The sequence below is a fragment of the Parahaemophilus parainfluenzae genome, assembly GCF_001053575.1.
In the GTDB taxonomy this organism is placed as follows: Bacteria; Pseudomonadota; Gammaproteobacteria; order Enterobacterales; family Pasteurellaceae; genus Haemophilus_D; species Haemophilus_D parainfluenzae_S.
This window is the reverse complement of the sequence record NZ_JVSL01000029.1, coordinates 1-57,671: the sequence shown is the minus strand read 5'-3', so window position 1 is coordinate 57,671 and position 57,671 is coordinate 1. Positions and strand designations below refer to the sequence as shown.

The window sequence follows — 57,671 nt, the reverse complement described above, 5'->3', positions numbered from 1 at the left end:
AGCATCTAACATGGATTTTCAATTTACCCATTATCTAGGCAATGTACATGCTAAGTGTTCAATGGAACACATTGCCCTAGCCAATTGGTTTAATTCAGAAGTGCGGTCAAATCCTCAAGCGTTTTTGACCGCACTTTCTGCCTGTGAGCAGATTAAAAATAATGATGAAGTCACACTGATTGGTTCTGAATACACGCTTTTTATCAATACCGATGAAGTGATGATTCGCGCCAATAATCTTGCAATTGACACAGATGAAATTTTAGAAGACGACTTCCATTATTATGATGAAGAAAGTATCGCTTTCTGCGGTACAACAGACTTCATTCACTTTCTTAATGCCTATTTTGAATTTATTGCTTAACCTCATTCTCTGAAGCTAACTATTATGTCGGAAACGGAAAACACCTCATCAGAACAACAAGAAACACAAGCGCCAAATAAGCGTCGTTCTTGTAAAATCTTTTTAGCCAAAGCAGCCTTTACTTTAGGGACGCTCGCCGTATTTTATGGCGGCTATTTAGACTGGCAAATCCGTTCAAAAATGGATGGCCAAATTTGGCGTTTACCGGCAGAAGTGTATAGTCGTTTAGAAAGCGTAAAACTGTCTGATAATCTTTCTTTTGACGAAGTGATTCAAATCTTATTGGATAACGAATACCGTCAAACTACTATGATTGCAGCACCGGGCGATTTTAAACTCGAAGATGATACCATCGTGTTACTTCGTCGCGCGTTCCCTTATCCGGACAAGCCAGAGCCTCAACGAGTATTACGTTTACGTTTTACCGATAACAAACTTTCTCGTATTGAAGATTTAGTCAACGTCAAAGCGGTTGATGAATTCCGTCTTGCGCCTAAATTAATTGCCATGTTGGAATCAGACAATGAAGAGCGTTTAGCGATTCCATTACAGCACTACCCTCGCTTACTCATTGATGCCTTATTACTGACAGAGGATCGCCGTTTTTATGATCATAACGGGATTAACCCTATCGGTATTATGCGTGCAATGATTGCCAATATTAAAGCAGGTCAAACAGTTCAAGGTGGTAGTACGCTCACTCAGCAATTAGTGAAAAACTTGTTCTTATCCAGTGAACGTTCTATTACGCGTAAAGTTAATGAAGCGTTGATGTCATTAGTATTAGATTGGCGATATGATAAAAACCGTATTTTAGAAACCTATCTAAACGAGATTTACCTTGGTCAAAATGGTGATATCCAAATTCACGGTTTTGCATTGGCTAGCCAATTCTATTTTGGTCGATCTATCCGTGAAATTAGCCTAGATCAAATTGCCCTTTTAGTTGGCATGGTGAAAGGCCCCTCCCTTTATAATCCATGGCGAAATCCACAATATGCACTCGATCGTCGAAATGTGGTGTTAAAACTGATGCTTGATCACCAAATGATTGGGGATGAGTTATATGAGATGTTGAGTAAACGTCCATTAGGAGTACAAGCTAAAGGACAAATTTCACGTAAATACCCTGCTTTCATTCAAACATTACAAGCGGATCTTCGTCGTCAATTAGGGGAAAATAAAACCTCTGCACTACTTGGTGCACGTATTTTCTCCACCATGGATTTAAAACAACAGGAACAAGCTGAAAATGCTGTGGTGAATACAGTTAATCAATTGCAAATACAAACTAAAAATCCACATTTAGAAGGCGCAATGATTGTCGCGGATTATCACTTGGGTGAAATACGTGCTGTTGTCGGTGGATTACAAACAGAATATGCCGGATTTAACCGAGCCTTAATGTCAAAACGTCAAATTGGTTCTTTGGTAAAACCATCCATTTATTTGACCGCACTGATGAATCCGGAACAATTTCGTTTAAATACGCCAATTCAAAACCAGCCAATCACGATTTATGTTAAAGGTAGCCAACCTTGGCAACCTCGTAACTACGATCGCAAATATAGCGGTTCGGTGATGTTGATGGATGCCCTTGCTCGCTCGCTGAATATTCCAACGGTAAATATTGGGATGAAAGTCGGTTTAAGCAAAGTGATCGATACGCAAAAAGCCATGGGCTGGGATAATGTAACGATTCCAAAAGTGCCTGCAACCTTGCTCGGTTCTTATAGTATTTCACCTTATGATGTGACCAAACTCTATCAAACTATTGCAAATCAAGGTGGCAAAATTGAGTTAAGTACCATTCAAAGCATTGCCGATCGTCAGGGGAATATTATTTACGAACACAATACAGTACCGGATCAAGTGGTGCCGAGAGAAGCCGCCTATCAAACCTTGTATGCGATGCAGCAAACCGTAGAACGTGGTACCGCGCGTAGCTTACAAAATGATTACGCAGATCTTCGTCTTGCAGGTAAAACAGGCACGACCAATGATGCCCGTGATACTTGGTTTGTCGGTATTGATGGTAAAAATGTCAGCACCATTTGGCTAGGTCGTGATGATAACGGTGAAACCAAATTGACAGGTGCTTCAGGTGCATTACAAATCTATAAAGATTATTTAAACCGTGTTGTCATTGAAAAACTAAAACTCGGCCAACCTTCTACGATTAAATGGGTTGGCATCAATGCTTACGGTAGTTGGAGCTGTGGTAGTAATCGAACAATTCCAGTTTGGGCAAATAAGGATCAAAACTTCTGTGCGTCTGCGCAAACAACGAGTACGGCGACTGCTACCGCTGCACAAACTACGCAATCGCCACAGCCTGATCAACCAGAATCACCAAAACAAGAAAGTGTATGGGATGTGTTAGATAATAAAGCGCCTGTTGAAGAAGCGGCACCCGCTCAATAAACTCGCTTATTTTGACCGCACTTTAATATCTCGATAAAGCGCCTAACAAGGGCGCTTTATTCTTTTGAGCATAAAATAACCATCTAGGATTTCCACCTCTTATGAATTTTTTGATCTCAATCACAAAAATTAGAATTATTTATTGTCATTTCACTGATATCAAAGGATAATCATGAATAGGAATTAATTTCATTTGAGGTAATGAGGTAAATAGACGATGCTATCCCGTTCTATTCGATTTTTCTTTTTAATTTTTTCACTCGCCTTTTCTTCTTCACTCCTTGCACAAGATAACTATCAACAATGGGTTGATGATATTACGGCTCGCTTAGATAAAACGTCTCAACTTATCCAACAAGGAAATACAGATGACGCCCGAACTGAAGTGCAAATGGCTTATTTTGAAGTCTTTGAAAATCTAGAAGGTCCAATTCGCATCAATTTCTCCGCACAAAAAAGCTACCAAATGGAAGCCACGTTTGGCGAGATCCGTAAAATGATCGGTGAAGGAAGCTCACAAAAAGAGATTCAAGCTAAAATCGATCAACTTAAAAAAGAATTAAAAGAAGTGTTGCCATCTCTGGTTGAAGGTCATCAACTCAATGCCGATGGACAACATGGTGTTTATGATAATCAAGCGATTGCCCCTTATTGGCAACAAAGTTTTAAAACTATTGATGACTTAATCGCTCAAGGGCTTGAAGCGTATCAAAATGGTGATCTCGCTAACGCGAAAAAATTGTTCCAACAAGCACAATATGATGGCTATAAAAACTCAGAAATGGAAATGTCCATTCGTCAAAATCGCTCTGCAGAAATTTCAGCGACAATTAATCAACAGTTTTACAATATCATCCGTTTAAGTGAACAAGCCGATCAAATCACAGAAATTGGCTATCAAAGTACGCAATTATTACAAGATATTGAAGAAAACTTGCCTAACCTGCCAACGACACGTGAAGAACAAAATGTTCAATCCAATGCAGCGCAGCAAGCAACAGATAATCAACAAGAGCAAGATTGGAATAAGATTAAACAAGAGATCAATCAACGTATTCAACAAGCTATCGCGCTCTATCAACAAGGTGAAAGCAAAAAAGCCATTCTTTCCGTACAAGACACCTATTTTGACGTGTTTGAAAGTACAGGGATGGAAAACAAAATTGGCTCTCGTGATAGCAATTTTAAAGCGGAACTTGAAGGCTACTTTACTCGTTTAGTGAGTTTAATGAAAGCTGAACAAGGTGATAAGTTACAAGCACAAGCTGATGGTTTAGACCAGAATCTAACTAAAGCGGTTGAAATGTTACAGGGTGGAGAACAAAGTGATTGGTCGATGTTCTTATATAGCCTTTTAATCATCCTTCGTGAAGGTTTGGAAGCCTTGTTAATTGTTGCGGCTATCGTGACTTACTTAATTAAAAATAACCACCAAGATAAATTGCCAGTTATCCGTCAGTCTGTTTATGTGGCATTAATTGCCAGTGTGATTACCGCATTTATCTTCCAACTTATCTTTGAAAATTCAGGTCAAAACCGCGAATTGCTAGAAGGCTTTACGATGATTTTTGCCGTCGTCATGCTCTTTATGATGAGTTACTGGTTATTGTCTAAAGTCGAAGCACAAAACTGGAAACGTTATTTAGAAGGTAAACTCTCTACTGCCCTCACTACTGGATCACTCATCGGCTTATGGCTTACCAGTTTCTTAGCCGTATATCGTGAAGGAGCGGAAACGGTATTGTTCTACTATGCCCTCGTGGGTGATGCGAAAAGTGCGGTCAGTTTTATCTACCTTTTCGCAGGTATCATTGTCGGTGTAATTATTCTCACCATTTGCTACTTCGTGATGCGTTATACCGTAGTGAAATTACCGCTTAAACCATTCTTTATGTTCACGGGTTCTTTCATGTATTTAATGGCCTTTGTATTCGCCGGTAAATCTGTTTTAGAACTCATTGAAGGCAAACTTTTCGAGCCAACGCTGATTAGCGGTGCGCCTGAAATTTCGTGGTTAGGTATTTATCCTTATATGGAAACCCTAATCCCACAAGCAATCTTACTCATCGCTGCCGTATTTGCTCTGTTTATTATGAAATATCAAAGCAAAAAAGCCGCGTAATACCCAACAATCCTTTAGGAGAAAAACAATGAAAAAAGCACTTTTAGCAACAGCATTATTTGCGGGTATTTTCACCGCGTCTACTGCTAACGCATTCCAAGAATATCCAATCGGTGAAGCGGTAACCATGAATGAAATGGAAATTGCGGCGGTTTATCTCAAACCAATCGATATGGAACCACGTGGCATGGGTTTACCTGCTGCGAAATCAGATATCCACTTAGAAGCGGATATCCATGCAGTAAAAGGTAACAAAAATGGCTTTGGTGATGGTGAATGGATGCCTTACTTAACTATCAACTATACTTTAGTGAATACCGATACTGGTGAAAAACAAGAAGGTACTTTCATGCCAATGGTAGCAGGTGACGGTCCTCACTATGGTGCAAACGTGAAAATGATGGGCGTGGGTAACTATAAATTAACTTACCACATCGACCCACCATCAAAAGCAGGTATGCACCGTCATACTGACTCTGAAACGGGTGTAGGCCGTTGGTGGAAACCATTTGATGTAAGCTATGAATTCAAATTCACTGGCATCAAATAATCTAAGGTAAATATTAATTTTACCGACTTGCCTTCCCTTGTATTTCAGGGGAAGGCAATAGCATTTCATTTAACCTTAAAATATCGTCTGTTTTATCCTATTAAATGGTCAAACTATGAATTATTTTTTTACTTTCCTGCTTCAAGCACTTTTACCTTTTTCATTATTGCTCGGTGTTTATCACAGTAAACAATCCTCTGTAAGTGCAAAAAAAATAATTTGGCTTAGCCTATTCGGTTTTATTGCCGGTATCGTATTGCGCCTTAGTTTACCTGCGGGACAAATCACCAATTTAATCGTCAATGGCGTAATATTGGTGCTCTTGATTATCTTTACCTTATGTTTAATTTTCGGCAAAGGTCGCTTACCAGTCTTTTGGCAAACCATATTAATGCTTATCGCGGGAAGCTTCTGGGCAAAAGATCCTAATATTACTGCCCTCGTTTCTACTGATGTTATCAATACTGATTCGATCTTACATATAAGTGCGGTCATTTTTGCCTTTGTTTTTTGTTTATGCTTACAAGGCTGGATCTATTTACTTCTAAAACAAGCGGTAAAAACACAACAAAAATCAACCGCGCTTTTAAAGGGTGCAATTAGCCTTCTCTTAATTTGCTTACTTGTTCCACTTTTTGGCGAACTCTTATTAATTTTAATGAAACTTCAAGTGCTTGAACTCACCAAACTACGTTTAAGCTTTGTTGCGAAATCAGGCGAAATCACTCGCTGGTTAAATTACATCTGTGCCGCCTTACTCTTCGTTGTACTTGCCATCTTCTACGGCAAAATTCATTTATCACGCAAGCAACAAGTTAATGCCACACAAGAACCCATTGAAAAACGCCAGAAATTAGCTGCATTGCGTAACTCCTCTCGCTTACTTGGATGGGGCTATTTGGCCTTGGCAATTATTTTTGCTACACAACTTTATTGGGAGCAAATTGCTTCTCGTCCACCACAACTTTCAGAAGCAATTCCTCTGACCTTAGATGAAAAGCAACAAGTCCATATTCCAATTGAACAAGTAAAAGACGGTAAGTTACACCGTTTTGTCTGGATTGCTGATGATGGTAAAGCCGTGCGTTTTTTTGTTATTAATCGTCAACCGGATAAATTAAGTCTAGCTGCAGTATTTGATGCCTGCTTGCTTTGTGGTGACCAAGGCTATGTTATGGAAGGTAACCAAGTCGTTTGTGTGGGCTGCGGCGTACATATGTTTATTCCATCTATTGGTAAACCGGGTGGCTGTAATCCTGTGCCGATTGAAGATTGGCAACAAACTGAGACTGAAATTCTCATTAATCGAACCAGCTTAGAAGAAGGGTTAAATTTATTTAGCACGATTATTGAAATCGATGTAAAAGATCCGATTAGTGGTACCCAAATGAAAAATACTAAAACTGAGCACAAATATAATTACGAAGGTAAAACTTACTTCTTTGAAAGTGAGAAAAATCTTGATTTATTCCGTGATAACCCTGAAAAGTATTTAGGTAAGGGGGAATAATGCTAGCAAGAATGTTATTTCAATCTTGGCGTTTCAGCATTAAACGTAAACTGTTGGCTGTTATTACTATTTTCTTAGCGGCTGGCTTAGTCTCTGCGCTATTAGCTGTTTCTATTGATATTGGCGACAAAATGGCAAAAGAGCTCAAGTCTTACGGAGCCAATATTTTAGTTGAACCCGCAAGTAATGCAGCCCTACCTGATGAACTTAGTCATAACGCAGATTTAAGCAGCCAAGATTTTCTCGATGAAAAAGAACTGCCTAATATTAAAGATATTTTCTGGCGAAATAATATCGTAGGTTTTGCCCCCTTATTAAGTGCAGATGTAAAAGCTGAAATGCTTTCCGAAAAAACTCACGATAAATCAACCGCACTTGGACAAATTAATGTGCTAGGTACGTTTTTCGATCACAACATCCCTGTACCGGATGAAGATGATTACCACACAGGACAAAAAATTATTAGCCCTTATTGGCATGTTCAAGGGGAATGGGTAAACGATCTTGAAACACCAGAAGGTGAATTTATTCCTGCGCTCATTGGTGAACAATTAGCACAACGAACTGGCCTAAAACAAGGCGATAAAATCAAACTTTACTATCAAAATGATGAACTTAATAATCAAAGTGCGGTTGAAATTACCGGGATTTTATCCACAGGTGGTGCTGAAGATAATCAATTAGTCATGCCACTCAATGCTGTGCAAAAATTACTGGGGTTAGAAGGGAAAATTCAATCAGTCAAAGTCTCTGCGCTTACCGTACCTGAAAATGACCTTTCTCGCAAAGCGCGTGCCAATACCGATGCATTAGATGCCGAAGAGTACGATCGTTGGTATTGTACGGCTTATGTTTCGTCTATTTCACATCAGTTAGAAGAAGCCATTTCTGGTGCCATTGTTCGCCCTATTTGGCAAGTTGCCGCGTCAGAAGGTGTGGTCATTGGTAAAATTCAGTTATTGCTTGCTGTCGTTACTCTCGCTGCTTTAATCGCGGCAGCCATGGGAATTGCCTCATTAATGAGTACAGGGATCATTGAGCGCTCAAAAGAAATTGGGCTAATGAAAGCCTTAGGCGCATACCAATGGCAAATCGCCTTATTATTTTATTGTGAAGCCATTATCAGTGCCTTAATTGGTGGATCGCTTGGTTGTATTGCTGGATGGAGCTTAGCAGGATTTATTGGTTCAGCGCTATTTGGCGTACCATTGAGTTTCGCTTGGATTGTCATCCCTTGTGTATTGATGCTGTCTATTTTAATTGCTGTGGTGGGCACTTGGTTCCCAGCCCATCGTATTGCCAAACTTTACCCTGTGGAGGTGCTGTATGGCCGCCAATAAAAGTATGTTTTGGCGTTTAATCTTCCAAGCATTACGCCTACGTTTACAACGAGTATTTATTATCTTCTCTGCGCTGACTGTCGGTGCGTCTATTGTAACCGCAATGGCAGCAGTATATTTCGATATTAATACCAAAATGAGTCAAGAGCTCCGTACTTTCGGGGCAAACTTTTATATTGGTGCAGCCAATGGTGGATTGATGAAAGAACGCCAATTAAAGCAAATCCTACACAACGCCCCAGATAATTTCATCACAGCCGCCAGCCCTTATTTATATGGTGTTGCACGAAGTGATTTAGAAAAAATCGTCATTATGGGCGTGTGGTTTGAAGATATGCATGTTCTGGCACCTTATTGGCAAATTACCGGCTCAGCCATTAATGTGAATTTTGATGATCGCAATGCCATGATTGGGAAAACCTTAGCTGAACGACTCAATTTAAACGTTGGAAGTAAATTAACTCTGTCTAAAAATGCGGTTGAAAAACATGAATTCACGATAAAAGGTATTGTTGAGGCAGGCGATGCCACAGACAACATGTTAATCGTTAGCTTAGAATTTGCGCAAAGTTGGTTAGATAAAGAAGGCTTGGCAAACAACGCCTTGCTCAATGTCAAAAATGAACAAGGTAACGTCGCACAGTTTGCACAAGACATTATGCAACATCAACCTGATCTGACTGCCCGCCCGATTCGAAAAGTCTCTGCTTCTGAAGGGCAGATTTTAGATAAAATCAAAGGCTTAATGGGGTTAATCTCATTGGTTATTTTGATTCTCGCCACCCTTTGTGTAAACACCACATTGATTGCGATTGTTGGTGAGCGAGCAAAAGAATTTGCACTACAAAAAGCCTTAGGCGCCAAACAAAGTGACATCATTAAACAGATTAGTACTGAGATCCTCATCATTGCACTTTGTGCAATTGTTGCGGGACTGATTTTCGGCTACATCTTGGCACAATTACTTGGATTAACCGTATTCAAATCTTATATTGATATGCGTCTGCCGGTTATTCCAATTACTATCGTCTTATCGTTATTGGTTGCCTTTATTGCGGTGATTGTACCAACCAAACGAGCTTTAAATATTCAAACCGCAAATGTATTAAAAGGGGAATAAAATGAGTGAATTTGTAATTGAAACGCAACATTTATATAAACGATTCGGGCAAGTCACGGCTTTAGAGGATATTAATATTCAAATTCGCCAAGGTGAGTTTATTGCAATCATGGGGGCATCGGGTTCAGGTAAAACGACACTCATGAATATTCTGACCGGTTTAGATACCGCCAGTGAAGGTAAAGTCATTTTAGATGGTGTCGATGCGGCACAACTGGATGAAGTGGGTCGTCAGCGTTTTCGTGCAGAAAAAATTGGTTTAGTCTTCCAACAATTCCATTTAATCCCTTATTTGACCGCACTTGAAAATGTGATGCTCGCACAGCACTATCATAGTGTGATTGATGAGGTGGCGGCTAAAGCGGTACTCGAACAAGTGGGATTAGGTCATCGTATTGATCATCGTCCAAGCCAACTTTCTGGAGGCGAACAACAACGGGTATGTATTGCTCGTGCATTAGTGAACCAACCACCCGTTATTTTTGCCGATGAACCTACGGGTAACCTCGACGAAAAAAATGAAGCGCTCGTACTGGATTTACTACAAGAGTTAAATCGCCAAGGTAGAACCATTGTGATGGTGACACACAACCCAGAATTGGGTGAGTTGACTGATCGTGTTATTTATCTCCACCACGGAAAATTTGTAAAAGAGGAAATTCATGAAAAATAAATTCGTCAAACTACTTGCCATAAGTGCGGTCATTTTTGGCAGCGTTTCTTGTAAAGATGAAGTCGCTGCAATTGGTCAAAAAGCACCAGACATCGCTGCCTATGATTTACAAGGTAAAGAAGTGAAACTTGATGATTGGAAAGGCACTCGCTTACTGACATTCTGGTCTGAAACCTGTGGACGATGTGTCGCAGAATTAAAAGAATTCGAAAAATTGGCCGAAGCTAATCCAGATAAAGTTCAGCTTATCGCCATTAATGTAGATGGCGATAAAGTGGATACCAAAGCCGTGGTCGCCAAACGTCAGCTTACGTTACCGGTTATCAAAGACCAATTAAAAATTACTGCTGAACGCTATCAGCTTATCGGTACGCCAACAAGTTTTGTAATTACACCTGAAGGTAATATTCAGGCTAAATATGAAGGCGCGATTCCCTCAGAAGATTTAGATAAATTATTTAAAGGCTAGCCAAAATGAAAAAACGAATTTACTTACTCTCTACACTTTTACCTGTTTTAGGCTTTTTATTTGCCCCTCCTGCCCTTTCTGCCGAAGCTGACTTAGTGAAAGCAGAAAAGGTATATAAACGCTCTTGTGCAACTTGTCATGGGAAACAAGGCGAAAAACCAGCGATGGGTGAATCCAAAATTATTAATCAATTAAAACCAGAAGAAATTTCAACCGCACTTTTAGAACGAAAAGCAGGAAATATTCCTAGTGCAGGAAGCCCGGCAAAACAACGTTTAAGTGAGCAAGATATTCATAATTTAAGTGAATATATTCAAACACTAAAATAGTTTTTGAATTTTTTTTAAACTAATTCTAAAATATACGGTCTTAGAAGGGGCTTAGTTTTACAAGCTAAGAAATTTTTATTATATCAATAAAGGATTTTTTATGAACAAATTCACTAAAATCAGCGCAACTGCATTATTTGCATTATTCTTAACTGCTTGTGATAAACCAGCAGATAAACCGGCTCCAGCAAAACCTGAAACCACTCAGCCTGCGCCGGAAGCTAAACAAGAAGCAGCTCAACCTGCTGAAGCAGCAAAACTAGCTGAAGCAACACCAGCGCAAGAACAAGCTGACTACAACAAACTACTTGAATGGAACGCAAGCCAAGCGCAAGCTCAAATGGCTGCTCAACAAAAACTTCAATCTGATTTAACTGCTGCTGTTCAAGCAAAAGATGATAAAAAAATTGAAGAAGCAATCAAAACGTTCAACAAAACTGTTGAAGATACAATTGCAAGCTTAGATAAATTAGATATTACAGCACCTTCAGTGAAAAGCATTAAAGATCAAAATAAAGAAGTGCTTGCATTATCAAGCGAATTATTAGTTGATCAATTAAACTTAGCAACTAAAGCGCCAACTGAAGAACAAACTAAAGCTTACCAAGCTAAAGTTGAAAAACTACAAGCTGCAGTAGCTAAATTACAAAAAGACGGTGCTGATTTAGCACAAAAATTTGCGCCTGCAGCACCAGCTGCTCCAGCCGCTCCAGCTGCAAAATAATTAATCGTTAAAATGAAAAAAACCTTACTGTAAAAAGTAAGGTTTTTTTATGCGCTTATTTTAGTATTCTGCTTTTCAACACATCCACAAATCGCTCTGTCAACCCATCCCAACGATCTAAATATAACGCAGGCTCAATCAACTCTAATTCATTCAATAAAAATGTATTGTTAATAATCGTTCCATCTACTCGTGCATAGACAGGCATCTCTGGCAATTTATGTAAAACATGGCGCGCTGTTTCAATAATATGACGATCAACCTCAACAGGGATAATTTCAACTTTATATTGTGAATTCGCTCGCCATTCATTTTGAGGTGGCTGTCGGCGAATAGCATGACTAAATACACCATTGAAAAAAATCAAACTGGTTTCACCATTTGTGGCCACTTCAGGAATAAACGGCTGTAACACAACTTGCTCACCATACGCAGAAAGATCGGGTAATGCTTCACCTTGTTTTAGTTTTGTCACCAAATTACCGCTCTGCCCTACAGCAGGTTTGATGACAAATTCTGACCAATCTTGGCGTTCAAGTGCGGTCAAAATTTCAGATGTTTTTGCAGAACAAATAAGGGTTGGAATAACATTGATGCCCCAATTCTGCAAATCACATAGATAGCCTTTATGGCTATTCCATAACATTAATTCCGCAGGATTGATGAACGCATTCTTATGCTGTTTCATCCATTGAATAAATTCATTGTAGAAATTCGCATAATCCCATGCTGCTAAAGGCAGAATAAAATGACTCTGTAATGTTTCTTGCCAAGGCAAAAATTGAGTAGGAATACCTTGATTAGAAAGTTGTGTTTGAACAGGAATAAGATTTTGAGGGACCGAAGGATACGTTTTACAAGTGGTAATCGTAAGCATAGTAAATAATAACGGATTTAAACATAAAGAAGATGCGCCAATTATTTAACTGGCGCATCGATTTCAAAGATTATTTTACTTGAGCAAAATATTTTTCAAGACGACCTTTATTCGTCATTGATTTCTTCTCAAGATCTTTCACTACTTTCTCTGCTTGTTCTTTGTTTGGTAGATTATCACCCACTTGAATCACACCATTCATATTCATTGAACGATGTACTGGGCAGGTATAAACATAAACACCTTCTTTATCTAAAGTGATTGTGAGTTCCTGATCTTCTTCAGATTGGAATTTTTGTGCGCCTTCAGGAATCGCTTTACTGTGTACAAAGTGGCTTTTATTTTCTGCACGAAATGTCACCGTATCACCTGGTTGTACTTTTAAATAACCCGGTTCAAAAACCATTGAGCCTTCACTGTTTGAATTCAACATTTTGATGTCATAATGTGCGGCTTGAGCAGCAAAACTTAATCCTAATAATGCTGCAAGTGCGATTTTTTTCATTTTCATTTCCTTCTTAAGAATGCGCTGATTTACGTTGTGGACGAACCACCGGCAAACCTGCACTACATTGTAATAATTCAACGTTTACACAATATAAACGATTAATGGTTTCTACTTGTAAAACATGATGAGCGTCGCCCACGCCTTGCACTTTACCTTCACCAAGTAAAATCAACTCATCTGAAAATTGAGCAGCAAGACTTAAATCATGTAATACCATTATAGTAATCAGATTTTTCTGTTTCGTATAGGTGTAAACTTCTTCTAATAGATTAAGCTGATGATGCATATCTAACGCACTCACCGGCTCGTCCAACATTAAAATCTGTGGCTCTCGTAATAAAACCTGGGCAAACATCACCATTTGACGCTGTCCCCCACTGAGATTCAGAATATCACGATGGGCTAAATGACCAATACCTAATTGAGCCATAATGCTTGCTGCTTCAGTAAGAAGTTCATCGCTTACTCGCATCGTTAGACTATCCATTCGTCCCAAAAGGACAACTTCAAGTGCGGTCAAACTTGCATCTACTCGGCTATCTTGAGGCATATAGCCAATGGGTTTACGCCAATCGGCTAACTTCGTCCGTTCTAGCTGTTTGCCTTGATAGGTAATCATTCCTTCATGTGGTAATTCACCAAAAATGGTTTTCAGCATGGAGGATTTTCCTGTGCCGTTTGGCCCAAGTACCGTATACACTTTGCCTTCCTCAAAACGGACATTAATGTGATCCGCAACGGTGAGATCACCTCGTTTTACCGTAAGATTCTTTAATTCTAACATTATTGTCCCCGCTTGTTATTTAAAATAATCCAAAAGAAGAAAGGCACACCAATAAACGAGGTAACGATCCCCACGGGGAATAATGCGCCAGGGATAATGACTTTGGATAATACCGAAGAAAGGGATAAGAATGCAGCACCGACTAACATTGCCCCCGGTAAGAAGAAACGTTGATCTTCACCAAGCAACATTCGAGCAACATGTGGTGCAACTAAGCCGATAAAGCCAATCACGCCCACGAAACTGATTGCTGTCGCCGTCATCATAGCGACAAGAACTAAAACCTTAATACGTAATACTTGCAAATTGATGCCAAGACTCGCCGCTCGATCTTCCCCTAAACGAAGTGCGGTCAATTTCCAAAGCTCTTTTGAAAGTAATGCGACACAAATTGTAGTTACGACAATAATGATGATTAAGCTTTGCCACGTCGCTTTATTTAAACTACCAAATAGCCAGAATAGGATTTGTTGTGAGACTTCCGGCGCCGAAATAAATTGCACCAATGAAAGTAAGGATTGGAAAATAAAGAGCAATGCAATCCCCACCAACACGAGCATTTCAGAGCTAAAACGACGTTTAGAGGCAAATAAGAAAAGAATCCCCGAGGCAAGCATGGTCATGACAAACGCACCAATTGGTACGGCAACTTGTACGGGTAAACCAAAACTTCCGAAAGCAATCACAACAGAAGCCCCAAAACCTGCCGCAGCCGCAAGACCTAATGTATAAGGACTTGCCATCGGGTTATTTAATAAGGTTTGGATCTCCGCCCCGCCAACAGCCAATGTTGCCCCGACTACAAGCGCCATCAATGCCATGGGTAAACGTAAATTATGCACAATATTGTTCGTCATTTTATCGACTTCACCAATGCCGAATAAGGCGTTCACAACTTCCGACACCGATAGCATCGCAGGGCCTGTCATCACATCAAGGATTAGACTGACCACGCCAATAGCAAGAAAAGATAAAATAACAAACCAGCGTTTGCGTTCAAGCTTACGCTGGTTAGCCACAATATCTGCTACAACAGAATTATTTTTCATGAATTAACGCTTCCCTTATTTGCTTTCAGGGAAAAGATAAATCGTACCTTCCGGGGTAACCGGTAAGTAGTTTTTATAGAAGTTTAAGTAAGTTTGTTGAGGATCTAAATCTTTAAACAGATCAGGATAAGCGGCTTTAGCCACAAACTGAACAGAAGCACTGTCTGATAAAGTACGAGAGTTCGCATGATAGGCTGCATAAACACGGTTGTTTTTCACTGCCGGTAATTCAGCCCAACCTGCACGATGTTTGAATGCGTTTAAACGACGTTCCGCTTCGGCTTTTTCAATACCAAAGCCCATTACCATACCGTCTTGATTTTTCTTCAATTCAGTTTCACGGCCTGTAATAATAATTGCATCCGGTTTCGCGGCTAACACTTTCTCTGCAGCCAACGTACCCCATTTGCCAATTTCTGCCGGCGCCACGTTTTCTGCACCAACAAGGCTAATCATAGAGCCCCACATGCTAGAGAAAAACGTCATCCCTTGTTCAGCTGGGCCACCACGACCAAACTCCACGTACACTTTCGGTTGTTTTGCTAATTTTGCATTTTTAACCGTCGTCTGGATATGTTCAACAATGTCTTTATATTCTTTCGCAATTTTTGCTGCGCGATCTTTCTGACCTGTTAATTCGCCAATAATTTCAGTAGATTTAATGTGCTTATCTAAGGTTTGAGCATTGTAATCTAATACCACAATTGGAATACCCGCTTCATTGATAGCATCTAAATCAGATCCTAGCATTTCGTACTGCCAATCAGCTAAGACTAAAAGATCTGGTTTTAATGAAAGCACTTTTTCTACAGAGAACGTGCCTTCCTCTACTTCACCCACATCATCTAATTGATTCAATTTTGGTACCGCTTTGCTGAATAACTCCCAGCTTGCTGGTGCCCAAGAAGACCATACTTTCTTAGAAAAACCGACAACGTTATCTAACGCTTTGTCACCACCAACTGCCATATAATCTTGGTAATAGAAACCAAGTACCACACGTTTTGCCGGTAAATCAACGGTGACTTCACGATCAAGTATATCTTTTACTTTCACGGGATCAGCATTGGCAAAACCTGCACTTAAACCAAGAATAGTGGCAATCGCTACAGTTGAAAAACGTCTTTTCATAAGAAAAATCTCCTGAGTAAAATTAAACAATTTAAATGATAATAATTATCGATGCGTATAATAGCGAAAACGATTGCTAAATTCAACTCAGGCGTTTAATTATTCTTCGTAAGCTTCGTCAGTTAACGTTTTTAAGAATGCTTCTAATGCATTAATCTCTTCATCTGTAAGCGGTTTGGCTTTTAAAACATCAGGATTAATGGTTTGAGCATATTCGGCTTTATCCCACGCTTTTCCTGTTTCAGGATTAATTTTACGATTAGGATTATTAAAACTGTCTTTAAATAGCAAAACGGTTTTTAGATCACGGAAAACGCCGTTATGCATATAAGGTGCTGTGACGCTAATATTACGCAATGTTGGCACTTTAAATTTGCCTTTTTGCTTTTCATCACCTTTCACCATAGGATTATCCAATAATCCATTATCCACAAAATCTGCCGCAAGTTTATTCAACTTAATTAACGCTTGGTTACTTGGTACGCCGATATTGAAATAGCGGTAATTCGTAAAGGTTTCTTTTGCTGAATTCGCTTCACTTGATTGGTGGCAGTTACTACAATTTGTGCGTGTTTTATCGAAAAATAATGCCTTACCTTCAGATTCAAGTGCGGTCAATTCTGCTTCACCTTTTAAAGCACGATCATATTTTGAAGAGAATGGCGCAAATAATTCCTGTTTTTCGAACTCGCCAATGGCTTTTTCCATAATGGCATAAATCTTGTCGGTATCAGCCCAAATGCTTTCGCCATAAAGATCTGTAATAGGTTTGTAATAGGTCGGATCTGCTTTTAAACGTTCAACAATAGCTTTCTTAGCTGGCATACCCATTTCTACTGGGTTTACTGGTGGTCCACCTGCTTGCTCGGCTAAATCTTTCGCACGACCATCCCAGAACTGTCCGCCTACATAATCTTGAATTTTTTTATCGAAATGAAAATCCGGTGAGAACATTGCATAAAGCGCAGTATTGGCATTGCGATTACCATGAAGATGGGGATTATCCCCTTCTGAGACTATTTGGTTTGCAGAGTTTTTACGTTGATCCACAAAAGCGGTATCTGGACTATGACAGGTTGAACAGCTTTGTGTTTTATTAAAAGAAATCGATTTATCAAAAAACAACACTTCACCGAGTGCTTTATAATCCAATTCTTTTTTCGCTGCTTGATCAGCCAATACATAATTACTTTGCATCAGGGGGGCAAACAATAAAATAGAAAGCCATTTTTTTTGCATCGTTTTCTCCAAATATTCAAATTATAGATAAAAAATAATCCAACAAAGCTTTGTTGGATTATAAAAGGAAAATAATTTTCTACAAGCCGGTGGCCATCTTAATGCGATCAGCAAACATACCGATGCTCACGCCGAAGTAATTTGATTTGTTCCAATCTAAAATCGTGCGGTAGTTATTGGAAACCAAGAATGCGCGACCAACTTCTTTATCAGGGCGAACTAGCCAAAGATCAGCTTGAGAAAGCGCGGCAAGTTTATCTTGTTCTTGTTGGCTAAAGCTCGCTAAAGTGACGCCTTTAGACTGCCAGTCGCTGAGTGAACGTGCTTTATTCTTCTCAATACCAGAAAGCGATAAATCTAATGGTTGATTTAATGTTACTTCAACGCCCCAAGGCAATTTGTTATCCCAACCTACAGTGTGAAGATAATTTGCAATTGAAGCAAACGCATCAAATTGGTTCGTCCAAATGTCCTTCACACCATCATTATTGCCATCTGCTGCATAATTTAAGAATGCACTTGGCATGAATTGGGTTTGCCCCATTGCGCCAGCCCAAGAGCCTAACATTTTATTGCGTTGAATATGATCACGTTCTAACATTTTCATCGCATTCACAAATTCTTTGCTAAATAAGGCTTCACGTCTACCATCAAAGGCTAATGTGGCTAAAGCTGATAGTACATCATAGCTACCTTGATAATAGCCAAAACTACTTTCCATACCCCATAAAGCAAGAATATATTCTTGTTGAACGCCATAGCGTTGGCTTGCTTGTTGTAATGGCGCTTGGACTTCCCAATAACGCTCTTCGGCAATGTCTACTTTGTTTTGGGTCAGTACTTTATTCAAATAATTCGTTGTACCGTTTGGGTTCGGTAACTGTGGTTGATCCGCATTACGTTGGCTTCTCCCCGCTTGTGCACGATCCAAATCTACAGCCTTTTGCATATATTGAATATTATTTTGTGCATTCAATACTGACAACGATACGCCTTCAGCAGCCGCTTTGCCTTTTAAGAACTGAACATAATCATTAAAGTTATCTAAAGTTCTTGGTTTGCTATAAACAGCATTACTGCTTACTGACGGAATACTTTTCGTGGATGACGTTGTCGTTGTTGTCGTATTACTTGAACAACCCGCCAATAAAAGTGCGGTCGATAATGCCGTCATTTTTAACGTTGAGATTAAATTCATTTCTTTTCCTTTTTTAATGATCAAAATATCGCATTATTTGCGTAAAAATTTGTTATAAACAGCTTTCAATAATGAGGTTGGTAATAAGCGAGAACCTGAGCGCAAGGCAAAGGTGAATAAGCCTGAAAATAAGCCTTGAATACCTAAGCGATGTTTCAATTTAAATAAACGCCATTCTGCTTTCGCTTGGTTTAAACCACGACGACGCCCTACCATGCCATTACCCACGCGGGCATAAACTAAAATGTCCGGCAAGTTTGCCACTTTTTGACCTTGCGCCACGAGCTTAATCCACAGGTAATAATCTTCCTGTAAATCCTCATATCCACCACAATTAATAACCGCACTTTTTTGATATGCCACCGTCATGTGATTGAACGGACAACGTTTTTGGGTAAATTTAACGATATCTTGTGCTTCAGTCGGCACGTTACGATATGCCACGATGTCTTGAATATTTTCGCCAAACTCAGCAATCTGTCCTCCGAAAATAATTGTATCCGGATGTTGCTCAATAAACGCCACTTGTTTCGCAAAACGCTCAGGCACACAAATATCATCGGTATCCATACGGAAGACCCAATCGTGCGAACAATGTTTTAATCCTTCATTGAGCGCTTTACCTAAGCCTAAGTTCTTTGGCAAGTTCACTAAGTTTAAGGGTAATTTGGTTTCGAATTCAGAAACCACGGCTTCCAATTCTGGCGTTACCGCACCATCAAACACCAACACAATCTCATCTGCTGGATGGGTTTGAGCCACTAAACTTTCAAAACATTCTCTTAAATATTGTGGGTTTTCCTTAATATATAAGGACATTAAAACTGAAAATTTCATACTTCTCTCTCGTAGAGATTCTCTCTACAGCTATTACAAATTAATTAACATTAAGGCAATGATCATCTGAATAATTGTACTTTAACCATACGCCTTCATTACTATCATAGATTTTTATTAAATTTCTATCTTTACAAAAATAGCCATTACTAATAGCCACATACCCATTCTTCTTCACAAGTTCAGTATAGTGTTCTTTATCGCCAGAAAGTAATATACCTATCTTATAATATTTAAAACTCTCCATTTTTATTATCTTTGATGATAGCTTTTCTTTATAGATTGCTGAAAGTAATCGAATCCCTGCCTTTTCTCTAACATCTTGTTTTTGAGCATTAGGGCTACAAGAATGAATTAACGTTACTACAAAAAAAAGCATCAATATAGAGATGACTAATATATTCTTTCTCATTCGAACTACATAAACCGTTTCAAATTAATTGCCAATTTAGGTGAAATTAGAACCACAAAGGCAATAATTAGCTGCTTAATACTTTTCGTTAATTTAAAAATTTCAAAATAGTAAAAAGCCGCTTTACGGGATAAATTCATAATATGTGGGTAAGCCAACATATATTGTGCGTTGATAGCAAAATTCTTTTCTTGCTCTTCCGTTTTCACATAATGTTCACGGATATAATCAATCGCTTTTTGCGTATTAGTCGTATCCGTTGATACGCTAGAACGCTTGGTATGGAACGTACAATAAGTCAACGGTTCTGCCACTTTGCACGCTTTAAATGTTGGATCTTGTACAAGTTTCAGCAAAAAGTCGTAATCTTCCAATGAACGAAGTGCGGTGGATAATCCGCCAATTTTTAAAAACAGATCTTTTTTCACCCCAATCATCGGCATACCACCGATTTTATTCGCCAGTAAAATTCGCTCTACGCTAATCTCTTGTGGCTCAATGGGGTTAGTCACATAGCTAAAACCTTCATTCACCATTTCACATTTTGCTGGATGATAAACAAAGTTAACATCAGCATGCTCGACAATCACATCGGCTAATTTCTGACATTTATCATTTGCAAAACGATCATCGTCATCAAGGAATAACAGCCATTCATTATCGGCATTTCTTGCCCCGATATTACGGCTTTCTGCCGCCCCTTGATTGGTTTCGTTACGAATCACTTTAACTGAAAATGGATACGATTGTGTCACTTCAACGGGTTCTTTTGAGCAATCATCCACAATCACCACATCAAAATTATAGGTGGTTTGCTTGGTTAAACTTTCCAATAAGGCAGGAATTTCTTCTTTCCGATTATAAGAAGGCACGATGATACTAAACATCTTTCGGCTCCTTTTGTTTAAATAAAATAAGTTGTTTACCGTGAGTGCCAAAAAGCGATAAGAACATCAGCATGACAAACATAATACCTGGGAAAGCAAAGGTGTCCGCTTTGATATTACAGAACGCTAAAATCACGAAGGCAGAAAGGATAAATTTCCAGCTACCATCAAACCAGTTTAAGGCGACTTTGCGTACAAAATAGAATGTCACGGCAAAACACACTAAAGCATAAGACACACCACCATAAAGAATTTGGCGTAAGAAACCAGAGTCTGTATGTCCATAATAACGACCAACTTCTAACTCACCTGTCATATACATACCATCGCCATAAATGAACTGCTTAAGTGTTGGCATAAAGAGATGGTTTTTCATCAATGTATCCGTTGACGAACTGACAAATCCTGCACCATGTAATAAATTAATCACGGGCTCTAAAGCATGTGCTACATAAGGATTTTCAGGTAAGAAATAGGCCAGTAATAATACCAAAACAGCAAATGCAATGAGTGATGGCACATAACGCCATTTGAAATACACTAAAATGCTCACAACCGATAACAGAAGGAATGTACGTCCTGAAATCAAGCCAATACATAGCATAAAAAACACTAAAATACTTGGAAGCGTATTATGTTTAGCGTTGTAAGCCAGTAAGAAATGCAACAGCATCAAATAGAATAAACTCAGTTGAAAAAAGGCGGTTGCGGTGATGTTATATAAGCGATACTCCTGCTCTGAACCATAAAAACGTGCGGGCAACACCGCATTGGTTGAAAGCAAGAAATCAATCATAAATGATGCACCGAGTAAGCCAATCACGCCCACAACAAACTGCACCACCACACCAAATTGTAAATCACGCACCACCTTCAGTTGACCATTTACATTGGCATAGAAGGCATTATAAAGTCCCACGCCGAAGATAAATAAAATCAGCTCTTTCACATACATGGTGATGACAGAAAAATCTCGCGTACCGTTAACTAAAAGCGGAATCACACTAAATGCAATCAGCCCAATGATAACGGCTAAACTATCCACTGGCACGGTAATACCTTGTGGTTTCTGCTTTTTAAGATACTGATAAGCCAATACAGCCAATGCCGCTAAACCAGCGACGAATGACATTCGTACGACATGAAACAGCCAAGGATCGTAAAGATAAAAAAGATTAAAAAGTGCGGTCATTTTTACGTTATTTTCCTAAATTCTTTTTCACTGCTAAGATTTTTTTGAGTGGATATTTAATTAATTTCTTCACTAAATTATTAGATTTTGAACCACGAATCGCTTCCAAATTACTCACTAATTGTGGATTTTCAATGGCTACAAGCGGACGAACCACATTGTTATTAATCTGGAATTGGGTTTCAAATAATAAGAAATCATCAGCAAGCCAAAACGGTTTTTCTTGTTCGAGTTGCTTTAAAAATGCACGTGCCGCTGATTTTTTGATTAAGTATGCCACCGTACCTGCAAAATAGCTTTTATATGGATAAGCCACGGTGACATTACCAATAGTTTGGCGCAAGAATGAAAAAGTGGTTGGATAATTAATTTCTAATTCCACATCATTAAATTCAGCAATTTTTGACTGCCCGATTAATACAATATCCGCATCACACTTTTCGGTTAAGAGTACGATCGTTTTTGGCGATAAATTTGAATTGAATAACGCATCATCTTCACAGACTAACGCATAGTCATTTCCCGTCACATTTTGATCTTCTACGATCTGACGATAAACCGCTAAATGACTTAATGTACAACCAATTTCGCCTTTTGTGACGTTGCGCCCATAATGCTGTTCAAACTTCGTTGGATTGAATACTTCTGCCAATTCATCCCACTCTTTTTGCATGGTATTAATCGCTGAAAATACAACGAAATCTGCTGTATCCGGTTGAGCAAAAAACAGCTCACGACGCTGAACATCTTTATCTAGTGAAATCAAATATTTATTCATAATTATCTCAAATTTGGTTTTTGCAGTATTTTGATTACAACAAACGGAAATAGTTGCAAATTATACTAAAGAAATAGTCCAATGGCATGGCTTTTAGCACAACTTTAAAAAGCCTTAAAAAAATAACCGCACTTTAAATGCTTAAAGTGCGGTCTATTTTAAATGGATTAATATGTTATTTCTTTCAATTAGAAAATTGCAGTCGCTAAACCGACTACAACACTTAAAGAAAGCACTACAGCTAACATTGCGTAACCAAAATCACTCATTTTAATTTCCCACTTGTTTAGTTAAAGATAACCCATTCTAACAATAAAGCACGTTTTTTCAAAAATTTTTTATAATTTACTTAACCTATTTGGTGACAGTCTTTATAATAGGAAAAATTCTCTAGAGGCAAAATTATGGCAACAATTAAAGATGTCGCAAAAATGGCTGGTGTTTCCACCACCACTGTTTCACACGTAATTAATAAAACCCGTTTTGTAGCAAAAGAAACTGAAGAGGCGGTGATGCAAGCCATTAAAAGCTTAAAATACTCACCAAGTGCTGTTGCTCGGAGTTTGAAAGTCAACACGACAAAATCCATAGGGATGATTGTTACCACCAGTGAATCCCCTTATTTTGCTGAAATCATTCATGCCGTTGAAGATCATTGTTATCGTCAAGGCTATTCACTTTTTTTGTGTAATACACAAAATGATCCTGAAAAAATTAAAAACCACGTCGAAATGCTTGCCAAAAAACGCGTAGATGGTTTATTGGTCATGTGTTCTGAATACACACAACATTCACTTGATGTGCTTTCTAGTTTCTCGTCTGTGCCGATGGTGGTAATGGATTGGGGGCCAAATACAGATACCGATATCATTGAAGATAACAGCTTTACGGGCGGTTATCTTGCTACTAAACATTTAATTGATTGTGGTCATAAAGAGATCGGTCTTATTGCGGGTGAATTAGATAAAACGACTGCAAGAACCCGTTACGAGGGCTTTGTAAAAGCCATGAATGAAGCCAATCTACCAATCCATGAAAATTGGATTATGGAAGGTTTCTTCGAACCAGAGGACGGTTACGAGTGTATGAATAAAATTCTTGCACAAGACAGCCTACCTACTGCCGTATTTTGTTGTAATGATGTGATGGCATTAGGTGCAATTTCTGCGATTACGGAAAAAGGCTTGCGTGTGCCTGATGATATCTCGATTATTGGCTATGATAATATTCACTCATCGCGTTTCTATGCACCACCACTCACAACGATTCACCAATCGAAGTCTCGTTTAGGTGCACAAGCGGTTAATCTTTTATTTGAGCGTATCGCCAATAAAGATAACAATAATCACGAAAAACACCGCATTGCGATCCATCCTGAACTCGTCATTCGAAAATCAGTTCGCAACCTTAAATAAACATTAAACTTTTTGACCACACTTTGAATTTTATCTAAAAAAGTGCGGTCATTTTTTTACTTATTTTAGCCTTTTTTGATTTAATGCAAGTTTTTGATGTATAGCATTTGATCCCGATACATATTTTTGGTTATATCTCCCCTAGTTTTATTTTTTTCTTTATCGGAGTTCATATGACTGATGAGTATCGCACTCTCCGCCATAACATTAATATGCTAGGGCGTTTTCTTGGAGAAACCATTAATGATGCACAAGGCGAAGACATTCTCACCTTAATTGAAAATATTCGCCAATTGTCCAAACAATCTCGAGCGGGCGATAGCCAAGCACGTAAAACATTGTTGGATACCCTTTCCACCATTTCAAATGAAAATATTATTCCTGTTGCACGAGCATTCAGCCATTTTCTTAATTTAACGAATATCGCTGAACAATACCAAACGGTCTCTCGCCAACATAAAGATTTGCAATCTTCTAACCGTTCATTAAGTGCTTTATTTCAACGCTTAAAAGCATTAAATGTTTCAAAAGAGGAAGCCTACAAAACCGTTGAAAACTTGCTTATTGAGCTTGTATTAACCGCACACCCAACTGAAACCACTCGTCGTTCGTTAATCCACAAACACGTTGAGATCAATAAATGCTTAAGCAAATTAGAGCACGATGATTTGACGCCTAAAGAACGCGGCATTATTGAACGCTTGCTACTTCGTTTAATTGCTGAAGCATGGCATACCAATGAAATCCGTACCGTTCGCCCTACTCCATTCGATGAAGCTAAATGGGGCTATGCCATGATTGAAAACAGCCTATGGCAAGGGGTGCCGGAATTCTTACGTCAATTAAATGAACATGCTCGTGAATTTTTGGGGTACGATTTACCAGTGGGCTTACGTCCTGTCCGAATTTCTTCTTGGATGGGGGGTGACCGTGATGGCAACCCATTTGTTACTTCAAAAATTACTCAACAAGTACTCTATTTTGCTCGTTGGAAAGCAGCGGATTTATTCTTAAATGACATTAAATCGCTTGCTGATGAATTATCCATGGTGAAATGCACACCAGAATTTACCGAAAAATATGGTGAGCATTTAGAGCCTTATCGTTTTGTAGTCAAAGCACTTCGTGCAAAACTTATCGCCACTCTTGATTACTTTGATGATTGCCTGGCAAATCGTCCGCCACGCGTAAGCCAAGCCGATATCATCATGGAAGATAATCAACTTTGGGAACCACTCTATGACTGCTATCAATCGTTGATGGCATGCGGTATGCGGATTATCGCTAATGGTTCCTTACTGGACATTTTGCACCGCATTCGCTGTTTTGGGGTTACCCTTTCACAAATGGATATCCGTCAAGAAAGTACCCGTCATACCGATGCTATCGCAGAAATTACACGTTATCTTGGCATTGGCGATTATGCACAATGGAGTGAAGCTGAGAAACAATCTTTCTTGGTGCGTGAATTGAATTCTCGTCGCCCATTAATTCCAACCCATTGGGAGCCATCTGCAGAAACCCAAGAAATTTTAGATACTTGCAAAGTCATTGCCCAACAAAAACAAGGCGTAATTGCTTGCTATATTATTTCCATGGCAAGAAGTGCCTCTGATGTGCTTGCCGTGCATTTATTATTAAAAGAAGCAGGCGTGCCTTATCACATTCCTGTCGTACCACTTTTTGAAACCTTAGATGACTTAGATGCTTCTGAAGGAGTCATGCGTCAATTGTTTAATATTGGTTGGTATCGTGGTGTGATTAATAATCATCAAATGGTGATGATTGGTTATTCTGACTCAGCTAAAGATGCGGGAATGATGGCAGCTTCATGGGCACAATATCGTGCTCAAGAAGCATTAGTCAACTTAACCGAAGAACTAGGTATTGAACTCACTTTATTCCATGGCCGTGGTGGTACAATCGGTCGTGGTGGTGCGCCTGCACATGCGGCATTACTTTCTCAACCTCCACGCTCACTCAAAAATGGTTTACGTGTGACTGAACAAGGGGAAATGATCCGCTTTAAACTTGGTTTACCCGAAGTTGCGGTTGAAACCTTTGATCTTTACGCAAGCGCGATTTTAGAAGCAAACTTACTCCCACCGCCAGAACCTAAAGCAGAATGGCGTACCGTCATGGATGAGCTTTCCACTACTTCATGTGACATTTACCGTAGTGTTGTTCGTGGTGATAAAGACTTCGTGCCTTATTTCCGCAGTGCTACACCGGAACAAGAACTGTCTAAACTGCCACTAGGCTCTCGCCCTGCAAAACGTAATCCAAATGGTGGCGTGGAAAGCTTGCGTGCCATTCCATGGATTTTTGCTTGGATGCAAAATCGCTTAATGTTACCAGCATGGCTTGGTGCGGGTGCGGCAATTCAAAAAATTATGGATGAAGGCAAAGGTCATATTATTGAAGAAATGTGTAAAGCTTGGCCATTCTTCTCTACTCGTGTGGGGATGTTAGAAATGGTGTTCAGTAAAACTGATACTTGGCTTTTTGAGCAATATGATCACAACTTAGTGAAAAAAGAGCTTTGGTACCTAGGTGAAAATCTGCGTAACCAACTCAATGCGGATATTAAAACTGTGCTTTCGCTTTCTCACAAAGATGAATTAATGGCGGACTTACCGTGGATCGCCGATTCTATTGCATTACGTAATGTGTATACGGATCCACTCAATCTCCTTCAAGTGGAATTGCTCCGTCGTTTCCGTGAATCGCCTGAAAACCCAATCCCTGATGTCGAACAAGCCTTGATGATTACCATCACAGGTATTGCCGCAGGTATGCGAAATACTGGCTAGTCACAGCAAATATAAATAAGTGCGGTCAAAAACAACGATGAATTTGACCGCACTTTTTGTTTTCTGTTTCTTGCGGTATCATACGCGCAATTGACTTGATGAAGGAAAACCCAATGACAACTGATATTCAAAAACTCGATCCTGATACAGCGATTGATCTTGCTTATGATATTTTCTTAGAAATGGCGGGGGAAAATCTCGATCCCGCTGATATTATGCTATTCAATCTACAATTTGAAGATCGTGGTGCGGTCGAGTTTGTCGAAACTGCCGATGATTGGGAACAAGAAATTGGGGTATTAATCGATCCTGACGCTTTTGCTGAAGTTTGGGTGGGTTTAGTGAATGAGAAAGATGAAATGGATGATGTGTTTGCAAAATTCTTAATTTCACACCGAGAAGAAGATCGTGAATTCCACGTTATTTGGAAAAAATAACTACCCTTCTCACACTATATCAATTTACAAACTAAAACCGGTTTAATTTTAAATTAAACCGGTTTTTGCTTAACAAATACGTGGTAAAGGTTCGTTGCGTGGTAAGTCTAATAAACGACTTTGACCGAAAAGACCAACTGCACGAACTTTGCCATCAGTAGTCACCTCACCAATGACAGCTGCGTTTTCACCTAATGGATGGCGACGAAGTGCGGTCAGAATCTCAGCTGTTTTTTCTTTGTCCGCCACAATAACCAATTTGCCTTCATTGGCAAAATTTAACGCATCCAAACCGAGTAATTCACAAATACCGCGCACTTCCTGACGAATTGGTAACACTGTTTCATCAATTTGAACTCCCACTTTCTGTGCCTGTGCAAATTCATGAAGTACTGCATTCACACCACCACGGGTCGCATCGCGTACAGCTTTCACCCCTTCAATTGGACGAATGCAATCAATAAGCGGTGCAAGCACAGCACAATCACTGCGTAAATCTGTTTGAATACCAAGATTTTCACGTAAATTCAAAATGGTTGCACCATGATCACCTAAAGTACCACTGACAATAATCTGATCACCTGGTTGAATGCGATGCACACCCCAGTCGAGTCCGTTTGGAATCACACCAATACCGGCTGTATTAATAAACACTTTATCTATCGCGCCTTTTTGTACTACTTTGGTATCACCTGTTACCACTTGAATACCGGCTGACTGACAGGCTTTTGCCATAGACTGGATTAATTTTTTTAAAGTTTCTAGTGGTAAGCCTTCTTCCAAAATAAACCCACAGGATAAATATTTTGGTACGGCACCGCATACCGCGACATCGTTAGCAGTACCACAAACAGCGAGTTTACCAATATCTCCACCAGGGAAAAAAATCGGATCAATCACAAAGCTATCGGTAGAAAATGACAATGTTCCACCTAAAGCATTTAACTCTTGTAAAGCAATACGAGCCTGATCTTCGCCTTGTGAAAGGATTGGGTTATCAAATGCCTCGACAAAATAATCGCGGATCAACTCTTGCATTGTGGCACCACCATTTCCGTGTGCCATTGTAATAAAATCAGTCATTGTTTTATTCCCGTCTGTATTGATAATAGGCCGCGCATGCCCCTTCAGAAGACACCATCAATGCACCATAGGCATTGTCAGGATTACATTTTTTAGCAAATAATGGGCAATCAGCAGGCTTACATTTGCCGATTAATACATCTCCGCAGCGCGAATCCGGATCATCAGCAACTTGATGTGGCTGGCAAGCAAAATGCGCTTCTGCATCAAAGCATTGATAATCATCGGTCAGTTCTACGCCAGATTCTGCAATTTCGCCTAATCCACGCCACTCACTGCTGGCTTTCAAGCGGAACACTTCACTGATTGCCTGTTGTGCTAACTCATTGCCATGTTGGTGTACGATACGTTTATACTGATTTTCCACTTCACAGCGTTTTTCAACAATCTGTGTCACCAACATTAAAATTGCTTGTAGGATATCTAAAGGCTCAAAACCAGTGATTACAAAAGGCTTATGGTAGGTATCACACAATTCCTGATAAGGTTCAGAACCAATCACCATGCTGACATGACCTGGTGCAAGAAAGCCGTCAATTTTGACTTGTCCTTGTGACAATAAGCTGTGTAATGTTGGGATGATAGTGATATTTTGACATACCACAAAAAAGTTTTTTACCTGCTGTTTTTTCGCTTGTTGCAAGGTAATTGCAGCACTCGGCATCGTCGTTTCAAAACCGAGTGAAAAGAACACCACTTTTTTATCTGGATTATTTGATGCGATATTCAATGCATCAAGTGGCGAATAAACGATACGAACATCCGCGCCCTGGGCTTTGGCTTCTAATAATGAACCTAAACGTCCGCGTACTCGCATAGCATCACCGAAAGTACAGAAAATCACTTCTGGACGACGAGCAATCTCAATACATACATCAATTCGCCCCATCGGTAAGACACATACCGGACAGCCTGGACCGTGAATAAATTCAATACTTTTGGGTAATAAACGATCCAGCCCAAATTTAAAAATGGTATGAGTATGTCCGCCACAGACCTCCATCAAATATAACGGATTTTCTGGTGTAAAGTGCTGTTGGTTTTCCATTATTTTTTGTAGTCGCTGTAACAGACTTTTAGCCAGTTCAGGATCACGAAATTCATCAACAAACTGCATTTGATGCTCCTATCGTTCTTGCGCTTTTAACCAGTCTAGCCATTGCTGTAACCCTTCTCCACTTTGAGAAGACAACTGGATAACCTCAATTGTTGGATTCACTTGTTTCGCATAAGCAATACATTTTTCCACATCGAAATTTAAGTACGGCAGTAAATCGACTTTGTTTAAAATCATTAACTTCGAAGCCGCAAACATATGTGGATATTTGAGTGGTTTATCTTCTCCTTCTGTTACAGATAAAATCACTACTTTGGCGTGCTCGCCTAAATCAAACTCTGATGGGCAGACTAGGTTTCCGACATTTTCAATAAACATCAGACTATTTTTCTGTGGCTGCAATTTCACCAATGCATTACCAATCATTTGTGCATCTAAGTGACAACCTTTGCCTGTATTAACTTGAATCGCTGGCACACCGGTTTGACGAATACGATCCGCATCGTTTTCTGTTTGTTGATCGCCCTCGATCACATAACAAGGATAGTCATTTTTTAATGCATTTAATGTAGTCGTCAACAAAGTTGTTTTGCCTGAACCTGGACTTGAAACAAGATTAAGTGCCAAAATGTGTTGATTGGCAAAAAAGCGACGATTCATATCGGCTAATTGATTGTTGGCGCCAAGAATATCTTGTTCTACTTTCAGTAATCGTTGCTGGGTTTCTTCTTGTTGTGGAGAGTCAGGCATGCGGAAGGAGGAATGAGAAAAATTAGGTAGTTTTGTTGCATGTTGCGCATTGGAATCATTATGAACATGCGGTAATTCTCCGATTCTGACTTGATCTGGATGGCCACAGCCACAGGTTGTACACATAAGTCACCTCAATAATTTTTCGTTTATTCTGTAAATACTTAGAATCTATGGTAATTCACATGCGTTAGAATACCATATTCTCTATCTTAAATATATTCTTTGAAGAGAGATAAATACATACTATCAAGTAGTTAGCGTATTTTATATTCAAAAGATCAGGTTAAATTTGCCAATTTAGACATCTTGCTATTTTACGGCAATTTCTTTCACTCTAAATTCGGTGCCACTTCGACGTTGTAAACATGCGCTGTGACAATGTGGACAGCAATCTTGATAGGCTTCAATCTCAACTTCCTTTTGACATTGCCAGCACCATGCAATCGCAGGTAAATGAATAAAATGTAACTGACAGTTTTCAGCAACGGTATCTTTGCGCATAATTTCAAAGCAAAATTCTACCGCACTTTGCTCGACACAAGACAGTGCTCCAATTTCTAGCCAAATATCTGTCACTTCATGGATTTCATGCTTTTTCTTTTGTTGATCAATAATTTCCATAATATTCTGACAGAGAGACATCTCATGCATGATTTTCTCCTTAAAATAAAAAAGCAGTCTGTTCCAATTCTACTCTTTTTTGATGTTTATTTTCAGCATTTCTGTGTTTCGTTGCTTGATATTTAAACGTTGTTTGAAAAATTTTTACTGGTACTCGTACAAGAAATCATTTTAGTGGCACAAAATTAATGCCGCTATGTTGCAATAAGGTATTCATTAAATCATTATTTTGTTCAAACTGGCTACATTTGCCTTTGAGCTGAATTAAGCGAATTCTCAAGTGAGCCAATTCATGGATCCGTTTTGATACTTCTCGAATATGTCGATCTAGCAGCTCATTAATTTCCCTTTCCTGCTCTTGAGTAGCACATTGAGGATTGAGCAACATTTTGATTTCTTTCAGTGAAATATCCAAACTGCGGCAATAGCAAATAAAAGAAAGTTGTTTCAAATGCTCTTCCGTATAAACGCGAAAATTACCACTTGTTCGCTTAGCGGGTTCGATCAATCCTTGTTTTTCATAGAAACGTACGGCTTCCACCGTACAGCCAACAATGTTGGCTAGCTGACCAATTTTCATTTTTTTAAAATTACACTTGACTCTGAAGTTACTTCATATTTTATACTTTATCACAGTGTTCACATGTTAGAAAAGGAGAACTTCCATGAAAAAAACAGCATTACTTATCACTGCACTATTCGGTGCTTCACTCGCTAATGCACATAATGTTTGGTTGGAGCCCGTTAAGGATGTAAAAGGGCAATATGTGGTTAAATTTGGTCATGAGGAAACCGAAACCTATCCTCAAAGCAAATTAAAAGCGGTACGCCTACTTGATGCTAAAGGCCAATTGCAAAATGCCACAGTAAACTTTAAAGAAGGCGAAGCACACTTTGCTGCACCTGATGCTGCCATCGCATTTATTCGCTTTGATAATGGCGTTTGGTCAAAATTGCCAAGCGGTAAATATGTCGAAAAAACCAAACAGCAGGCCCCAGATGCTGTGCTTAGTGTTAATCCAGTCAAATTCGGCAAAGCGATTTTACACTGGGATGCGCAAGCAAATAAATCACACAACATGGATTATGAATTGATCCCACAAAGTGAACCGAAAGCGGGACAACCACTCGATATTCTCGTGTTAGTCAAAGGTAAACCTGTGCAAGGCATCAAAGTGGGTTTAGGCGAAGATCATCCATTCAACTTAACCAATGAAAAAGGTATTGCACAATTCACCCCTAAAGCGGGCTATAACAAAGTCTGGGCTGAATTTGACGAACCGGTTAAAGACAATCCTGACTATAGCAAACGTAGTGTTGAATATATGCTCACTTTTGATGCGAAATAATGAAAAGAGTTGTATTTTTAACCGCACTTTTCACCTGGTTGTGCGCACCATCAGCATTTGCTCATAGTTTGCATGTTTTTGCACAATATGATGGACGCACAGTTTCTGGCAAAGCCTATTATTCCGATATGACCCCAGCAGCAGAAACCTATATGGAGATTTTGCAAGCTGGCCAGGACTCCCCTCTATTGGAAGGCAAAACGGATCGCAATGGGCAATTTGCCTATCCGATCAATACCACTACCGAAGGTGCCATTAAAGTAGTGATAGAAGGTGAAGAAGGACATCGAGCCTCAATTGTTGCCAACAGAGTATCTGCGCAAACCACTAATAATAGTGACAATGCATTGATGTTGGTCCGCGAAGATATTTCTAAATTAAAAGACAAAATTTACCTGCACGATATTATTGGCGGTATCGGCTATATTGTTGGTATTTTTGGCTTATGGGCATTGATTAGAGCCTCAAAGATGACGCGTACGTCGCAATCTAAGGAAAGATAATATGCATTTATCGGAAGGTGTGTTGCATACACCCGTATTGCTTGGTGGTGCAGCTGTCGCATTAGTCTGCGTAATGATTGGTCTTAAACGACTCAATTCGCAGCAATTGCCGCTAACAGCATTGTTTGCTGCTGCTTTTTTTGTTGCTGGAACCATTCATGTACCGGTAGGCATTGGTAGCGTGCATCTCATCTTAAACGGCATGGCCGGCCTGTTTCTTGGCTGGGCCGTTTTCCCTGCTTTTTTAATCGCATTAGTCCTACAAGCCCTGCTCTTTTCCTTTGGTGGATTTGCCGTATTAGGTGTCAATTTATGCGTAATGGCATTACCCGCCCTTCTTGTATATTGGCTATTTGCAAAAAGACTTGAGCATGACAATTCCCGTCACACTCAAATTACTGCAGGAATTGGTGCTGGCGTGATCGGCGTTGGTGGTTCAGCCTTGCTCGCTTCTTTAGTCTTAGCGCTAGATGGCGGTAAAGCCTATAGCGATCTGATCATGCTTCTGGTGATATCACATATCCCCGTATTTATTATCGACAGTATCGTCAGTGTCGGCGTGGTCTTATTGTTAAACAAAATGTATCCAACAGCGCTCAGTGTGGTGAAATGAATTTCCTTGCTATTTTTCAACCGCACTTACGACTAATTTATGTGTTTTTGTGTGGACTTATCGTCAGCACAATGACACATATTTCAACGCTTATTATCCTTAATCTAGTCGTATTAAGCGGATTACTTATTGCGCTAATACGCTATCGAAAATCCCTTGCCGGTTATTTCAAATATTGGCTGAAACTGAATTTTTTCACTTTGCTTGTTTGGTTGACCTTAAGCTGGAAAATCACCGAACAAGGTTTAGCATTAAATCCAATAGGGGTTCAGCTTGCACAGCTCATCACACTACGTTTCAATTTAATTTTAAGTTTAACTCGACTCTTGTTAATTGATATGAACGAGAGCCTTTTATTGCAAGCATTGTGCCGTTTGCCATTACCTGAAAAACTACTTCATCTATTTGTTCTCACTGTTCGCTATATTTCAGTGTTCAGTGAAGTACATAAAAAGATGGATATGGCAATGCGAGCACGTGGCTACCAGCCAAAACTTAATGGCAGAACCTTATTTATTGCGGCGCAGCGTGTCGCCCTATTATTAATTCATGCACTCGTTAAAGCAGAAAAAACAGAAATGGCACTAAAAGCTCGTGGCTTTCAGCTGCATGATGTGAAAAAAACACAGGATAAATCTTGATGAACGTCCTCGAAGTCAAACAATTACAAATCATGCGCGAGCAGCGTGTGATTATTGATAACCTTTCTTTTGAACTCCCTGAAGACCATCGCCTTTTTTTACAAGGTGATATTGGTTGTGGAAAATCAACCTTATTACACTGTCTATTAGGTTTTATACCTTACCAACAAGGAGAAATTCGCTGGTTCGGTAATGTATGTCGACAAGAAAAAGATTTTGTACCACTACGTGGAAAGGTAGGCATCTGTTTCCAACATGCCGGCGATCAACTTTTTGGCCCAACCGTACTTGATGATGTCGCCTTTGGTCCACTCAATCAAGGGTTGAACAGAGATGAAGCCTATCAAATTGCATTACAACAGTTGGAACGTCTGAATATTGTTGGGTTAAAAGATCGCTCTGTAAATACCTTATCTGGTGGTGAACAGAATTTTACTGCACTGGCTGGTGTATTGGCGATGCAGCCAAAAGTATTATTACTTGATGAGCCAACCAATGGACTGGACGTAAAAAACATCGCCAAACTAACCGCACTTTTACGAGAGTTACAGTTACCAATGCTTATTGCCTCGCATGATTTACGCTTTAGTGAAACACTTGCGGATTCCTGTTTGTCTTTAGCCACAGATAGTGGTGACTAAATGCATTCATAACGCGTAAGGAAATAATTCAATAAAAAACGGGCGAACCATTTAAGTTCGCCCGTCATTCATTTATGACACTAATCAAGCTACAAGTGCGGTTTCTTTTAAGCGATTTTTTAATTTCGCGTATTCAGTTACCACATAGCGTTCAGCCCAGGCTTGGTCTTCGATTTTATCAATACGAACCGCGCTGTATTTGTATTCCGGCGTTCTTGAACCCGGGTTCAAATGTTCAGCGGTTAATTCGTTACATTTACCGATCCACCATTGATAGGTCATATAACAAGCGCCTTTGTTTGTACGAGTGCTCACATCTGCACGAGAAATAACTTTACCGCGTGATGAGGCAATCCAAACCAAGTCGTTGTTTTTAATGCCCAATTCCTTGGCATCCTGATCGTTCATTTGTACGAATCCCGGCTCATCAGCAAGTGCAGCAAGCGCTCGGCAGTTACCTGTCATTGAACGGCAAGAATAGTGACCCACTTCACGCACTGTGGAAAGTATCAATGGGAATTCTTCAGAAAGATCTTCCATTGGCGGCTCCCAGTCGCAAGCAAAGAACTCAGCTTTGCCGTTCGGACGGTCGAAGATTTGGCCTTTATACAAGTATGTTGTGCCTTGATCTTCAGGGCCTTCATCAGTACATGGCCATTGGATATAACCCAAGCCTTCCATTTTTTCGTAAGTTGCCCCTTTGTAAATTGGACAAAGCGAACGAAGTTCATCCCAAATTTCTTTGGTATTGTTATAGTGCATTGGGTAGCCCATTGCTGTAGCAAGTTCGCTAATGATCACCCAGTCATCCTTGACGTCGCCGGTTGGTTCAATGGCTTTATAGAAACGTTGGAAACCACGGTCAGCAGCACTATATACACCTTCATGTTCAGCACAAGAAGTGGCAGGTAATAAAATATCTGCTTCTGCGGCTGTTTGAGTCATGAAGATATCTTGAACGATAAGAAGCTCAACTTTCTCGAAGGCTTTTTTAACCGCATTAATATCAGGCTCAGTTTGTAATGTATCTTCACCCATGATATAGAATGCTTTAATTTTATCTTCCATGATCGCTTCAGGGACTTCACTCAACGGCACACCAGGTTTGGTTGGAATAGATGGCACGCCCCAAGCTTTCGCAAATTTTGCATTAATCTCTGGATTAGCAAAACTTTGATAGCCAGGTAATGTGTTGAATAACGCACCCATATCGCACGCGCCCTGTACGTTGTTTTGACCACGTACCGGGTTCACCCCAACATTTGGTTTACCTAAGTTACCAGTAAGCATTGCCAAGCTTGCTAATGCACGTACGGTTTCTACACCTTGACGGAATTGGCAAACGCCCATACCCCATAAAATGGTAGCAGTTTCCGCTTTCGCATAAGTGCGGGCAATTTCACGCAACATTTCAGGCTCAATGCCTGTGATGTGTTGAGTGGATTCCGGTGTATAAGCTTTCACGGTTTCATAGAACGCATCGAAGTTTTCGGTGTGTTCATCAATAAATTTTTGATCTTGTAACCCTTCTTCCAAAATCACATTCATCATCGCATTCAAGAATGCTACGTTAGACCCGTTAGCAAGCGGTGCATAAATATCCGCAATACGGGCTGTTTCGATTTTACGAGGGTCACAAACAATAACTTTCGCCCCTTTTGCTTTGGCGTGATTAATTCGACGCGCCACAATAGGGTGTGAAGTGGAGGCATTATAGCCAAAAATGAATACGCATTTAGTATCTTCAATCTCAACAATTGAGTTGGACATTGCGCCGTTACCGACCGATTTGAGCAGACCTGTTACAGAAGGGCCGTGTCACACGCGCGCACAACAGTCAATGTTGTTATTTCCTAATACCGCACGGGCGAATTTTTGCATAACGAAGTTCACTTCGTTACCTGGTCCACGGGAAGAGCCCGTTACCATAATCGATTCGTTACCGTACTTTTCTTTGATTTCACTGAGACGTCTTGCTGTGTAAGAAATCGCTTCTTCCCAGCTCACTGGTGTGAATGGTTCGCCACGTTTGTAGCGGATCATCGGTTGAGTTAGGCGAGGAGTCAGGATTTTTGTATCATGCACAAAATCCCAGCCATAATATCCTTTTAGGCATAACTCCCCTTCGTTTGTTTTTCCGTTTGCACCTTCAGCACCCACAATTTTGTTGTTTTCCACCAAAAGATGGATTTTACAACCTGAGGCACAATACGGACATACGGTAATTACTTTTTTAATAGCCATAGTAACGTCCTTATTTTAATACAACACGAGGTTAGAGATAGAATTAGAATAATTAATTCTGGGTATATATTACACCCAAAATCAGTTCATAGTCTTACAAAAAACATGGATTTATTGATATAAAACAGGTTTTCGTAATATTTTTAAAATATGTTTAGAAAATCCCCCCACTTTTTCTACAAAACAGGAATCTCTTCAAGCGATCTTCCCTCTTTTAAAAAATCATACATAAATTGCACAGACTCTTTTACACTTTCTGTCATTGGAAAACCAAAGGAAACCAGATCGGGTTGGAGCCCAACAAAAACAATTTGTTTAATATCTTGTTCCAGTTGTTCAATGAGGTAATTGAGCGGCATATTATGTGTACTCATGAAAAACATTTCCGCAATACTCTCTTTTTCAATGATTCGGATTTTACCCGGTGCTAATTCCATATCAGCCGCATCAAAAATCAAAAGCAGATCGGGTTTCATATCTCGCACAATATGTGCAACATTTTCGGGGGCCGAGCCACCGTCAAGTGCGGTCCAATTTGGCAATGGATTTTCACTTAATAACTGATAGAGATAAGGACCCGCACCGTCATCCCCCATCATGCTGTTGCCAACCGTTAAGATCACATTATTCATCACGACGTTTCACCATTATATACATCACTGGTTCACGTTGAATCGATGCTAACGTATCCATTAAGATCTCAACCCACTCTTGATGCTCTGGTGTGAAATTAGCTTTGTTCTCATCCATTGCTTTCGCCAATAAATTGACATGGCTGGAGTCAATCACAATTTCACCAAATCGCATTAAGCCGGCAAATTTACGTTTAGCATCCCCTTCTGGAAAGCTCTCTACAAAACGTTGATAATCGTCGTAGTCGCAAATTAGTAACTTTTTAAAACAATCTATCACGCCAACATGGTGACCAATCGCCAAAGAGTAATACATTACCTGTTTTGCTTGCTCTGGCACTTGTTCATCGTTTTCGACGAAACGTTCGTTTAATAAATAGAAAAAGACTTTCGTTGTCATAACATTCCCATTTTTATAGGGGCAATCACTTGCCCCATATTAATTATCCCGAAAACGGCAGACTAATCGCATGCAAACGATTGACGATTTCGCTTAAACGCGGATCGGCTTCGCGTTCTAGGTATTCACCTAAACGTACACCAAATGGCACCTTGTCATTTTCTGTCATCATTGCCATAAATTGGTTAGCAATGTTGCCACCTTGACGATAACCGGCTAGACGACGCGCTTCTCGTTCAAGACTAATACGCAAATCCAACGGAATGGTTGGGAAACGTAATTTAGCTTCTGCGTTAGGATCGGCTTTTTCTTGTTTGCCTTTAAGTTTTTGATCAAGTAAACCAAGCGCGACAGCAAAACCATAAATAGTGGCGGCAGGTGTCGGTGGGCAGCCAGGGATATACACATCAACCGGTACGATTTGGTCAGAACCACCCCATACACAATAGAGATCGTGGAAAATACCGCCGCCGCAACCGCAAGCCCCGTAAGCGATACAAATTTTTGGATCCGGTGCAGCTTGGTAAGCACGCATGGCTGGCGTACGCATCGCACGGGTAACCGCACCTGTGAACAAGAGAATGTCCGCATGGCGAGGTGATGCTACCACTTTAATACCAAAACGTTCTGCATCAAATGTTGGCGTAATAGTACTGAAAATCTCGATTTCACACCCATTACAACCGCCACAGTCCACACGGTAAACGTAAGCTGAACGTTGAATATCTTTCAGCAATGTTTGTTTCATTTTGGCTATATTTTCATCAATACTAAACGGTGTTGATATACCATTAACCGGCATTGGAATTTGAGTGTTCATCGTCTTTCGCCTCCTGCTAAAACTTTAGGTAAATCAACCGCACTTTCCTCACGTTGTTCGATTGCTTTTTTAAAATTCAAGCGAACTGGCTCCTTAAAGTCGATCAATTTCATCCGCATATTGGATTCCATATTTGCGGTTTTTTCTAAACTATGTTGACGTTTGCAAACCGGACAGGTATGTAATTCCGCCAATTTTCGTTTCACTAACTCTGGATTATCCAAAGTTTGTTTGAATAAATCGATGGTGTAATTTAGTTCTTTATAAGAAATAAACGGTTTACCACATTCTTGACAGGCGACTGTCGCAAAGGTCGTTTCTTGGAAAAGATCCTGTTTATTGGTCACTGATAGTTCAAAATCTTGTGATAAGCGAATGGCTTTAGTTGGGCAAACCTCTTCACAACGACCACAGAAAATACAACGACCAAGGAATAATGACCATGTACGGTCGCCTGTCACTGGATCTGTTCTCATGGTCAACGCATTGGCTGGACAGGCAATAGTACAAGCCGCACAGACAATACATTGATCAGAATTAAGTTCCGGTTTTCCTCTAAAATCATCATCGACTTCATAAGGTTTGAACGGATATTTGGTGGTGACATCACCTGCTTTAAATACCGTTTTTAGTAATTTAAACATATTCCGCCTCCCCTACTATTTCAATGGTGAATTTTTACGTTCGATACCGTAGCGTTCAATCTCTTTATAATCTACGGTTTTCGCTTTGCGTTTACGCACATCCACCACGGTGACACGGTCGGTACAAGAATAGCAAGGGTCAAGACTACCAATAATAAGTGGCGCATCAGACACTGTATTGCCACGCAACATATAGCGCAAGGTTGGCCAATTAGCATAAGTGGCAGCACGACAACGCCAACGGAAAAGTTTTTGGTTGTCTCCTAGCATTGACCAGTGAATATCTTCGCCACGTGGTGCTTCCGTAATCCCCAAAGCAAAACGTCCAGGCGTATAATTGAAACCTTCTTTTAAGATTTCGCCACTTGGCAAATTGTCCACCATGTAATCGATGATATTCATGGATTCAAACACTTCATTAATTCGCACTTTCACACGAGATAACACGTCACCATTGGCTTCAGTGAAGAGATTGAAAGGAATATCACCATAACCGGAGAATGGGTGTACTTTACGCACATCACGAGCAAAGCCAGAACCACGAATCATTGGCCCAACCGGGCTAAAGTCACGAGCGATATCTTTTGTCAAGACACCGACACCCACCGTACGTTGTTCCATATTCGGTGTATTCAATAAAATATCGGTTAAGGTTTTGAGTTCTTCACGCATTTCGCCGATAAGTTTAATACATTGCTCACGTTGATGTTTCAACATATCACGACGCACACCACCGATAAGGTTAATACCATAGGTTTTACGTGCACCGGTTAGCACTTCTGCCAAGGTCATAGATTTCTCACGAACGCGGAAGAATTGCATAAAGCCAGTATCAAAGCCGGTAAAGTGACTAGATAGACCTAAGTTTAATAAGTGACTGTGTAAACGTTCTACTTCTAACAAAATCGCACGAATCCATTCTGCACGTTTTGGAATTTGAATCCCTAAAGCACTTTCTACAGAATTGGCGTAAGCCACACTATGCGTGAAACCACAAATCCCACACACACGGTCAGCCAGGAAGTTAACTTGGTCGTAATCCATACGGGTTTCCGCCAATTTTTCCATACCACGGTGCACATAGAACAAACGATAGTCCGCATCAATGATATCTTCTCCATCTACGAACAAGCGGAAGTGTCCAGGTTCATCCGAAGTGATATGTAATGGACCGAGTGGAACGATGCGCGCTTCGCCCTTTTCGTTAATAAATTCGTATGTTTCTGTCGCAGTTGTTGGATCGGGACGTAAACGATAATCCATGGAATCTTTACGTAATGGATAAAGATCATCCGGCCAATCATCTGGCAACACTAAGCGACGTTGGTCTGGTAAACCGACGGCTTTCAAACCATACATATCAAATAATTCACGTTCGCCCCAAACCGCCGCTTTGACTTTTGGTGTCACAGACGGAAATTCTAAACTCACAGGATCAACTAAGGCTTTAATGGTGATAAAAGTTTTCACTTCCCCTTCCATGGAAAGCACGTAGTACACTGCATAGTTGCCATGAATTGAACGTTCATCATTCCCGAATACCAAAGGTAACCAACCTTCATGTTGATAATAAAGGTATTCAACAACATCAGGTAACATATTGGTTTTAATGGTAAGCGTAACCTGATTTGGTGTTGACCACTCCTCATCCAAAATGGTATTTGGAAATTTTTCATTGACTGCTTCAATGTAATTTTTGCCAATCATTTTGGCTGGATCGACTGATGTATTTTTAGTTAATTCCATATATTTATCCCTCCTGTCGATCATTGCGCTAAACTTTGCCAAGGTAAAACTAACATTTCACCAAAAGACACTTGTTCAGATCCGAGTACAATTCCGACCGCACTTTTTAATAACTGCAAAATTGGTTCGGCAATATGAATACCCATAATAAACATGAATAACAATAAAATTGCCATCGCCACGAGTGAAACTTTGTTCACATCCCCCACTTCAACATTATCCGGTTGTTTGCCTAATACGGTTTTTAATACCATTAAAGACAATCCAGCTAACACGATAGTAAGTAAAATTAAACAGAACACCATTAACCAAGTTTTACCTGCGTAAATACCGGCAACAGCAATACTGAATTCACTGACGAACACGTTAAATGGTGGGATACCACCTAGTGCTAACGCACCACCGGCAAATAACACCGCCGTCATTGGTGCTACACGCCATAAACCACGTACTTGGTTCATATCACGGGTTTTATATTTTAATAATATGTTACCTGAAGCACAGAATAACAAGGTTTTCGCTAAACTATGGTTGATGGTATGTAATAAACCCGCAAATACACCGATTGGGCCACCTAAACCAAAGGCAAAGCTAATTAACCCCATGTTTTCAATACTGGAATATGCCAATAAACGTTTGATGTCGAATTGGACGATAATAAACAACGCTGCCACTAATACAGAGAGTAAACCAAATACCAACAATAAGGTTTGCGGGTATGTAGAACCGACTGCTTTAGAAACTAAGATGTAATAACGCAATACCACCAACATGGCACAATTCAATAATACAGCAGATAGAATCGCACTCACTGGACTTGGTGCCTCACTGTGTGCATCAGACAACCAAGTATGCATTGGAAATAGACCGCATTTAGTACCAAACCCAACCAAAATAAAGGCAAAAGCAAGATACATGAGCATTGGATTTAAACCCGCTGCCTGTTGATTGATTTCTGTCCAGAAAATAGCTTGGCTTGGATCAGCTAAAAGATTTGTTCCATTAGAGAACGTTAAAATTGTGCCATACAATCCAAACGCCACCCCAACTGAACAAATAATGATGTATTTCCATGCTGCCTCAAGAGAGGTTTTTTGTTTGTATGTGCCGACCAAGAATGCAGAACTTAATGTAGTTGCTTCAATGGCTGCCCACATCAAAATCACATTATTGGTGATCACAGAAATAATCATGGTGAAGAAAAACAAATGCAAAAAACCGTAATAATTGCAGTATGTTTTCAAATCAAGATGCCCTTCGCGATATTCAGTACCAATATAACCGATAGAATAAATACCGGCTAATGTTCCTACAATAGCGATGAGACCTAAGAAAATAGCAGATAGACTGTCGATGTAAACCCAGTTATTTAATGCACTGATTTCCCCCTGAGTTAGCACACCATTAATAATTTGTAAGGCAAATGCTAACATCAAAATCAAACCTGTAACATGAAGTGCGGTACAAATTGTCCGTGCTTTTGTCACGCCACAAGCGAAACTGGCAAGTGATATTGCTAAAGGTGCGATTAATAACGCGATTATCCATTGTTCATACATAGCGTTACCCCTTCAAACTCATAAGTTGTTTTGCATCTAATGAATGGAATGTACGGTAAATTTTGTTTACCAACACCACCATTATGATGACGGCAAAAATAGCATCTGTGGCAATTCCGATTTCCACTAACTCAGGTGCTTTATTTGCCAATAAGGCTAATGTGAGATGAGAACCGTTTTCCATCAAACAATAACCGAATACTTGTTTTACGATATTGCGTTGGCTAACAATGCATACTAAACCTAATAAGAAGTGACTTAATGACACTGATAATGCCGGTTTAAGATGGGCAACCAACGGTAAATCGATTGGGACAACGACAAAGTAGCACAATGTCACTATCACTGCTGTGATCGGGATCAACCAAGCGACATTTATTCCAGCCGGAGTTTGACTTTCATCAACTTTTTTCATCGCATAGATTAAAATCGCTGGCACCAAAACCACTTTGGTAATAAATGCGCTGATTGACCACATATAAAGTTCATGGGCTTGCATTTCATTGGCAAGATAGACAAACAACAATACTAATACCAACGATTGCAAACTGTAAAATAACGCAGCTTTTTTGGCGGTTCGAACCATAATTACGCAAAGAGAGGTAATAATGAGTAAACACGCAAGTCCATTTATCATTAACATAGAGTCCTCCTTAACCTAACCCGCCAAACCTAGCCAATATGCAGCAATGAAGCTAGAGCATACAGACATCACCATGAGAACCACTAATACAATACTCATAGAAAGCGTAATTGGTTGTGCTTCAGCAACAGCTTCTGACGGTTTACCGATGACACATTGTCCGAATTTATATAATAACCATACAAATGTCGCGGTAGATTCAATTAAAGCAAGCACCATCAACCAAGTAATCCAGCCGTATTCTTGGCCTAACTCAAATCCGGCCGCAAATAATGGATATTTACTGAAGAATCCGTTAAATGGTGGTACCCCGGCAATCGCTAACGCGGCCACACCAAATCCTGCACCGACCACTGGCATTGTACGCATAATACCTCGTAACAATGGCATTGAACGGGTTCCTGTCGCATAACTTAATGAACCCGCAACCAAGAAGAATAAGCTTTTCGCGAAAGCATGGTTGAAGATGTAGCTAATCGCTGCAACAAAGGCCAATTTAGAGCCTAATGCAGCAAGAGAAATCCCAATGAAAATATAAGACAGTTGGGTAATGGTTGAATATGCCAATAAACGTTTTAAGTCAGTTTGTGGCAAGTACATCAAGAAGCCATAAATTAAGGTAATCATCGCCATAATGATACCGACTTCACCCACAATATGTGGAATCTCACCAGCAGACATCACAGAACGAGCGAAGATATAGACCCCAACTTTAACCATTGATGCGGCGTGCAAATACGCACTCACCGGTGTTGGTGCTTCCATCGCATTCGGCAACCAAATTTGCATTGGTAATTGTGCTGATTTCCCCCACGCAGCAAACATCACACCGAATAACACGATGGTTTTCGCACTCGGATCTAAATGTTCTAACGCGGTGATAGAGAAAGTACCTGATTGGCTGAATAAATAAGCTGCGGCAATATATAACCCGATTGCCCCCACGTGGGTGATAATCAAGGCTTTCATTGCGGCTGCTTGAGCTTTAGGTGTTTGGTAATAACTGATTAATGCCCAAGAACATCCCCCAGTAATTTCGAAGAACAATAATTGTCCTGCTAAAGTTGAGGAATACACCAAGCCTGCCATAGCACCGATAAAGATGAGCAAGAATGCATAAAAACGTGGTAACCCGTTATGTGGGTGTTCACGGTTTTTATCGGTTAAGTATCCGCAAGAATATAAGCAGATTAAGAAACCTAAGGCCACAACGGCAAAGGCAATTAATGTACTGACTGCATCAAGCGTTACACCAAAGATCGCGGTTTTATCAAAAGCGACGATGTCATAAGTGACGCTTTGATGACCATCGGCAAACCATTGTCCTGCGACTAACAAGGTTCCCAGCGTAGCAAGCGCAGCAAATACTGTGGCAATTTGAGCAAAATGTTTTTTGTTCAAACCGACAATAAATGCCCCTACGAAAGGTAAAATGATTGTAATCAGAGCTAAACGTTCCATATTTGTCCTCCTTACAACCCAGTGAAGTAAAATACAAACGCCAACACAGAAATGCCGAAGCCGACCACGGTTAAACGTCCTGTTAACATAAAGCGGGTACGAGAAAGTGTGTTTTCAAAAACACAAGCCAACACGAATACCACTAATAATTTCACGAAGAATAAAACAGCGCCTAAAATGACCGCACTTAAGCTCATCTCTGTCGGGATACCGAAAGGAAGCAACACGCTCACAAAAATAGATGCCACAACCATAGATTTTAAACTTAAGCCGATTTTTAATAAGGCGAGTGCTGGACCAGAATATTCAGTCAATGGACCTTCTTGTAATTCTTGTTCCGCTTCTGCCAAATCAAATGGAATTTTACCCATTTCAATAAATACAGCGAAGAATGCTGCAGCGATAGCAATCACTGTCGCAATTGGATATTGCCAAGTGTTTTCGGAAAGTGCATTACCGATAACCGCAAAATTGGTTGAACCAGCAATTAACGCAATGACAAGGAATGCCAGCATGAGAATTGGCTCTACCAAGACTCCTAATGTGACTTCACGACTTGCCCCTAAACTTGAGAATGTGCTGTTTGAATCCAAACCCGCAATTGAAAAGAAGAAACGGAACAAGGCGAATAAATAAATCACAGTGATTAAATCACTGCCTGCGCCAAACGGTGCGACACGGGTAAACAAAGGCAAGCTCATGGCGACTACCATCACAGTGCTAATTAGCACATAAGGCATCACTTTAGAAACCCAACCCGCATTGTCAGACCAAATGTTTTGACGTTTCATTAATTTCGCAATATCGCGATAATCTTGTAACACGCCCGGACCGCGACGAGATTGAATTCGTGCTCGGATCATACGTGAAATACCGGAAAATAACGGTGCAAGGGCAAGCAAAATCAAGGCTTGCACGATGGCAAAAACAAACATTCCGGCAGATGTTGCAATTTCTGAAGGTAACGTAATCATCTTCAACCTCCTACATCAACGCAATGGAAAGTAGTATTGCCACCAAGGCAATCACGAAGTACACGCAGTACACACGGAAGTCACCTTGTTGCAACCATTGGATTTTTGTTCCTAACCACGGAATAAAACGAGCGATAGGCATCGTCATTTTTTCTTCCCAGAAAGGTTCAGCTTTTGTTGCGCCTTTAATTACCGCTTGGATGCCTTTATCACCTAAAGGTGCAGGATCCAACACTTCACGCAAGGTATAAAGCGATTTGAAAATCGTACGTAACGGACGAGTGAAACTACCTGCAGAGGCAGCCATATCTTGTTCATAAGCATAACCACAAGCCCATGGATTGCCTTTTGCACGATCGGATAAACGTTGATTTTTGGTGAACGCATAGAAACTAAATGGCAAGAAGAAAAATGCCAATAACATGATAGTCACCATTGGTGTTGAAAGTGCAGTATGCGGTTCAGCTTGTGCAACCACTACTCCATTTTGAGCCAACATTAACGGTTCGCTATGAGCAAGTGCGGTCGAAATTTTCGCAATTATTGGGGTCACAACAGATGCCCCCACACCTAACAACACACAACATAACGCTAATACCGCCATGGCAATCACCATTGGTTTTGGTACTTCGCGTGCATTAGCTGCTTTTTCACTACGTGGTGCACCACCAAAGCTGATACCGTACACTTTCACGAAACAAAGTGCCGCTAACGCACCAGTCAATGCCAACATAATGATGGCAATCGGACCCGCAAGTTTTAAGACGAAATCATCACTTTGGCTTAAGGTGAATAAAGATTGATAAGTAAACCATTCACTGACAAAACCGTTAAACGGTGGCAATGCCGAAATCGCCATGGTACCAATTAAGAAACAGAATGCAGTGTAAGGCATAAGTTTGCCTAAGCCGCCCATTAAGTCCATGTCTTTAGTATGCAAGCGATACATTACTGAACCTGCACCTAAGAATAACAAGCCTTTGAATACAGCATGGTTAAGTAAGTGGTATAAACCACCAAGTAAGCCCACGGTTGCCAACACTGGATGATGTGTCGCGATACCAATCATACCAACGCCCACACCCATCATAATGATACCGATATTTTCTACCGTGTGATAAGCCAAGAGTTTTTTGATGTCATGTTCTGCCAAGGCATAAAGTACGCCGAGTACAGAAGATACCGCACCGAAACCGAGTACGATAACGCCATACCAAACATTGGTAGAACCGAGAAGATCAACACCGACTTTGATGATCCCGAAGATACCGATTTTAACCATCACACCAGACATCATCGCTGATGCATGAGAAGGCGCAGCCGGGTGAGCTTTCGGTAACCAGCTGTGTAATGGAATCATCCCGGCTTTGGCGCCAAAACCTAAAAATGCCAAAATAAAGGCGGTAAAGGCAAGCGGTGCCGGTAAAGTGGTTTGACGGAATGCGCTAAATTCAAAACTACCGGCATAGCAGTAGAAAATGAAGAAGGCGATCATAATTAATACCGAACCGGCATGCGCAATAAAGAAATAAAGCAAGCCTGCATTTACGGCATTGTCATCTTGTTCGGTAAGGACTAAGAAATAAGATGCCAATGACATCATTTCAAAGAATACAAGGAAGTAGAACGCATTATCGCTGGTCACTAACGCAACCATGGAAGCGATAAATAAATTCATAAAGAAACCCATGGAACCTGCGCCTTTACCTTTGTATTCTTTTACATAAGAGAAAGAATAAAGTGCGGTCACAATCACTAATAAAGAAATGACGCACACCATAAACGCCGCCAATCCGTCAATGCGGATGGAGAACGAGGCAAATTCAAATGGGGTTTTGAAAACATCAACGACTGTGTCGCTGCTGATCAGAACGGGGATGCAGGCAACTATACCTAACACTCCAGCAAGTACACCGGTCACGCCGGATATATTGATTGAAAGTTGTTCGTTTCGTCTCACTGCGAGCGAAATAAACGCACCTACGACATAAATCAACAGGGTCGTGATGAGTAAATTGATAGGTAAACTCATAATATCACTCCATTGATTACAAGTTAAACACACTAATTATCTTGGGATAGCAGGCGAAGAAACCATTGCCATTTCACGTTTTCTTTCGTTAGCCTGCTTGATACTCTCATCACTAATAATAAATAAGGTTTTGGTCGGACAGGTTTGTACACAAGCCGGACCATCTTCACGGAAATAGCAAAGATCGCATTTCACCGCAATGGCTTTCACGCCTGGTTGCCATGCCAGCATATTGTGTAAATCCGTATTATCTGGTGCAGTACGAATATCTCGTTTTACCGCATCAGTGAAGGAGAACCCTTCGTAATAAGTAGGTGCGTCAATCGGTGCTGAACCATGTTGGGTAATTGCACCGAATGGGCAAGCAATACCACAAAGTTTACAACCGATACAGAGACTTTCGTTAAGTTGAATGGTGTCATTAATATGTGTGATTGCGTGCACCGGACACACGGTAGCACATGGTGAATCATCACAATGACGACAGAGAATTGGCACGGTTACATCATCATTACGCATGACTTGTAAGCGTGGAAAAGATTGTAATCCGAAAGCTTTATGCACTTCGCTACAAGCGGCCATACAGGTGTTGCATCCAATGCAATCCTTCGGATCACCGATTACAAAACGATTCATACATTCCCCTCCTTGTATGTAAATAACGTTTTAACAATAACCACTCTAGTTATAAGGATACTCCTGTCGAAAAGTAAAGCTCAAGAAGTAATTCAAAGATTTGTGATTAAGATCAAAAGATTTTGATTGTTTTTCTACTGCTGTGATGCGCCTGTTAAATAACCGTGAAACATAATAATTTTATGTTAAAAATGTGAACAAATTTTCAACAAATAGACATCACCCTATTTGAAATATCGATATACAAATTTAAGTGGTTACGTGATAGAATTTATCCTTCGCTGTATGTTTATTAGTACACAATAAACAATTTATCTCATAAACATTCAAACTAAGGACAGATTATGTGTTTAGGTATTCCGGGACAGATCATTCAAGTAGCTGACAGCGCATTACAGCTTGCTGTAGTCGATGTCTGCGGAGTAAAAAGAGAAGTTAATATTTCATTAATTTGTCAGGATGACCCAAAACCTCTGGTTGGCAAATGGGTGCTCGTACACGTTGGTTTTGCCATGACAATTATTGATGAAGAAGAAGCCAAACAGACGCAAGAAGCCTTAATTGCGATGAGCCAGCTAGAACACGAAGTCGGCGATTTTCTTGGTCTCAATCAAAAATAAACAGGATTGCGTTATGCAAGGGATCGAATTACGCATAAAAGGAAAAGTTCAGGGCGTGGGGTTTCGCCCTTTTGTCTGGCTGCTAGCAAATCAATATAAGTTAAACGGAGATGTCAATAATGATGGACAAGGCGTATTAATTCGTTTTGTCTCCCCACCAGCAGATGCACTCAAGCAATTTTTGTCCGACCTGCAAAACAAACTCCCACCGCTAGCGCAAATTACTGATATTACTCAGCGTCCAATAGATTGGCCAGAAGCAACTGCCGTAACGGGCTTTACCATTCGGGAAAGTGAAAACAATCAAATGGACACGCAAATTATTCCTGATGCAGCAACCTGTCCACATTGTTTAGCTGACTTATTCGATCCCAACAATCGACGTTATCACTACCCCTTTACCAATTGTACCCATTGCGGTCCTCGTTTTACCATCATCAAGGCAATTCCTTACGACCGAAAAAACACGGCGATGTCTGTTTTTCCGCTTTGCCCACAATGTGAAAAAGAATACAAAGATCCCGCTGATCGTCGTTTTCATGCTCAACCTAATGCTTGTTCAGTCTGTGGACCCCATATCTGGTTGCAGGATCGAGAAAAAACACTTTTTACTCATGAAACAGCACTAAAACAGACCGCACTTTTATTGCAACAAGGTCACATCATCGCGGTTAAAGGCTTAGGCGGTTTTCATCTGGCCTGTGATGCGAATAATCAAAAGGCGGTTGATTTATTACGTCAACGGAAGCATCGTCCCACAAAACCATTAGCCATTATGGTGCCTGATCTGCAGTTTTTACAGGATTTGAGTTCTCAAGAAACAGAATTGCTAACCAGCAGCGCTGCACCGATTGTACTACTAGCAAAACATAAAGTACCCAATATTACTGATAACATCGCGCCTAACTTGCAAGAAATCGGCGTCATGCTTCCAAGTAATCCACTACAACATTTGTTATTACGCGCGATTAATCGTCCGCTAGTCATGACCTCAGCTAACACAAGCGGACAACCTCCCGTACTGAAGAATGAATATGCGGTAGAACAATTAGCTGATTTAGCTGATTTTTATCTTTGTCACAATCGCGATATTTTACAACGTGCCGATGATAGCCTCGTTCGTGTTGCCTTCGATGGATTAGAAACATTGCGTCGTGCTCGTGGCTATGTGCCAGATGAAATACCACTTGAAACACAAAGCACAAAAAATGTATTAGCATTGGGTTCTGATCTGAAAAATACATTCTGCTTACTACGTCACAATAAAGCCGTACTGAGCCAACATATTGGTGATACGGCAAATGAGCAAGTGCAGTCGCAATTAAGTGAAAACCTTGCATTATTTCAGCAGATTTACCAATTTAAACCAGACATTATCGCAGTGGATGCTCACCCTGGCTATTTTTCATCTTCTATCGGAAAACAACTTGCTGAGCAGCAACAAATCCCCCCCATCGAAGTACTCCATCATCATGCTCATATTGTCAGCGTGATGGCCGAACATCATTGCAATGAACCTGTAATCGGTCTTGCACTAGACGGTATTGGCATGGGGGAAAATGGACAGCTTTGGGGGGGCGAATGTCTACTCGTTGACTATCAACATAGTCAATATTTAGGTGGTCTGCCTGCTGTGGCTCTGCCAGGAGGCGATCTTGCAGCTAAACAACCTTGGCGCAACTGGCTGGCTCACCTGCATCAATTTGTGCCACAGTGGCAAGAAATTCTCACTAAAACCTGTACAGAACCGAATTGGCAAATACTAGTCAATGCTATTGAACGCAGACTAAATTGCCCATCTATATCATCTGCGGGTCGCTTATTTGATGCCGTAGCTTATACTCTCGGTATTGCACCAACCATTGTTTCTTGGGAGGGCGAAGCGGCCTGCCATTTAGAAGCACTGGCAAATACCTCATCTTTGGCGACACAAGCACAAAGTGCGGTCAATATTCCAGTAAAAATACCGCTTATCGGCAATAAACTGGATTTGGCTTATTTCTGGCAAAGTTGGTTGAATTACCATGCGTCTGTCGCAGATAAAGCCTTCGCCTTTCACTATGCTCTCGCCCAAGGTTTTGCTGAACTTGCTACAAACCAAGCACGCAAATACCGATGCCGTACTATCGTATTATCTGGCGGTGTGATGCATAACCAACTATTACGCCGCTTATTAAAAGAAAATCTGAGCGAACTCCATGTACTAAGTGCGCATAAACTACCAATGGGTGATGGCGGACTCAGTTTAGGTCAGGCGGTTATTGCCATGCATAGAAACTGATAATCCCTAATATTAAATATAAGAAAAAGAGTTAATCGAAAATAACGATTAACTCTTTTGTTTTTGTATTTATTTTTTATCTTTTATAACGGAATACTGGAAAAGAAAACCAATAGTAACGGTGGCAGAATATTCGTCACAAAGCCAAATGAAATCGCAATTGGCGTGACTTCAATACCTCCCGCTTTTTGAATAATTGGCAAAGTGCAATCTATTGCTGTCGCCCCCGTAATCCCAATTGCAGTCGAACGGAAATGACGCATAAATAATGGGATGACGAATAAACTGACAATTTCACGGGATAAATCATTAAAAAAGGCAATACTACCCTGTACTGGTCCCCATGCATTGGTCAATACTACACTGGATAACGAATACCAACCCATTCCAGAGGCAAACGCCAGTCCTTGCGTAATTGGCATCGCTAAAACGAAAGCAGCAATGATACCGCCTAGTAATGAAGTAAAAGTAAACACCATCCCCGTTTGGAAACCTCGTTTATTGAAAAGGGCCTCTTTTAAGGAAATACCGTTATTTCTTAGCTGAATCCCCACAAAGAAAATCAGTACGATCAATACATACAGATTAATTCCAGTAGGCAACATGAGATAGGATTTGAATAAGAAACCACAAAGGGTACCAATCACCACTGTGCCGGAAAGTTTGAGCGAGTCAATTAAGGAGTGCCAGCGAGAATCAATTTTACCTTGTGATTTAAGTGGCTCAGCGGGGTTAAAGCGGTCATAAAGCATCAAGCCAATCATATTGGATCCCAAAATGATCGCCGATAGCGTCACCGCAGTTGTGCCAATAATCGGCAGTTTATGCTCTAAATCATCTAACTGACCAAGTAAATAGCCCATTAAGAAAAGAATAATGTAAAGCAAAAACATCACGATATGATTTATTTTTGCAATATAGGATTTATTGTTGACCTTTAATAAATAGCCTAACACCATTGGTATTAAGACAATTAATAAGCCATTTATCATATCCTGCATCATACATCTCCTTTCTTATTCCATTGAAGCTAGCATACCCCTTTTCACCCCTTTTTTCAAAGCGCATAAAAAAAGTGCGGTCAAATCAACCGCACTTTTAATCATCTAAAAATTAAACTGATTAGCCATTTACTTGGCGACGTGCTAATACAGCATCAGATAACTGTTTTAACACGATTTCTGTATCTTCCCAACCGATGCAAGCATCAGTGATACTTTGTCCGTAAGTCTGCGCTTTACCATCGACTAAATCTTGACGACCTTCAACAATATGGCTTTCTACCATAACACCAAAGATCTGTTTTGAACCACCTGCAATTTGTAGGCAAACATCTTCACAAACTTCCATTTGTTTTTTGAATTGTTTGCTACTATTGGCATGGCTGAAATCAACCATGACATGTGGAATACGACCTGATTTTTCGATCTCTGCACAAACTTTTGCAACGTCTTCTGCTTTATAGTTAGGACCTTTATCCCCACCACGTAAAATGATGTGGCAGTCTTCATTTCCTTTTGTTGAAACAATCGCCGAATGACCAAATTTTGTCACAGACAAGAAGTAATGTGAAGCTTCTGCCGCCCCCATTGCATCTAAGGCTACTTTTACGCCACCATTTGTGCCATTTTTAAAGCCTACCGCACAAGATAAGCCTGAAGCTAACTCACGGTGAACTTGAGATTCCGTTGTTCTCGCACCAATTGCGCCCCAGCTCATGAAATCAGCTACATATTGTGGTGTGATCATATCTAAGAACTCACCGGCTGATGGTACGCCTAAGTTATTGATGTCAGATAATAATTTACGTGCAATACGCAAACCATCATTTAAACGATATGTATCATTTAAATAAGGATCGTTGATTAAACCTTTCCAACCCACTGTTGTACGCGGTTTTTCAAAGTAAACGCGCATTACCACTTCAAGTGTATCTTTATATTTATCACGTAATACTTTTAAACGTTTTGCGTAATCTAATGCGGCTTTAGGATCATGAATAGAACAAGGACCAATTACCACAAGTAAACGGTCATCTTTCCCATGAATAATATTGTGCGCATACAAACGGGTTTCATGAACTAAATCAGCCGCTTCTTGACTTGCTGGAAATTTTTCTAATAAGGCAATTGGAGGTAATACCTGATCGACTTTTTCAATTCGGGTATCATCATTTGCAACTTTTACTTCGATTTCTTCTTTCTTCGTCGCCATATGTCACTCTCTAAATCTTAAATGTTGTGCTTAAATCTAATGGCGTTACTCTACACCTATTTTTTGTACTAGTAAACTAGTTCATTTGAATTCTTACACAATTATTATGTGATTGCGTAAGATTTATACTACCTAAGCAGTAAAACAGGGCGTTATTAAACTATATTTCCGCCTTAGCTGGCAAGGCTTTTGACATAAAAATAGGTTGAACCAGCCCTATTTAAACAAAATGATTCTTTTATCTTTCAAATTAACAAAGAGGTTTAGATAAATGCGGGCAAAAAGAACAATTTCAACATCTATCGCACTTTTTAAAAAAATTTTTTCAATGCCCTTGTTTTTACTGAACATCCCCCTCATTTTTTTGTCTGATTGAACACTGATTCAATCATTTATTTTTACTTGGAGAACTCTATGAAGAAAAGAAATTTTGTATTAACCGGTATAGCATTAGGTTTAAGCGTGTTTGCAACCTCTTTATCCGCTCAAGCGGCTATTCCAAATGAGATTGTCGAACAAGGTAGCCTTGCGCCTATGTTAGAAAAAGCACAAGCAGCAGTAGTCACCCTTTCTGTTGAAGGCAAAGCAAAAGCAAACAGCCGTTCAGCATTACCTGATGATATTCCAGAAGAATTTAAATTTTTCTTTGGTGATCAATTTGGCGAACAATTTGGTGGAGATCGTGGTGCATCACGCAACTTCCGTGGTTTAGGTTCTGGTGTCATCATCAATGCCGATAAAGGTTATGTTTTAACTAATAATCACGTGGTAGATGGTGCAGATAAAATCACCGTAAAATTACAAGACGGACGTGAATTCAAAGCAAAACTTGTTGGAAAAGACGAACAATCTGATATCGCTTTAGTGCAAATCGAAAAACCAGCAAATCTCACCGCGATCAAAATGGCTGACTCCGATAAATTACGTGTCGGTGATTTTACCGTTGCTATTGGTAACCCATTCGGCTTAGGCCAAACCGTCACCTCTGGTATTGTTTCGGCACTAGGTCGTTCTACTGGTTCAGATAGCGGTGCGTATGAAAACTATATCCAAACGGATGCGGCGGTAAACCGCGGTAACTCTGGCGGTGCATTATTGAACTTGCAAGGTGAATTAATTGGTATTAATACCGCGATTATTTCTCCAAGTGGTGGTAACGCAGGGATTGCCTTTGCGATTCCAAGCAACCAAGCCAACAATCTCGTTCAACAAATCTTAGAATTTGGTGAAGTACGCCGTGGTTTACTCGGTATTAAAGGTGGCGAATTAAATGCCGATTTAGCAAAAGCCTTTAATGTCAGTGCGCAACAAGGTGCATTTGTAAGTGAAGTCATTCCAAATTCTGCTGCCGAGAAAGCAGGCTTAAAAGCAGGTGATGTAATTACCGCAATGAATGGTCAAAAAATTTCAAGTTTTGCCGAAATGCGTGCGAAAATCGCGACTTCTGGTGCGGGTAAAGAAATTGAACTCACTTACTTACGTGATGGCAAAACTGACAACGTAAAAGTAACTTTACAAGCAGACGATGGCTCTCAAACGGCAAGTAAAACAGAACTTCCTGCATTAGATGGTGCAACCTTAAACAACTACGATGCAAAAGGTGTTAAAGGTGTAGAAATTAGTAAAGTACAGCCAAATTCAATGGCGGCACAACGCGGTTTAAAATCGGGTGATATCATCATCGGCATCAACCGTCAGCCAATTGAGAGTACGCAAGACTTACGCAAAGCGCTAGATGAAAAACCATCTGCCGTTGCACTCAATATCTTACGTGGTAAAAACAACTTTTACTTATTAGTACAATAAAATGAAAGTGCGGTCAAAATTGACCGCTCTTTTTCTTTATTCCGATATCATAAACTGCTCTCTCAATTGATGAAGCTGATCGCGTACTGCGGCGGCTTTTTCAAATTCGAGATCTTGAGCAAATTTATACATTTGTTGTTCCAATTTCTTAATTTGTTGTTGGAATTCTTTCGCGGACTTAGGTGCATTGTAAAGTGCGGTCGGTTCAGCTGCTGTTTTACCACGCTGTTTCGATTTGGCTTTTTGATTTGCACCTTGGCCAATATCTAATAATTCACCCACTTTCTTATTCAATGCCTGTGGAACAATGCCGTGCTCTTCATTATATTTCATTTGTTTTTCACGACGGCGATTCGTCTCGGTAATGGCTTTTTCCATAGATTTAGTAATACTATCAGCATACAAAATCGCTTTACCATTTAAGTTTCGGGCTGCACGACCGATGGTTTGGATTAAGGAACGTTCGGAACGCAAGAAACCTTCTTTATCCGCATCTAAAATTGCCACAAGAGAGACTTCTGGAATATCCAAGCCCTCACGTAACAAGTTGATACCAACCAATACATCAAATTCGCCTAAACGTAAATCACGAATAATCTCTACACGCTCAACGGTATCAATATCTGAATGCAAATAACGCACACGAATACCGTGCTCGTCTAGATAATCCGTTAAATCTTCCGCCATTTTCTTCGTCAGTGTTGTCACTAAAACTCGCTCATTTTTGTCCGCTCTTTGACGCGCTTCAGACAGCAAATCATCCACTTGAATGGACACTGGGCGAATTTCAATTTGCGGATCGAGTAAGCCTGTTGGACGTACCACCTGATCGACAATTTCACTGCCTGATTTTTCCAACTCATAAGGACCTGGTGTTGCGGAAACGTAAATCGTCTGTGGCGCTAAACGCTCAAACTCTTCAAAGCGTAATGGACGGTTATCCAATGCAGAAGGCAAACGGAAACCATATTCCACCAAGGTTTCTTTACGAGAACGGTCTCCACGATACATCCCACCAATTTGTGGCACAGTTACGTGCGATTCATCAATAATCAAAATCGCATCAGACGGCATATAATCAAATAATGTCGGAGGCGGTTCGCCTTCATTTCGGCCAGAAAGATAGCGTGAATAGTTTTCGATGCCTGAGCAATAACCAAGCTCATTCATCATCTCAATATCAAACTGCGTGCGTTGGGTAATGCGTTGCTCTTCCAACAATTTATGCTCTTTGATGAAATATTCACGGCGTTGAGCAAGCTCCACTTTGATTTTTTCAATAGCATCTAAAATACGTTCTCTCGGTGTCACATAGTGGGTTTTCGGATATACCGTAAAACGCGGAACTGCGCCAAAACTAGTCCCCGTTAAAGGATCAAATAAACTTAAACGTTCAATTTCATCATCAAATAATTCAATTCGTACCGCTCGATCGTCTGATTCTGCAGGGAAAATATCAATCACTTCACCGCGCACACGGAATGTACCACGCTGAAAAGCTTGATCATTTCTTGTATATTGTAATTCCGCTAACTTCGCTAAAATCTGACGTTGATCGATAATTGCCCCTTGTTGTAAATGCAACATCATTTGCAAATAGCTATCTGGGTCTCCCAAACCATAAATCGCCGAAACAGATGCGACTACGATAGTATCTCGACGCTCTAAGAACGACTTCGTAGCTGAAAGACGCATCTGTTCAATTTGATCATTAATTGAAGCATCTTTTTCGATAAAGGTATCACTACTCGGTACATAAGCTTCCGGCTGATAGTAATCATAGTATGAGACGAAATATTCCACCGCATTTTCAGGAAAGAACGCTTTCATTTCCGCATAAAGCTGAGCAGCAAGCGTTTTATTGGGGGCAAGTAACATTGCGGGACGATTTAATGTCGCTATGACATTTGCAATAGTAAATGTTTTGCCTGATCCCGTTACCCCGAGAAGGGTTTGATGCGCCAAACCATCCTCTAAATTTTCGACTAATTTTTCGATTGCTTGGGGTTGATCACCGGAAGGTTTAAAATCGGAATGAAGAATAAAAGGCTTAGTATTAATTTTCTCTGCCATAAGTGCGGTCAATTTTTTTACTGTTTTAGAAGTGTGGTTATTTTAACACATTTATTACTCCAAATTGAGCGATAAAAATCCAAGTTTTACACACACTTAGGCGTGTCAAGTCTTAAACACTTCAAAATTGAAAAATATTTTATTTTTTTTGCTGGACTTTATTTAACGTATTGATATTTAAACAAATATTACCGAATGGCTAATAGATGAGCAATTTGAGACAAAGCCAGTCTGCACCAGTGGTTGACCATTTTAAACAAAAACAATCCACAAAGTTATCCACAGGCTTTGTGGATAGCAAAAACGGTAAATTTTTTTATGATTTTTTTCATTTTGAGTATTGACAAGCGACAGGTCGCTCATTAAAATGCGCGCCTATTCTTTGTGATACCAAATTTATTCCTCCTTAGTTCAGTCGGTAGAACGGTGGACTGTTAATCCAT

The 57,671-nt window shown here is 40.1% G+C and carries 55 protein-coding genes (1 of these 55 running past the window's edge); 23 read left to right on the top strand and 32 right to left on the bottom strand.

From position 1 onward, the window contains the following. From erpA to AC979_RS05765, 12 genes are all read left to right on the top strand, one after another. A protein-coding gene (gene erpA / locus AC979_RS05820) for an iron-sulfur cluster insertion protein ErpA (protein ID WP_005696219.1) crosses the window boundary here: on the top strand, positions 1–9 show its final stretch. Its footprint begins 339 nt before the window's first position; only the last 9 of its 348 coding nucleotides appear in the window; the start codon falls outside the window, past its left edge; it ends in the stop codon at positions 7–9. 1 nt (position 10) lies between these two features. Beyond that, complete coding sequence (locus AC979_RS05815; protein ID WP_049373330.1) at positions 11–364, top strand: YacL family protein; 354 nt, start codon at positions 11–13, stop codon at positions 362–364. A 24-nt stretch (positions 365–388) separates the two neighbouring features. After that, positions 389–2,788: a penicillin-binding protein 1B gene (gene mrcB, locus AC979_RS05810; RefSeq protein ID WP_049373328.1), complete on the top strand. Its 2,400-nt coding sequence runs from the start codon at positions 389–391 to the stop codon at positions 2,786–2,788. 217 nt (positions 2,789–3,005) lie between these two features. After that, on the top strand, positions 3,006–4,910 hold the full coding sequence (locus AC979_RS05805) for an FTR1 family iron permease (protein ID WP_049373327.1): 1,905 nt from the start codon (positions 3,006–3,008) through the stop codon (positions 4,908–4,910). A gap of 28 nt (positions 4,911–4,938) precedes the next feature. Further along, entirely contained in the window at positions 4,939–5,460 is a 522-nt protein-coding gene (locus tag AC979_RS05800) for an iron transporter (RefSeq protein ID WP_005696223.1), read from the top strand. Positions 5,461–5,575: 115 nt separating this feature from the next. Next, the gene (locus AC979_RS05795) at positions 5,576–6,970 is read left to right on the top strand and encodes a Fe-S-containing protein (protein WP_049373325.1); all 1,395 of its coding nucleotides are present in this window, start codon (positions 5,576–5,578) and stop codon (positions 6,968–6,970) included. Next, entirely contained in the window at positions 6,970–8,310 is a 1,341-nt protein-coding gene (locus AC979_RS05790) for an ABC transporter permease (RefSeq protein ID WP_049373323.1), read from the top strand. Before AC979_RS05795 ends, AC979_RS05790 begins: the two co-directional genes overlap by 1 nt. Beyond that, entirely contained in the window at positions 8,297–9,430 is a 1,134-nt protein-coding gene (locus tag AC979_RS05785) for an ABC transporter permease (RefSeq protein ID WP_049373321.1), read from the top strand. The genes AC979_RS05790 and AC979_RS05785 overlap by 14 nt, the downstream gene beginning before the upstream one ends. 1 nt (position 9,431) lies before the next feature. After that, complete coding sequence (locus AC979_RS05780) at positions 9,432–10,103, top strand: ABC transporter ATP-binding protein (RefSeq protein ID WP_049373319.1); 672 nt, start codon at positions 9,432–9,434, stop codon at positions 10,101–10,103. Continuing rightward, on the top strand, positions 10,093–10,572 hold the full coding sequence (locus AC979_RS05775; RefSeq protein WP_049373317.1) for a TlpA family protein disulfide reductase: 480 nt from the start codon (positions 10,093–10,095) through the stop codon (positions 10,570–10,572). The genes AC979_RS05780 and AC979_RS05775 overlap by 11 nt, the downstream gene beginning before the upstream one ends. 5 nt (positions 10,573–10,577) lie before the next feature. Further along, complete coding sequence (locus tag AC979_RS05770) at positions 10,578–10,901, top strand: c-type cytochrome (RefSeq protein WP_049373315.1); 324 nt, start codon at positions 10,578–10,580, stop codon at positions 10,899–10,901. A 100-nt stretch (positions 10,902–11,001) separates the two neighbouring features. After that, positions 11,002–11,625: a hypothetical protein gene (locus AC979_RS05765; protein ID WP_049373312.1), complete on the top strand. Its 624-nt coding sequence runs from the start codon at positions 11,002–11,004 to the stop codon at positions 11,623–11,625. 55 nt (positions 11,626–11,680) lie between these two features. On the opposite strand, the gene AC979_RS05760 is transcribed toward AC979_RS05765, so the two are convergent. The 12 genes from AC979_RS05760 to AC979_RS05705 form a co-directional block, all read right to left on the bottom strand. After that, positions 11,681–12,502 (bottom strand): ATP-grasp domain-containing protein, encoded by an 822-nt coding sequence (locus AC979_RS05760; RefSeq protein WP_049373310.1) that lies wholly within the window; start codon positions 12,500–12,502, stop codon positions 11,681–11,683. Between the two features lie 70 nt (positions 12,503–12,572). After that, positions 12,573–13,007 (bottom strand): pseudoazurin, encoded by a 435-nt coding sequence (locus AC979_RS05755; RefSeq protein ID WP_049373308.1) that lies wholly within the window; start codon positions 13,005–13,007, stop codon positions 12,573–12,575. Positions 13,008–13,020: 13 nt separating this feature from the next. Next, positions 13,021–13,794, bottom strand: coding sequence for an ABC transporter ATP-binding protein (locus tag AC979_RS05750; RefSeq protein WP_049373306.1), 774 nt, complete (start codon positions 13,792–13,794; stop codon positions 13,021–13,023). After that, positions 13,794–14,843 (bottom strand): FecCD family ABC transporter permease, encoded by a 1,050-nt coding sequence (locus AC979_RS05745; RefSeq protein ID WP_049373304.1) that lies wholly within the window; start codon positions 14,841–14,843, stop codon positions 13,794–13,796. Before AC979_RS05745 ends, AC979_RS05750 begins: the two co-directional genes overlap by 1 nt. Before the next feature lie 15 nt (positions 14,844–14,858). Then, a complete protein-coding gene (locus AC979_RS05740; RefSeq protein ID WP_049373302.1) occupies positions 14,859–15,974 on the bottom strand; it encodes an ABC transporter substrate-binding protein in 1,116 nt (371 codons plus the stop codon). Between the two features lie 99 nt (positions 15,975–16,073). Beyond that, on the bottom strand, positions 16,074–17,213 hold the full coding sequence (locus AC979_RS05735; RefSeq protein ID WP_049373301.1) for a cytochrome-c peroxidase: 1,140 nt from the start codon (positions 17,211–17,213) through the stop codon (positions 16,074–16,076). Positions 17,214–17,292: 79 nt separating this feature from the next. After that, on the bottom strand, positions 17,293–18,411 hold the full coding sequence (locus tag AC979_RS05730) for a lytic murein transglycosylase (RefSeq protein ID WP_049373298.1): 1,119 nt from the start codon (positions 18,409–18,411) through the stop codon (positions 17,293–17,295). A 33-nt stretch (positions 18,412–18,444) separates the two neighbouring features. Further along, entirely contained in the window at positions 18,445–19,248 is an 804-nt protein-coding gene (locus AC979_RS05725; RefSeq protein ID WP_049373297.1) for a glycosyltransferase family 2 protein, read from the bottom strand. A 40-nt stretch (positions 19,249–19,288) separates the two neighbouring features. Further along, on the bottom strand, positions 19,289–19,660 hold the full coding sequence (locus AC979_RS05720; protein ID WP_152670488.1) for a hypothetical protein: 372 nt from the start codon (positions 19,658–19,660) through the stop codon (positions 19,289–19,291). 5 nt (positions 19,661–19,665) lie between these two features. Then, complete coding sequence (locus AC979_RS05715) at positions 19,666–20,547, bottom strand: glycosyltransferase family 2 protein (protein ID WP_049373294.1); 882 nt, start codon at positions 20,545–20,547, stop codon at positions 19,666–19,668. After that, on the bottom strand, positions 20,540–21,739 hold the full coding sequence (locus AC979_RS05710) for a hypothetical protein (RefSeq protein WP_049373291.1): 1,200 nt from the start codon (positions 21,737–21,739) through the stop codon (positions 20,540–20,542). The genes AC979_RS05715 and AC979_RS05710 overlap by 8 nt, the downstream gene beginning before the upstream one ends. Before the next feature lie 7 nt (positions 21,740–21,746). Then, complete coding sequence (locus AC979_RS05705) at positions 21,747–22,517, bottom strand: glycosyltransferase family 25 protein (RefSeq protein WP_049373289.1); 771 nt, start codon at positions 22,515–22,517, stop codon at positions 21,747–21,749. Between the two features lie 404 nt (positions 22,518–22,921). Here AC979_RS05705 and purR point away from each other — a divergent pair, with 404 nt between their 5' ends. From purR to AC979_RS05690, 3 genes are all read left to right on the top strand, one after another. Next, positions 22,922–23,932, top strand: coding sequence for an HTH-type transcriptional repressor PurR (purR, locus tag AC979_RS05700; protein ID WP_049373287.1), 1,011 nt, complete (start codon positions 22,922–22,924; stop codon positions 23,930–23,932). Positions 23,933–24,105: 173 nt separating this feature from the next. Then, positions 24,106–26,745 (top strand): phosphoenolpyruvate carboxylase, encoded by a 2,640-nt coding sequence (gene ppc, locus AC979_RS05695; RefSeq protein ID WP_049373286.1) that lies wholly within the window; start codon positions 24,106–24,108, stop codon positions 26,743–26,745. Positions 26,746–26,858: 113 nt separating this feature from the next. Next, positions 26,859–27,182: an HI1450 family dsDNA-mimic protein gene (locus AC979_RS05690; RefSeq protein ID WP_049365590.1), complete on the top strand. Its 324-nt coding sequence runs from the start codon at positions 26,859–26,861 to the stop codon at positions 27,180–27,182. A 69-nt stretch (positions 27,183–27,251) separates the two neighbouring features. Here the strand turns inward: AC979_RS05690 and hypE are convergent, their stop codons facing one another. The 5 genes from hypE to AC979_RS05665 all read right to left on the bottom strand — a co-directional run bounded on the left by hypE (position 27,252) and on the right by AC979_RS05665 (position 31,276). Further along, complete coding sequence (gene hypE / locus AC979_RS05685; RefSeq protein ID WP_049373284.1) at positions 27,252–28,265, bottom strand: hydrogenase expression/formation protein HypE; 1,014 nt, start codon at positions 28,263–28,265, stop codon at positions 27,252–27,254. A 4-nt stretch (positions 28,266–28,269) separates the two neighbouring features. Further along, positions 28,270–29,382, bottom strand: coding sequence for a hydrogenase formation protein HypD (gene hypD / locus AC979_RS05680; RefSeq protein ID WP_049373283.1), 1,113 nt, complete (start codon positions 29,380–29,382; stop codon positions 28,270–28,272). A 9-nt stretch (positions 29,383–29,391) separates the two neighbouring features. Continuing rightward, positions 29,392–30,198: a hydrogenase nickel incorporation protein HypB gene (gene hypB / locus AC979_RS05675; RefSeq protein WP_049373281.1), complete on the bottom strand. Its 807-nt coding sequence runs from the start codon at positions 30,196–30,198 to the stop codon at positions 29,392–29,394. Positions 30,199–30,384: 186 nt separating this feature from the next. Next, entirely contained in the window at positions 30,385–30,726 is a 342-nt protein-coding gene (gene hypA / locus AC979_RS05670) for a hydrogenase maturation nickel metallochaperone HypA (RefSeq protein WP_005697604.1), read from the bottom strand. Between the two features lie 136 nt (positions 30,727–30,862). Next, entirely contained in the window at positions 30,863–31,276 is a 414-nt protein-coding gene (locus AC979_RS05665) for a MerR family transcriptional regulator (RefSeq protein ID WP_005697590.1), read from the bottom strand. A gap of 85 nt (positions 31,277–31,361) precedes the next feature. Here AC979_RS05665 and AC979_RS05660 point away from each other — a divergent pair, with 85 nt between their 5' ends. From AC979_RS05660 to AC979_RS05640, 5 genes are read left to right on the top strand one after another with little or no spacing between them, the layout of a single operon-like run. Then, complete coding sequence (locus AC979_RS05660) at positions 31,362–32,045, top strand: DUF4198 domain-containing protein (RefSeq protein WP_049373279.1); 684 nt, start codon at positions 31,362–31,364, stop codon at positions 32,043–32,045. Beyond that, positions 32,045–32,548 carry a hypothetical protein gene (locus AC979_RS05655; RefSeq protein ID WP_049373277.1) on the top strand — a complete coding sequence of 168 codons (504 nt, stop codon included), beginning with the start codon at positions 32,045–32,047 and terminating at the stop codon, positions 32,546–32,548. Before AC979_RS05660 ends, AC979_RS05655 begins: the two co-directional genes overlap by 1 nt. Position 32,549: 1 nt before the next feature. Beyond that, complete coding sequence (gene cbiM / locus AC979_RS05650; RefSeq protein ID WP_049373276.1) at positions 32,550–33,161, top strand: cobalt transporter CbiM; 612 nt, start codon at positions 32,550–32,552, stop codon at positions 33,159–33,161. Further along, the gene (locus AC979_RS05645) at positions 33,158–33,802 is read left to right on the top strand and encodes an energy-coupling factor transporter transmembrane component T family protein (protein ID WP_049373274.1); all 645 of its coding nucleotides are present in this window, start codon (positions 33,158–33,160) and stop codon (positions 33,800–33,802) included. The genes cbiM and AC979_RS05645 overlap by 4 nt, the downstream gene beginning before the upstream one ends. Next, complete coding sequence (locus AC979_RS05640; RefSeq protein WP_049373273.1) at positions 33,802–34,443, top strand: energy-coupling factor ABC transporter ATP-binding protein; 642 nt, start codon at positions 33,802–33,804, stop codon at positions 34,441–34,443. The genes AC979_RS05645 and AC979_RS05640 overlap by 1 nt, the downstream gene beginning before the upstream one ends. 84 nt (positions 34,444–34,527) lie before the next feature. Here AC979_RS05640 and fdhF read toward each other — a convergent pair whose 3' ends face one another. The 12 genes from fdhF to AC979_RS05575 all read right to left on the bottom strand — a co-directional run bounded on the left by fdhF (position 34,528) and on the right by AC979_RS05575 (position 48,234). Further along, a complete protein-coding gene (gene fdhF / locus AC979_RS05635) occupies positions 34,528–36,681 on the bottom strand; it encodes a formate dehydrogenase subunit alpha (RefSeq protein WP_080971317.1) in 2,154 nt (717 codons plus the stop codon). 182 nt (positions 36,682–36,863) lie between these two features. Beyond that, entirely contained in the window at positions 36,864–37,319 is a 456-nt protein-coding gene (gene hycI, locus AC979_RS05625) for a hydrogenase maturation peptidase HycI (protein ID WP_049373268.1), read from the bottom strand. After that, the gene (locus AC979_RS05620; protein WP_049373266.1) at positions 37,312–37,719 is read right to left on the bottom strand and encodes a formate hydrogenlyase maturation HycH family protein; all 408 of its coding nucleotides are present in this window, start codon (positions 37,717–37,719) and stop codon (positions 37,312–37,314) included. Before AC979_RS05620 ends, hycI begins: the two co-directional genes overlap by 8 nt. Before the next feature lie 43 nt (positions 37,720–37,762). After that, positions 37,763–38,539: an NADH-quinone oxidoreductase subunit B family protein gene (locus tag AC979_RS05615; protein ID WP_049357455.1), complete on the bottom strand. Its 777-nt coding sequence runs from the start codon at positions 38,537–38,539 to the stop codon at positions 37,763–37,765. Beyond that, positions 38,536–39,183: a formate hydrogenlyase complex iron-sulfur subunit gene (locus tag AC979_RS05610; RefSeq protein WP_049373265.1), complete on the bottom strand. Its 648-nt coding sequence runs from the start codon at positions 39,181–39,183 to the stop codon at positions 38,536–38,538. The genes AC979_RS05615 and AC979_RS05610 overlap by 4 nt, the downstream gene beginning before the upstream one ends. A gap of 15 nt (positions 39,184–39,198) precedes the next feature. Then, positions 39,199–40,929: an NADH-quinone oxidoreductase subunit C gene (locus AC979_RS05605; RefSeq protein WP_049373263.1), complete on the bottom strand. Its 1,731-nt coding sequence runs from the start codon at positions 40,927–40,929 to the stop codon at positions 39,199–39,201. A gap of 20 nt (positions 40,930–40,949) precedes the next feature. Continuing rightward, positions 40,950–42,488: a hydrogenase 4 subunit F gene (locus AC979_RS05600; RefSeq protein ID WP_049373261.1), complete on the bottom strand. Its 1,539-nt coding sequence runs from the start codon at positions 42,486–42,488 to the stop codon at positions 40,950–40,952. A 4-nt stretch (positions 42,489–42,492) separates the two neighbouring features. Then, positions 42,493–43,131, bottom strand: a complete 639-nt coding sequence (hyfE, locus tag AC979_RS05595; protein WP_005697594.1) for a hydrogenase 4 membrane subunit — start codon at positions 43,129–43,131, stop codon at positions 42,493–42,495. Positions 43,132–43,146: 15 nt separating this feature from the next. Further along, entirely contained in the window at positions 43,147–44,592 is a 1,446-nt protein-coding gene (locus AC979_RS05590) for a hydrogenase 4 subunit D (RefSeq protein ID WP_049373260.1), read from the bottom strand. A gap of 11 nt (positions 44,593–44,603) precedes the next feature. Continuing rightward, positions 44,604–45,566: a respiratory chain complex I subunit 1 family protein gene (locus AC979_RS05585; RefSeq protein WP_049373259.1), complete on the bottom strand. Its 963-nt coding sequence runs from the start codon at positions 45,564–45,566 to the stop codon at positions 44,604–44,606. 10 nt (positions 45,567–45,576) lie between these two features. Then, a complete protein-coding gene (gene hyfB, locus AC979_RS05580) occupies positions 45,577–47,598 on the bottom strand; it encodes a hydrogenase 4 subunit B (RefSeq protein ID WP_049373257.1) in 2,022 nt (673 codons plus the stop codon). A gap of 36 nt (positions 47,599–47,634) precedes the next feature. Beyond that, on the bottom strand, positions 47,635–48,234 hold the full coding sequence (locus tag AC979_RS05575) for a 4Fe-4S dicluster domain-containing protein (protein ID WP_014065505.1): 600 nt from the start codon (positions 48,232–48,234) through the stop codon (positions 47,635–47,637). Positions 48,235–48,578: 344 nt separating this feature from the next. Between AC979_RS05575 and hybG the strand changes: the two genes are divergently transcribed. Beyond that, positions 48,579–48,854, top strand: a complete 276-nt coding sequence (hybG, locus tag AC979_RS05570; protein WP_005696275.1) for a hydrogenase maturation factor HybG — start codon at positions 48,579–48,581, stop codon at positions 48,852–48,854. Positions 48,855–48,867: 13 nt separating this feature from the next. After that, the gene (gene hypF, locus AC979_RS05565; protein ID WP_049373255.1) at positions 48,868–51,135 is read left to right on the top strand and encodes a carbamoyltransferase HypF; all 2,268 of its coding nucleotides are present in this window, start codon (positions 48,868–48,870) and stop codon (positions 51,133–51,135) included. Between the two features lie 83 nt (positions 51,136–51,218). Here hypF and AC979_RS10390 read toward each other — a convergent pair whose 3' ends face one another. After that, positions 51,219–52,136 (bottom strand): lysine exporter LysO family protein, encoded by a 918-nt coding sequence (locus AC979_RS10390; protein WP_176747776.1) that lies wholly within the window; start codon positions 52,134–52,136, stop codon positions 51,219–51,221. 121 nt (positions 52,137–52,257) lie between these two features. Further along, on the bottom strand, positions 52,258–53,349 hold the full coding sequence (gene aroG, locus AC979_RS05555; protein WP_049373253.1) for a 3-deoxy-7-phosphoheptulonate synthase AroG: 1,092 nt from the start codon (positions 53,347–53,349) through the stop codon (positions 52,258–52,260). A gap of 414 nt (positions 53,350–53,763) precedes the next feature. Between aroG and AC979_RS05550 the strand changes: the two genes are divergently transcribed. After that, positions 53,764–55,155: a DegQ family serine endoprotease gene (locus tag AC979_RS05550; protein WP_049373251.1), complete on the top strand. Its 1,392-nt coding sequence runs from the start codon at positions 53,764–53,766 to the stop codon at positions 55,153–55,155. A 36-nt stretch (positions 55,156–55,191) separates the two neighbouring features. Here AC979_RS05550 and uvrB read toward each other — a convergent pair whose 3' ends face one another. Next, a complete protein-coding gene (uvrB, locus tag AC979_RS05545) occupies positions 55,192–57,228 on the bottom strand; it encodes an excinuclease ABC subunit UvrB (RefSeq protein WP_049373249.1) in 2,037 nt (678 codons plus the stop codon). Between the last annotated feature and the right edge of the window lie 443 nt (positions 57,229–57,671).

Excerpts from the sequence above, each read along its gene's own strand:
- AC979_RS05815 (WP_049373330.1), top strand. The coding sequence starts at position 11 with ATGGATTTTCAATTTACCCATTATCTAGGCAATGTACATGCTAAGTGT.
- mrcB (WP_049373328.1), top strand. The coding sequence starts at position 389 with ATGTCGGAAACGGAAAACACCTCATCAGAACAACAAGAAACACAAGCG.
- AC979_RS05805 (WP_049373327.1), top strand. The coding sequence starts at position 3,006 with ATGCTATCCCGTTCTATTCGATTTTTCTTTTTAATTTTTTCACTCGCC.
- AC979_RS05800 (WP_005696223.1), top strand. The coding sequence starts at position 4,939 with ATGAAAAAAGCACTTTTAGCAACAGCATTATTTGCGGGTATTTTCACC.
- AC979_RS05795 (WP_049373325.1), top strand. The coding sequence starts at position 5,576 with ATGAATTATTTTTTTACTTTCCTGCTTCAAGCACTTTTACCTTTTTCA.
- AC979_RS05790 (WP_049373323.1), top strand. The coding sequence starts at position 6,970 with ATGCTAGCAAGAATGTTATTTCAATCTTGGCGTTTCAGCATTAAACGT.
- AC979_RS05785 (WP_049373321.1), top strand. The coding sequence starts at position 8,297 with ATGGCCGCCAATAAAAGTATGTTTTGGCGTTTAATCTTCCAAGCATTA.
- AC979_RS05780 (WP_049373319.1), top strand. The coding sequence starts at position 9,432 with ATGAGTGAATTTGTAATTGAAACGCAACATTTATATAAACGATTCGGG.
- AC979_RS05775 (WP_049373317.1), top strand. The coding sequence starts at position 10,093 with ATGAAAAATAAATTCGTCAAACTACTTGCCATAAGTGCGGTCATTTTT.
- AC979_RS05770 (WP_049373315.1), top strand. The coding sequence starts at position 10,578 with ATGAAAAAACGAATTTACTTACTCTCTACACTTTTACCTGTTTTAGGC.
- AC979_RS05765 (WP_049373312.1), top strand. The coding sequence starts at position 11,002 with ATGAACAAATTCACTAAAATCAGCGCAACTGCATTATTTGCATTATTC.
- AC979_RS05760 (WP_049373310.1), bottom strand. The coding sequence starts at position 12,502 with ATGCTTACGATTACCACTTGTAAAACGTATCCTTCGGTCCCTCAAAAT.
- AC979_RS05755 (WP_049373308.1), bottom strand. The coding sequence starts at position 13,007 with ATGAAAAAAATCGCACTTGCAGCATTATTAGGATTAAGTTTTGCTGCT.
- AC979_RS05750 (WP_049373306.1), bottom strand. The coding sequence starts at position 13,794 with ATGTTAGAATTAAAGAATCTTACGGTAAAACGAGGTGATCTCACCGTT.
- AC979_RS05745 (WP_049373304.1), bottom strand. The coding sequence starts at position 14,843 with ATGAAAAATAATTCTGTTGTAGCAGATATTGTGGCTAACCAGCGTAAG.
- AC979_RS05740 (WP_049373302.1), bottom strand. The coding sequence starts at position 15,974 with ATGAAAAGACGTTTTTCAACTGTAGCGATTGCCACTATTCTTGGTTTA.
- AC979_RS05735 (WP_049373301.1), bottom strand. The coding sequence starts at position 17,213 with ATGCAAAAAAAATGGCTTTCTATTTTATTGTTTGCCCCCCTGATGCAA.
- AC979_RS05730 (WP_049373298.1), bottom strand. The coding sequence starts at position 18,411 with ATGAATTTAATCTCAACGTTAAAAATGACGGCATTATCGACCGCACTT.
- AC979_RS05725 (WP_049373297.1), bottom strand. The coding sequence starts at position 19,248 with ATGAAATTTTCAGTTTTAATGTCCTTATATATTAAGGAAAACCCACAA.
- AC979_RS05720 (WP_152670488.1), bottom strand. The coding sequence starts at position 19,660 with ATGAGAAAGAATATATTAGTCATCTCTATATTGATGCTTTTTTTTGTA.
- AC979_RS05715 (WP_049373294.1), bottom strand. The coding sequence starts at position 20,547 with ATGTTTAGTATCATCGTGCCTTCTTATAATCGGAAAGAAGAAATTCCT.
- AC979_RS05710 (WP_049373291.1), bottom strand. The coding sequence starts at position 21,739 with ATGACCGCACTTTTTAATCTTTTTTATCTTTACGATCCTTGGCTGTTT.
- AC979_RS05705 (WP_049373289.1), bottom strand. The coding sequence starts at position 22,517 with ATGAATAAATATTTGATTTCACTAGATAAAGATGTTCAGCGTCGTGAG.
- purR (WP_049373287.1), top strand. The coding sequence starts at position 22,922 with ATGGCAACAATTAAAGATGTCGCAAAAATGGCTGGTGTTTCCACCACC.
- ppc (WP_049373286.1), top strand. The coding sequence starts at position 24,106 with ATGACTGATGAGTATCGCACTCTCCGCCATAACATTAATATGCTAGGG.
- AC979_RS05690 (WP_049365590.1), top strand. The coding sequence starts at position 26,859 with ATGACAACTGATATTCAAAAACTCGATCCTGATACAGCGATTGATCTT.
- hypE (WP_049373284.1), bottom strand. The coding sequence starts at position 28,265 with ATGACTGATTTTATTACAATGGCACACGGAAATGGTGGTGCCACAATG.
- hypD (WP_049373283.1), bottom strand. The coding sequence starts at position 29,382 with ATGCAGTTTGTTGATGAATTTCGTGATCCTGAACTGGCTAAAAGTCTG.
- hypB (WP_049373281.1), bottom strand. The coding sequence starts at position 30,198 with ATGTGTACAACCTGTGGCTGTGGCCATCCAGATCAAGTCAGAATCGGA.
- hypA (WP_005697604.1), bottom strand. The coding sequence starts at position 30,726 with ATGCATGAGATGTCTCTCTGTCAGAATATTATGGAAATTATTGATCAA.
- AC979_RS05665 (WP_005697590.1), bottom strand. The coding sequence starts at position 31,276 with ATGAAAATTGGTCAGCTAGCCAACATTGTTGGCTGTACGGTGGAAGCC.
- AC979_RS05660 (WP_049373279.1), top strand. The coding sequence starts at position 31,362 with ATGAAAAAAACAGCATTACTTATCACTGCACTATTCGGTGCTTCACTC.
- AC979_RS05655 (WP_049373277.1), top strand. The coding sequence starts at position 32,045 with ATGAAAAGAGTTGTATTTTTAACCGCACTTTTCACCTGGTTGTGCGCA.
- cbiM (WP_049373276.1), top strand. The coding sequence starts at position 32,550 with ATGCATTTATCGGAAGGTGTGTTGCATACACCCGTATTGCTTGGTGGT.
- AC979_RS05645 (WP_049373274.1), top strand. The coding sequence starts at position 33,158 with ATGAATTTCCTTGCTATTTTTCAACCGCACTTACGACTAATTTATGTG.
- AC979_RS05640 (WP_049373273.1), top strand. The coding sequence starts at position 33,802 with ATGAACGTCCTCGAAGTCAAACAATTACAAATCATGCGCGAGCAGCGT.
- hycI (WP_049373268.1), bottom strand. The coding sequence starts at position 37,319 with ATGAATAATGTGATCTTAACGGTTGGCAACAGCATGATGGGGGATGAC.
- AC979_RS05620 (WP_049373266.1), bottom strand. The coding sequence starts at position 37,719 with ATGACAACGAAAGTCTTTTTCTATTTATTAAACGAACGTTTCGTCGAA.
- AC979_RS05615 (WP_049357455.1), bottom strand. The coding sequence starts at position 38,539 with ATGAACACTCAAATTCCAATGCCGGTTAATGGTATATCAACACCGTTT.
- AC979_RS05610 (WP_049373265.1), bottom strand. The coding sequence starts at position 39,183 with ATGTTTAAATTACTAAAAACGGTATTTAAAGCAGGTGATGTCACCACC.
- AC979_RS05605 (WP_049373263.1), bottom strand. The coding sequence starts at position 40,929 with ATGGAATTAACTAAAAATACATCAGTCGATCCAGCCAAAATGATTGGC.
- AC979_RS05600 (WP_049373261.1), bottom strand. The coding sequence starts at position 42,488 with ATGTATGAACAATGGATAATCGCGTTATTAATCGCACCTTTAGCAATA.
- hyfE (WP_005697594.1), bottom strand. The coding sequence starts at position 43,131 with ATGTTAATGATAAATGGACTTGCGTGTTTACTCATTATTACCTCTCTT.
- AC979_RS05590 (WP_049373260.1), bottom strand. The coding sequence starts at position 44,592 with ATGGAACGTTTAGCTCTGATTACAATCATTTTACCTTTCGTAGGGGCA.
- AC979_RS05585 (WP_049373259.1), bottom strand. The coding sequence starts at position 45,566 with ATGATTACGTTACCTTCAGAAATTGCAACATCTGCCGGAATGTTTGTT.
- hyfB (WP_049373257.1), bottom strand. The coding sequence starts at position 47,598 with ATGAGTTTACCTATCAATTTACTCATCACGACCCTGTTGATTTATGTC.
- AC979_RS05575 (WP_014065505.1), bottom strand. The coding sequence starts at position 48,234 with ATGAATCGTTTTGTAATCGGTGATCCGAAGGATTGCATTGGATGCAAC.
- hybG (WP_005696275.1), top strand. The coding sequence starts at position 48,579 with ATGTGTTTAGGTATTCCGGGACAGATCATTCAAGTAGCTGACAGCGCA.
- hypF (WP_049373255.1), top strand. The coding sequence starts at position 48,868 with ATGCAAGGGATCGAATTACGCATAAAAGGAAAAGTTCAGGGCGTGGGG.
- AC979_RS10390 (WP_176747776.1), bottom strand. The coding sequence starts at position 52,136 with ATGCAGGATATGATAAATGGCTTATTAATTGTCTTAATACCAATGGTG.
- aroG (WP_049373253.1), bottom strand. The coding sequence starts at position 53,349 with ATGGCGACGAAGAAAGAAGAAATCGAAGTAAAAGTTGCAAATGATGAT.
- AC979_RS05550 (WP_049373251.1), top strand. The coding sequence starts at position 53,764 with ATGAAGAAAAGAAATTTTGTATTAACCGGTATAGCATTAGGTTTAAGC.
- uvrB (WP_049373249.1), bottom strand. The coding sequence starts at position 57,228 with ATGGCAGAGAAAATTAATACTAAGCCTTTTATTCTTCATTCCGATTTT.